Raw genomic sequence first — 43,078 nt, forward strand, 5'->3', positions numbered from 1 at the left:
CTGTTCCGCCGTCTGAAAGGGTTCCGCCGCATCTTCAGCCGCTTCGACAAGCTCGACGTCATGTTCGCGGCCTTCATCCACTTCGCACTGATCGTCGAATCGTTGCGATAGTGTTAACAGGCCCTAGGCGGTGGCGCAGGCGGTGGCACAACACCACGAAGCCGCCGACGGCAGTGGCTTTCCGCACGGCCACGCCGCCGAGGCGCTGACCCCCGCAGCCCACGTGCTGGCGTTGATCAACCGCTACGACCGGCTGTGCAACCCCCACCACCCGGCCAAGGCGCTCACGCCGCACGAGGCCTTGGCCCTGCTGTTCGCGCGGCACAAAGCGCAGTTCGAGGCACGCACGCTGGCTGCCTTCATCCGCATGGTGGGGGTGTATCCGCCGGGCACGATCGTGCAGCTCAGCGACGGGCGCTACGCCACCGTGCAGGCGGTCAACGCCAGCCGGCCGCTGAAGCCGCGCGTGCTGGTGCACGACCCCACCGTGCCGCGCAGCGAGGCGCTGCTGCTGGACCTGCAGGCGCAGCCGCAGCTGTCGATCCAGCGCAGCCTGCGGCCTGACCAACTGCCGCGCGCCCGCTACTGCTACTTTTTCGAGCGCGCGCTCGACGCCCAGGCCGGGGAGGAACGACCGTGAGCCACCTGCACTGGGCCGCCATCACGGAAGGGCTGCTGGAGTCCGTGTGGGTGGTGGATCCCGAAACGCTGCGCATCGTCGCGGTCAACGAGGCGGCGCTGCGCCTGGTGGGTGCCCAGCGCGACGAGATGGTGGGCAGCCCCGTGCACCAGTGGGCCAGCGACCTGCAGGACCACGTGTACTGGGACGAGTGGTGCCGCGGCGTGCAGCAGACGCTGGAATCCGAAGCCATGCTGGTGCGTCGCGACGGCGAGGTGCTGCGCGTGCAGCGCCGCATCGGCCCGGTGTGCCCCGCCGACGGGGCAACCGTCGTGCTGGTGGCGATGCAGGATCTGACCGAGTACCAGCGCACCCAGCAGCGCCTGGAGGCGCTGCTGGCCGAGCTGCGCGCGGTACTGGAGTCGTCGTCCGACGGCATCCTGGTGTGCGACCTGGACGGGCGGGTGCGCGCCTTCAACCGTGCGTTTGCGCAGATGTGGGCGCTGCCGACGACGCTGCTGACCACCCCGGACGACCCGGCGCTGCTGCGCCACCTGGCCGCCAGCGTCAGCGACGCCAGCGCCTTCCAGGCACGCCTGAGCGAGCTGCAGCGCGCCCCGCTGATGGAGGCACACGACATCGTGCTGCTGCGCAGCGGACGCATGCTGGAACGCACCTCGCGGCCGCAACTGGCGCGCGGCCGCCCGATCGGGCGCATCCATGTCTACCGCGACGTCACCGAGCGCGCCGCCATCGACGCCAAGCTGCGCCTGGCGGCCAAGGTGTTCAAGTCCAGCCTGGACGCCATCGTCGTCACCGACCCCGAGCGGCGCATCGTCGCTTGCAACCCGGCGGCGCTGCGGCTGACCGGCCGGGCCGACGACGACCCGGCTGGCCAGCCGGTGGCCGCGCTGCTCGACGCCCCCAACCGCCCCGGCTGGGAGGCGGAGGTGGCGGCGGCGCTGGCCGAGCGCGGCTACTGGGAAGGCGAGCTGTGGCTGCGGCGCGCGCACGCGCCCGCCGTGGCGTTGCTGGTGTCGTGGGTGCTGCTGCGCGACGCGCAGGGGCAGCCGCTCAACACCGTGCTGTTCGCCAAGGACCTGTCGGAAAAGCTCGAGGCCCAGCGCCGCATCGAGCAACTGGCCTACCACGACCCGCTCACCGGCCTGCCCAACCGGCTGCTGCTGGGCGAGCGCGTCGCCCACGCGGTGCGGCTGGCGCAGCGCAGCGGGCGTGGCTTTGCGGTGCTGTTTTTGGACCTGGACCGCTTCAAGGGCATCAACGACTCGCTCGGGCACGCCTTTGGCGACCGCGTGCTGGTCGAGGTGGCGCAGCGCCTGCAGCGCTGCCTGCGGCAAACCGACACGCTGGCGCGGCTGGGGGGTGACGAGTTCGTCATTCACTTGCACGACGCCGACCGTGTGGCCGCCGAGCGTACCGCGCAGCGCATCATCGAGGCGGTGGCGCGCCCGGTGACGATCGACGAGATGCAGTTCACGTTGTCGTGCAGCATAGGCATCGCCATGTACCCGCACGACGGCACCACGCTGGACGAGCTGATCCAGTGCGCCGACACGGCGATGTACCAGGTCAAGGAGCGAGGCAAAGGGCACTGGCGCTTTTACCAGGCCGAGATGAACGCGCACCTGCTGGCGCGCATCCAGACCGACCACGCGATGCGCCTGGGGCTGCAGCACGGCGAATTCGAACTGCACTACCAACCGCGCGTGAACCTGCGCAGCGGCCGCGTGACGGCGTGCGAAGCGCTGCTGCGCTGGCACCGCCCCGGCCATGGGCTGGTGCTGCCGGGCGCCTTCATCGGCGTGGCGGAGGAAACGGGCCTGATCGCGCAGCTCGGGCAGTGGGTGCTGGAGCAGGCGGTGGCGCAGGCGCGCCGCTGGGCCGACGCCGGGCGTCCTGCGCAGGTGGCGGTCAACGTCTCGGCGCTGCAGTTCGAGCAAGCCCAATTCGTGCAGGACGTGGCCGACACGCTGCAGCGGTACCGGCTGCCCGCCAGCCTGCTGGAGCTGGAGCTGACCGAGACGATCCTGGTGCGTGACGCCGAAGAAGCGCTGGCCAAGCTGCAGGCGCTGGCCGAGCTTGGCGTGGCGCTGTCGCTCGACGACTTTGGTACCGGCTATTCGAGCCTGACGTACCTGAAGCGCTTTGCGCTGCACCGGCTCAAGATCGACCGCAGCTTCGTGCAGGCGCTGCATGAGGATGGCCAGGCCGACGCCGCCATCGTCGCGGCGATCGTGCAAATGGGGCACGCGCTGGGCATGGAGGTGGTGGCCGAAGGGGTCGAGCACGCGCCGCAGCTGCAGCGGCTGCAAGCGCTGGGCTGCGACCACTTTCAGGGCTTTTGGTACGCGCGGCCGTTGCCGGTGGCCGAGGTCGAAGCGCACCTGGGCCGCGCGGTGGCGCTGCCCAGCCTGGACGCCGAGACGTCAGCCTGAGCCAAGCGCCGTCGCCCAGGTGCGCAGGTCGTCCTCCTTGACCTGGCCGAGCTTGCGCGCGTGCACGCGCCCCGCCGCGTCAAAAACGACACTGAACGGCAGCGCGCCGGTGGCGTTGCCCAACTGCTTGGCCAGCTCGGTGCCGCCCAGGCCCGCCAGCCCCACCGGCAGCGTCAGCGGCATGCGCTGCAAAAAGGCACGCACGCTGCTGGGCTGGTCGATCGCCAGCGCCAGCACGCGCCAGCCGTCGGCGCGCCGCTCGTCGTAAAAGCGCTGCAGCAGCGGCAGCTCTTCCACGCACGGCGGGCACCAGGTGGCCCAAAAGTTGAGCAGCAGCGACCCTCCGCGCAGCGCCTCGGCACGCACTTCGCCGCCCGCCGGCGTGGGCCAACGTCCGGCCCAAAACGCCGCCGCGGCTGCGTCGGCCGCCGGCTCCAGCCGCAACCGCCACGCGGCCACGCCGACGCCGGCCAGCGCCGCCAGCGCCCCCACGCCCACCATCCAACCACGCCGCGTGCCGCTCATGCCTGGGCCCCTTCGGCGTCAGCGTGCAGCAGCGCCTGCAGCTCGGCCGCCGTGCCGCGTGGGGTGCGCCCCAGCGCATCGGCCAGGCGCGCTCCACGTTGCGCTGCGGTGTCGTTGACCCACAGGTGCACCGTCACCCAGTCCTGCAGCGCCTCGCAGCGCTGCGCGACGCTGAGCACCTCCACATCGCGTCCGTGCAACCCGCGCGCGCGCTGCACGTCGTAGCGCACACCGGCGTTGATCAGCGCGATCTCCACCGCTTTGGGGTCGTCACTGAACAGTTGCAGGTGCACGTCCGAGCGCCGCGTCGCGGTGCCGTGCCACACCGCCCCGCCCACCAGCGGCTCGAACGCCGCCAGGCGCTGCATCCACTGCAGCGCCACGCGGCGCAGGGCACGCAGCTCGGTCGGCTGGGTGTCGGCATGAAACAGGGCCAGGTACTCGCGGATGGCGGCGTCCAGCGTCGTCGCATCGGGCAGCGGCGTGCGCGCGGGCAGCCCCAGGCGCTGCAGCGCACGCTGGCAGGCCGCGCGTGCCTCCAGGCCTTCGTCCACCATGTGGGCGGCGGCCAAGGCGGCGATTTCGTGTTGCAGGGCGGCAGGCATGCCGGCATTGTCGGCGATTCGCGGCCGTGGCGCAGCGGCCCGCGATAATGCGCCCATGCACATCCACATTTTAGGCATCTGCGGCACCTTCATGGGCGGTCTGGCGGCACTGGCGCGCGAAGCCGGCCACCGCGTCACCGGTTGCGACGCCGGCATCTACCCGCCGATGAGCGAGCAGTTGCAGGCGCTGGGCATCGAGATGATCGAAGGCTACGGGGCCGATCAGCTCGCGCTGCGCCCCGATGTCTTCGTCGTCGGCAACGTGGTCAGCCGCGCCCGGCGGCCCGACGGCCGCCCCAAGTTCCCGTTGATGGAAGCGATCCTGGACGCCGGGGCGCGCTACACCAGCGGCCCGCAGTGGCTGGCCGAGCACGTGCTGCGCGGTCGCCACGTGCTGGCGGTGGCCGGCACCCATGGCAAGACCACCACCACCGCGATGCTGGCGTGGATTCTGACCTGCGCGGGGCAGCAGCCCGGCTTTTTGGTCGGCGGGGTGCCGCTGGACCTGGGCGTCTCGGCGCGCTTGGGGCGCTTGCCGTCGGCCGGGACGCGCACGCCGTTCGTCATCGAAGCCGACGAGTACGACACGGCGTTTTTCGACAAGCGCAGCAAGTTCGTGCACTACCGTCCCCGCACCGCCGTGCTCAACAACCTGGAGTTCGACCACGCCGACATCTTCGACGACCTGGCGGCCATTGAGCGGCAATTCCACCACCTGCTGCGCACGGTGCCGGCCAGCGGCCGCGTGGTGGCCAACGGGCTCGAGGAGAGCCTGACGCGCGTGCTGCACCAGGGCCTGTGGAGCGAGCTGCGCACCTTCGGGGCCGCCGACAGCGACTACAGCGCCGACGGGGAGCCGCACGACTTTGCCGTGCTGCGCCGTGGTACCCCGGTGGCGCGCGTGCGCTGGGGCTTGAGCGGCGTGCACAACCAGCTCAACGCACTGGCGGCCATCGCCGCGGCCGAGCACGTCGGCGTCGAGCCGGGTCAGGCGGCCGAAGCGCTGGCCGCTTTTCAGGGGGTGCGGCGGCGGCTGGAGGTGCGCGCGCGCGTCGCGCTGGGCGACGGGATCGTCACCGTCTACGACGACTTTGCGCACCACCCGACCGCGATGCGCACCACACTGGAGGGCCTGCGCCAGCGGCTCGACGCGCAGGGGCGTGGGCACGAGCGCATCGTGGCCATTTTTGAGCCACGCTCCAACACGATGAAGCTGGGCACGATGAAAGCCCAGTTGCCTTGGGCCCTGGAGCCGGCCGCGCTGGCGTTTTGCCACGCCGGCGGCTTGGGCTGGGACGCCGCCGCCGCGCTGGCCCCGCTGGGCGCGCGCGCGCAGGTGGCGCCCGACATCGACACGCTGGTGGCGCAGGTGGTGGCCGCCGTGCGCCCGGGCGACCACCTGCTGTGCATGAGCAACGGCGGCTTTGGCGGCGTGCACGACAAGCTGGCCGCGGCGCTGCGCACGGCTGCGGCCGGTGCAACCCCAACCGCGGCGCTTCAGTAGCCGACCGTCAGTGCGGGGACGTCGACCTTGACGATCGGCTTGGCCAGCAGGCTGCTGGCCGCGCGGGCGTACACCATCGCCCACGCGCGGTGCTCGGGCTGGGCAAAGCGCTGCTCGCCCACCACCTGGGCGATGGCCAGCACCTTGTCGGCGGTCAGCACCTTGCCGGTCAGGCGCAGCGGCTCACACCCCAACGCGGTGAACTGCTCGTCCAGCCACTGCCGCGCCAGCTCGTGCGGCATCGGCTGCACCTCGTCGAGGTCGAACGTGTACTCCCGCCCGGGGCCAAAGGAAACGATGACGTGGTTGCGCATGGTGGTGCCTCGCGGTCAGGAGGGGCTGCTGGGCAGCACGCCCGCAGCCGCCATCGTACACCGAGGTGGCGCCACCGTGCGCCCAAAACCCCGCGGCGCTTCAGCCGCGCTGCCGCCGGCGCTGCGCGACCGCCGCGGCCAGCGTGTCCAGCACCTGCAGCGAGGTGTCCCAGTCGATGCAGGCGTCGGTGATGCTCTGACCGTAGGCCAGCTTGGCCGGGTCGTCCTTGCCTGGGGTGAACTTTTGCGCGCCGGCGCACAGGTGGCTTTCCACCATCACCCCGAAAATGCGCTGCGAGCCAGACGCGATTTGCGCGGCCACGTCGCGCGCCACGTCCACCTGGCGCTCGTGCTGCTTTTGGCTGTTGCCGTGGCTGCAGTCGATCATCACGCGCGCCGGCAGCTTGGCGTCGGCCAGCTGCTGGCAGGCGATGGCCACGCTGTCGGCGTCGTAGTTCGGCAGCTTGCCGCCGCGCAGGATGACGTGGCAGTCGGGGTTGCCTTTGGTGCGCACGATGGCCACCTGGCCGTTTTTGTGCACCGACAAAAAGTTGTGCGGGCGGCTGGCGGCCAAGATGGCGTCGGTGGCGATGCGGATGTTGCCGTCGGTGCCGTTTTTGAAGCCGATCGGCGCGCTCAGCCCCGAGGCCAGCTCGCGGTGCACCTGGCTTTCGGTGGTGCGCGCGCCGATCGCCCCCCACGAGATCAGGTCGGCGATGTACTGCGGGCTGATGACGTCGAGAAATTCGCTGGCCGCCGGCAGGCCCAACCGGTTGATTTCGATCAGCAGCTGGCGCGCGATGCGCAGCCCCTCATCGATGCGGAAGCTCTCGTCCAGGTACGGGTCGTTGATCAGCCCCTTCCAGCCGACGGTGGTGCGGGGCTTTTCGAAGTACACCCGCATGATGATTTCCAGCGTGTCCGCGTGGCGGTCGCGCTGCTCTTTCAGCCGCCGGGCGTACTCCATGGCCGCGGCGGGGTCGTGGATCGAGCACGGCCCGATGATGACCAGCAGCCGGTCGTCCTTACCGTGCAGGATCTGGTGGACGGCGCGGCGCGTGTGCGTGATGAGCTTTTCGATCGCGGTGCCCCGAATCGGAAAAAAGCGGATCAGGTGCTCGGGCGGCGGCAGCACGGTGATGTCCTCGATGCGTTGATCGTCGGTCTGGCTGGTGCGGTCGGCCGGGTGCGCGTACCACGCATCGCTCAAGCTGGGTTTGGCGGGGCTCGGGCTCATGATCGGGACTCCTTGCATCGTGCGGATCGGGGCAAAAAAAAACCGCCGGTGTTGCCACCGACGGTTGGGGGGTTGGATGCGCGCTTTACTGGGGGCGACTTCCGTCCTCTCGACCGCCGGTGGAGCCAGAGAACCAAAAGTAGCCAAAGTAAAAGCTGCGCCGTTGCATGGCGACCAATGTAGCACAGTTTGCTTGACACGCGGCTGACAGCCCGCCGACGCGCGTGGCGCCGCCGCAACAGCGCGGCCAGGCGGGTCAGGCCGTGCCGCCCACCGTCAGGCCGTCGATGCGCAGCGTGGGCTGCCCCACCCCCACCGGCACGCTTTGGCCTTCTTTGCCGCAGGTGCCGATGCCAGCGTCGAGCTGCAAGTCACGCCCGATCATGCGCACGCGCTTGAGCGCTTCGGGGCCGCTGCCGATCAGCGTGGCGCCCTTGACCGGGTAGGCCAGTCGGCCGTTTTCAATCCACCACGCGCTGCTGGCCGAAAAGACGAACTTGCCACTGGTGATGTCCACCTGCCCACCGCCGAAGTGCGTGGCGTACAGGCCACGCTGCACGCTGGCGATGATTTCCTGCGGATCGTGCGGGCCGGCCAGCATGTAGGTGTTGGTCATGCGCGGCATCGGCAGGTGGGCGTAGCTTTCGCGCCGGCCGTTGCCGGTGGCCGCCACCCCCATCAGCCGCGCGTTGAGGCGGTCCTGCATGTAGCCGCGCAAGATGCCGTCTTCGATCAGCACGTTGCACTGGGTCGGCTCGCCCTCGTCGTCGATGTTGAGCGAACCGCGCCGCCCCGCCAACGTGCCGTCGTCCAACACCGTGACGCCCTTGGCGGCCACGCGCTGGCCGATGCGGCCACTGAAGGCGCTGGAGCCTTTGCGGTTGAAGTCGCCCTCCAGCCCGTGGCCGACCGCCTCGTGCAGCAGCACGCCGGGCCAGCCCGGGCCCAGCACCACCGTCAGCTCGCCCGCCGGCGCCGGGCGTGACTCCAGGTTGGTTAGCGCCGCGCCGACGGCTTCGTCCACGTACTGCGCCAGCAGCGCGTCGTCGAAGCGCTCCAGTCCCCAGCGTCCACCGCCGCCCGACGACCCCACCTCGCGCCGCTGGCCCTGCTGCGCGATCACCGTCAACGACAGGCGCACCAGCGGGCGCACGTCGGCGGCCAGCACCCCGTCGGCACGGGCCACCAGCACCACGTCGTACTCGGCGGCCAGACCCGCCATCACCTGCACCACGCGCGGGTCGCGTGCACGCGCCATGCGCTCCAGCCGCTCCAGCAGCGCCACCTTGGCCGCGCTGTCCAGCGTGCCGATCGGGTCGTGCGCGTCGTACAGCTGGCGCGACGCCGCCACGCGACGCCGCCACCGGCGCAGGTCGGCCTGCTGGGCGGCGCCCAGGCGGCCAATGGCGCGCACGCTGTCGGCGGCTTCGCGCAGCGCCGCCCAGCTCAGGTCGTCGGAGTAGGCAAACGCGGTCTTGTCGCCGCTGATGGCGCGCACCCCCACGCCTTGGTCGATGCTGAAGCTGCCAGTCTTGACGATGCCCTCTTCCAGGCTCCAGCCTTCGCTGCGCGTGTACTGGAAGTACAGGTCCGCGTCATCCACGCCGGGCCCCATGATGCGTGCCAACGCCCGGCGCAGGTGGGTTTCGTCCAATCCGTAGGGCTCAAGCAGCAACATGCGCGCCGTGGCCAGGCGCTGCAGGGTCGGTTCGATGGCGATCATGCGCCGCATTGTAGGCAGGCCCCACCCACCCTGCCAACCGTAGGGACGCAGGGCACGACGTCAGGTCGGCACCAGGCGCTTGTACCGCCCCACCGACAGCATCAGCCCCAGGCTGGCACCCAGCGCCACCATGGCGGTGCCACCGTAGCTGACGAACGGCAGCGGCACCCCCACCACCGGCAGCAGCCCACTGACCATGCCGATGTTGACGAACGCATAGACGAACTGCACCAGGATCAGCGCCCCGGCCAGCAGCCGGCCAAACAGGGTCGACGCTTCCATGGCCAGCACCAGACCGCGCCAGATGAACACGCCGTACGCGGTCAGCAGCACCAGCACCCCTACCAGGCCGAACTCCTCGGCCAAGGCGGCGAAGATGAAGTCCGTGCTGCGTTCGGGCACGAAGTCCAGGTGGGTTTGCGTGCCCTGCATGAAGCCTTTGCCCCACACCCCCCCGGAGCCGATGGCGATGAGCCCCTGCAAAATGTGAAAGCCCTTACCCAGCGGATCGCGCGTCGGGTCCAGCAGCGTGCACACGCGCTGGCGCTGGTATTCGTGCAGCACCACCCAGTCCACCCCGGGCGCGCACCACTGCGGCTCCATCACCACCAGCACGCCCGCCCCGAGGGCGCCCAGCAGCAGCGGCGGCACGATCAGCATCCAGCTCAGGCCGGCAAAGTAAATCACGAACAGCCCCGAGGCCAACACCAGCAACGCGGTGCCCAGGTCCGGCTGCAGCATGATCAAACCCACGGGCAGCGCCAGCAACGCCGCCGCCACGGCAAAGTCCAGTGCGCGCAGCCGCCCTTCGCGCCGCTGGAACCACCATGCCAACATCAGCGGCATGGCGATTTTCATCAGCTCACTGGGCTGGATGGTCATCACGCCCAGGTCGAGCCAGCGCTGCGCGCCCTTGCGCGTCACGCCCACCAGCTCCACCGCCACCAGCAGCAGCACCCCCACCACGTAGGCCGGCACCGCCAACGCCTGCAGGCGCTGCGGCGGCACTTGGGCCACCACCACCATCACCACCGCACCGATCAGAAGGTTGCGCAGGTGATCCTGCACGCGGCCTTCGATGTCGAACGCCACCGACAGCATGACCAGCTGCCCCAGCAGCGCCAGCAGCGCCACCGACAGCAAAAACGGCCCATCAAAGCCCCGCACCCACGGGGCCAGACGGGTCCACAACGGCGGTTTTTGGATCACGACGGCCATGGCAGCTGCATTATCCTGTGCGCCATGGCCAACTTGCCCTCCGCCCCCCTCGCGCCGCCCGCGTCGGCGTGCACCCACCTGCTGTACCTGCACGGCTTTCGCTCCTCGCCGCGCTCGTTCAAGGCGCAACGGCTGCAGGCTTACCTGCGCGCGCACCACCCCCACGTGACATGGGCCTGCCCCGCGTTGCCCCCCAGCCCGGCCCAGGCGTGGGCGCTGATCGAGCGCGCCGTGGCCGACTGGCCCGGCGACACGATGGCCGTGGTGGGCTCATCACTGGGTGGTTTTTACGCCACCCGGCTGGCGTGGGCCCGGGGCTGCCGCGCGGTGCTGATCAACCCCGCGGTAGACCCCGCGCGCGACCTGGCGCGCCACATCGGCGAGCATCCGGTGTGGCATGACCCCACCGAGCGCATCCACTTTCAGCCCGCCCACGTGGACGAGCTGCGCCGCTTGCGCGTGGGCGCGCTGCCCCACCCCGAACGGGTGCTGCTGATCGCCGCCACCGGCGACGAGGTGCTGGACTGGCGCGAGATGGTGGCGCGCTACCCCGGCAGTGTGCACCGCATCGTGCCCGGCAGCGACCACGGGCTGTCGGACTTCGACGACCACCTGCCGGCGCTGCTGCGCCACCTGGGCCTGGAGTGACGCCACCATGGCCAAGGACAAAACCCAGTACAGTTGCAGCGCCTGCGGCGGCCAGACCCCGCGTTGGCATGGACGCTGCCCCCACTGCGGGGCCTGGAACACCTTGGTGGAGGTGCTGGCCCCCGCCAGCACGCCGAGCCTGGGTGGCCTGGGCGCGCTACGGCAGGGGTTGGCCGCCACCGGGACGCTGGCGCGGCTGGCCGACATCGACGCCGCCGACGTGGCACGCACCCCCACCGGGCTGACCGAGCTGGATCGCGTGCTGGGCGGTGGCGTCGTGCCCGGGGCCGTCGTGCTGATCGGGGGCGACCCCGGCATCGGCAAATCCACCCTGCTGCTGCAAGCGCTGGACGCGCTGCAGCGCGCCGGTCTGCCCACGCTGTACGTCACCGGCGAAGAAAGCGGCGCGCAGGTGGCGCTGCGCGCGCGCCGTCTGGGCTTGGGCGACAGCCAAGTTGCGGTGCTGGCCGAAATCCGGCTGGAAACCATCCTGGCCACGCTGCAGCAGCAGCGCCCCGCGGTGGCGGTGATCGACTCGATCCAGACCATCTACACCGAGCAGCTCAGCTCCGCGCCGGGCTCGGTGGCCCAGGTGCGCGAGTGCGCGGCGCTGCTGACGCGCGCGGCCAAAACCAGCGGCGCGCACGGCACCACGCTGGTGCTGGTGGGCCACGTCACCAAAGAGGGCGCGTTGGCCGGCCCACGTGTGCTGGAGCACATGGTCGACACGGTGCTGTACTTCGAAGGCGACGCGCACAGCAGTTTTCGGCTGGTGCGGGCCATCAAAAACCGCTTCGGCGCGGTCAGCGAGCTGGGCGTGTTTGCGATGACCGAGCGCGGGCTCAAAGGCGTGGGTAACCCCAGCGCGCTGTTTCTGAGCCAGCACCGCGAGCCGGTGCCGGGCAGCTGCGTGCTGGCCACGCTGGAAGGCACGCGCCCGTTGCTGGTGGAGGTGCAGGCGCTGGTGGACGCGGGCGGCCCCGCGCCGCGGCGCTTGAGCGTTGGCTTGGAACGCGACCGCCTGGCCATGCTGCTGGCCGTGCTGCACCGCCACGCCGGCGTGGCCTGCGGCGACCAAGACGTGTTCGTCAACGCAGTGGGGGGCGTGCGCATCGCCGAGCCGGCGGCGGACCTGGCGGTGCTGCTGGCCATCGTCAGCAGCCTGCGCGGGCGTGCGCTTCCGCGCGGCTTCGTCGCCTTTGGCGAAGTGGGTCTGGCCGGCGAAGTGCGCCCCGCGCAGCGCGGGCAGGAGCGCCTCAAGGAAGCCGCCAAGCTCGGCATGGCGGTGGCGGTGGTGCCGAAGGCCAACCTGCCGCGCAAGCCCGACGCGGCCTTTCTGCGCGCCACCGAGGGCCTGAAGCTGCACGGTGTCGAGCGCGTCGAGGAGGCGCTGGAGGTGGTGCGGGGGCTGGCTTGACCCCGACCACGGCGGGCCGGGGTTGACGCCGCGCTGTGGCAAGCCCTGGCCACACGGCCCCACATGGTGGTGGTGATGCGTCACACCGAGGTGGGCCGCGAGGGACAATCGACCACCTACGACCCCAGCGGCCAGTGCCGCGGCGAGCTGGGCCTGCGGCCCTGAGGTCGCGCCACACGCCCGGGCACCCCGCCGGCGTCGGCCTAAGCGGTACAATTTGGTTTTTCCGCTCCTGGTCGGCCACCTGTGGTCGGCGTGGGTTCCCTCACCCCACTCATCAAAAAGGATTCGACATGGCGTTCGTGCCGTTGGCTGCCGTGGCGCAGCCCCAGCCCTCCCTCACCCTCAACCCCGAGGCCCAGCGGCGCACCATCGCGTGGTTGGCCGCTGCGCACATCGCGCTGATCATCGCCAGCAACTACTTGGTGCAAATCCCGTTCACGCTGGGCGGGGTGCACACGACGTGGGGGGCGTTCACGTTCCCGCTGGTGTTCGTGCTGACGGACTTGACGGTGCGTGTGCTGGGCCCACAGGTGGCGCGGCGTGTGGTGGCCTGGGTGATGCTGCCGGCCCTGCTGGCGTCGTACGTGGTGTCGGTGCTGTTTTTCGAAGGCGCGTTCGCTGGCTGGGCGGCGCTGGCCACCTTCAACGCGTTTGTTTTTCGCATCGCGCTGGCCAGCTTCATGGCCTACGTGGTCGGGCAGTTGACCGACATCGCGGTGTTTGCGCGGCTGCGCCGGCTGGCACAGTGGTGGGTGGCGCCGGCGGCGTCCACCATCGTCGGCAGCCTCATCGACACGTTCGTCTTTTTCTCGGTGGCGTTTTGGCGCAGCAGCGACGCCTTCATGGCCGAGCACTGGGTCGAAATCGCGCTGGTGGACTACGCCACCAAGCTGGCGTTCAGTCTGGTGGCGCTGCTGCCGCTGTACGGTGCGGCGCTGCGTGCGGTGCTGCGCCGGCTGCCGGCGGCGCCCGCGGTGCGCTTGGTCTGACGCACGTCGCCCCTTGTGCCCGTCCCAGCGGGCGGGTCAACTCGCTACACTTGCGCTTGGCCGTTGCGCCCGTCGCCGCGCCGTCCGTCGCGCCCCGGCTGGGCGTGCCTTGTGGGTTGTACGAAAGCGCATCACGTTGTTTGCCTTGTTCGAAGAAGCCGGCAAGCTGGCCGGCGGTCGTATCCTGTCGTCCACCGACGCCACGCACCAGATCGAGCTGGACTCGGGCCGGCGCGTCAAGGTCAAGGCGACGCAGGTGTTGCTGACCTTTGCCCAGCCCGCTGTGGCCGAGCTGCTGCGCGATGCCACCGAGCTGGCCGCCCAGATCGACCTGGACCTGGCGTGGGAGTTTGCCCCCGAAGGCGACTTTGGCTTTGCGGAACTGGCGGCCATGTACTTCGAGGACCCGCCCAGCACCGTGCAGCAAGCCGCCACGCTGCTGCGGTTGCACGAGGCGCCGCACTACTTCCGCCGCGCCGGCAAAGGCGGGCGCTTTCGCAAGGCGCCCGCTGACGTGCTGCAGCAGGCGCTGGCCGCCATCGAGCGCAAAAAAGCCGTTCAGGCGCAAATCGACGCCTGGGCCGACGAGCTGGTGCAGGGCCGCTGTCCCGAGCCGATCCGCGCGCAGCTGTACCGCATCCTGTTCAAGCCGGACAAAAACGCCCCTGAGTACAAGGCCGTCGTGCACGCGGCGCGCACCACCCACTTGGCGCCGCTGGCGCTGCTGCAGCGCGCCGAGGCCATCACCAGCGCGTACCAATTCCACTGGCAGCGCTTTTTGCACGAGCACTTCCCGCGTGGCACGGGTTTTGCCGCGCTGGCAGCGCCGCCGCTACCGGATGACCTGCCGCTGGCCGAAGGGGTGGCGGCGTTTTCGATCGACGACAGCAGCACCACCGAAATCGACGACGCGCTCAGCGTGCAGGGCCTGGGCAGCGGCACGGTGACGCTGGGCATCCACATCGCGGCGCCCGGGCTGGCCATCGCGCCCGGCAGCCCCCTGGACGCGGTGGCGCGCGAGCGGTTGTCCACCGTCTACATGCCGGGGCACAAAATCACCATGCTGCCCGACGCCGTCGTGCAGACCTACACGCTGGCCGAAGGCGCGCCACGGCCGGCGGTGTCGCTGTACCTGACGATCGACGAAGCCACGCTGGAAGTGCGCGGCAGCACGACGCGGCTGGAGCGTGTGCCGATTGCGCACAACCTGCGCCACGACCAGCTCGATGGCGTGGTGAGCCCCGCCTGGCTCGAAGACGCAAGCGGCCCCAGCTGGCCGGGCGTGCCGGCGCATGTGGCTGCGCTGCACGGCCCGCTGGCGTGGCTGTGGCGGCTGGCGCAAGCGTGCAAAGCGCGCCGCGAAGCGGTGCGTGGGCGGCCGGAGACCTTCACCCGCCCCGACTACACCTTCAAGTTGCTGGGCGTTGCCGGGGACGAGCCCACCGGCGACGAAACCGTGGTCATTGGCACGCGCGCGCGCGGCGCGCCGCTGGACCTGATCGTGGCCGAAGCGATGATCCTGGCCAACCACCACTGGGGCCAGTGGCTGGCCGACAGCGGCGTGCCGGGCATTTACCGCAGTCAAACCAGCCTGGCCCCTGGCATCAAGGTGCGCATGGGCACCAAGCCGCTGCCCCATGCCGGCATTGGCGTGCCCTGCTACGCGTGGAGCACCTCGCCGCTGCGGCGCTACACCGACCTCGTCAACCAGTGGCAAATCATTGCCTGCGCGCGCCACGGCACCACCGCGGCGCTGGCCGCGCCGTTCAAGCCGAAGGACGCGGCGTTGCTGGCCATCATCAGCGCGTTTGACGCCGCCTACACCGCCTACGCGCAGTTTCAGGGGACGATGGAGCGCTACTGGACGCTGCGCTACCTGCGGCAGCAGGGCATCACCGAGCTGGAGGCGGCCTACCTGAAAGACAACCTGGTGCGCGCCGAGACGCTGCCACTGGTGTTGGCGGCGCTGGGCACCGACGGTTTGCAGCGCGGCGAACGCGTGCGGGTGCGGCTGGGCACCATCGACGAGGTCAGCCTTGAGGTCACCGGCACCGTGGTCGAGCGGCTGGGCGTCACCGAGCCGGTGGAGGGCGACACGCTGGAAGGCGAACCCGAGGAGGTGCTGGAAGCGCCGCTGACCGTGGCGGTGGCGATGGACGACGCCGACGAGGCGGCCGCGGCCAGCCCGGCCCCCACCCCTGCTGCCCCGGTGTGAGGAGACGCTGCGTGGCCACGGCTGCGGCACCCGCTAACCACTGGCTGCAACGCGTGCGCGAGGACCCACTGCCGTGGGCGCTGGCGATGTCGGTGGCGCTGCACGTGCTGGTGCTGGCGGTGCGGCTGGTGCCGCCGTCGTCATCCCAGCGCGTGTTGCAAGGCACACCGCTGGAGGTGATCCTGGTCAACGCGCGCGACGAACGCGCCCCGGCGCGCGCGCAAGCCATCGCGCAGGCCAACCTGGTCGGCGGCGGTGACGCTGACAGCGGGCGCGCCCGCTCGCCGCTGCCACCGGCGCCGGTGCTGCGCCCCGGCGACACACTGGAAGACGAAGAGCGCCGCCTGGAGGCAATGCAGGAGCGTCAGACCCGGCTGCTGGCGCAGCTGCGGCGCGACATCGCGCAGCTGCGCACCGCCGACCCGCAGGAGACCCCCGAGCAGGCCCAGGCGCGCGAGCAGCGCCGCCAGGCGCTGGTGCAGGCGCTGGCCGAGATCGAGCGCCGCATCGAACGGGAAAATACCCGTCCGCGGCGGCGCTACGTCAGCCCGGCTACGCGCGAGGCCGTCTACGCGCTGTACTACGACGAGCTGCGCCGCCGCATCGAGGAGCGCGGCACCGCCCATTTCCCCGAGCAAGGTGGCCGCAAGGTGTACGGCGAGCTGACCATGGTCATCACCGTCAACCACGATGGGCGCGTGCTGGGCACCGAGGTGGTGCAAGGCTCGGGCAACCCGTTTTTGGACCAGCACGCGCGCGCCATCGTGCACGGGCTCACCTTCGCACGCTTCAGCCACGCCATGCGTGCGCGGGCTGACCAAATCGTCGTCGTCTCACGCTTCCGCTTCACCCGCGAGGGTGGCCTGCACACCCAGGTGGGCTCAGCGCCCTGAGCCCGCTGCCGCACCGCCATGCCACGCGCAACCCCCGCCACCACGTCCAAACCCCGCCGCCGAGGCGCGTGGCTGCTGCGCTGGCTGGGCTGGACGCTGCTGGCCGCGCTCAGCCTGCAAGCGTGGTTTGCGCTGCGCGTCGGCATGCTGGCGTGGGTGGACGCGCCCAGCACCTCGTTTCAGCGCACCGAAGCCTGGCGGCTGGCGCGCGCTGGTGAGCTTGGGCGCTGGCGCCACCAGGGGGTGCCCACCGAGCGGCTGTCGCCGCAACTGATGCGCGCCGTCATCGCGTCCGAAGACAGCGGCTTCACCGAACACTTCGGGGTGGACTGGCAGGCCATGCAGTCCGCCTGGCAGCGCAACCAGCGTCAGTGGCAGCAAGCCGCGCGGCGCGCCGGTAACGGCCCGGTGCGGCCCGCGCGGCTGGCGGGCGGCTCCACCATCACGCAGCAACTGGCGAAAAACCTGCTGCTGTCAGGCGAGCGCACGCTGCTGCGCAAGGGGCAGGAGCTGCTCATCACCTGGATGCTGGAAGCCATGCTGGACAAACGCCGCATCCTCACGGTGTACCTCAACAGCGTCGAGTGGGGCGACGGCCTTTTTGGCGCCGAGGCTGCGGCGCGTCACTACGCGCGCAAAAGCGCCGCGCAACTCGGCGCCGCCGAGGCCGCCCGCCTGGTGGTGCTGTTGCCCGCGCCTAAGCGCTACGGCCGTCGGCCCGACTCGGCCTACCTGAGCGGCCGCGCACAAACGGTGCTGGCGCGCATGCCCGCGGTGCGCCTGCCCTGACGCTGCGCGCGGGGCGTCAAACGATTACCATCGGCAGCATGCGCATCCTAGGCATCGACCCCGGGCTGACGGCCACCGGCTTTGGCGTCGTCGACGTCGAGGGCGCCCGGCTGCACTACGTGGCCAGTGGCGCCATCCGCACCAGCCCCGACGACGGAGCGCTGCTGCCCCAGCGGCTGCGCACGCTGTTCGACGGCATTGGCGAGGTGGTGCGGCGCTACCAACCGACGGTGGCGGCGCTGGAAATCGTGTTCGTCAACGTCAACCCGCAGGCCACCCTGATGCTGGGCCAGGCGCGCGGCTGCTGCCTGACGGCGCTGGTCGCGCACGACCTGCCGGTGGCCGAATACACCGCGCTGCAGCTCAAAAAAGCCGTCGTCGGCTACGGCAAGGCGCACAAATCGCAGGTGCAGGAGATGGTGCGCCGCCTGTTGAACCTGCCCGGCCTGCCCGGCAAAGACGCCGCCGATGCGCTGGGCCTGTGCATCACCCACGCCCAGGTGGCGCGCACCACCGCCGCCATCGCCCGCGTGGCGCCGCTGCGCGCGCGCGCCCACGCCGCCTACAAGGACGGGCGCAGTTACTGAACACCTTGCCGCACGGCCACTACCCCACGCGGCTGAGCACCAGCACGGCAAAAAACCCCAGCGCCGCGATGACCGTCCACTTCAGGATGACGATGCCCCAGCGCAGGAAGTGCTTGCGGCCCGTACCCAGGTAAAAAGCAAAGCACAGCACCGCCGCGCCCAGCAGCGCGAACATCAGGAAGCGAAACAGAAACATGGCGCCGCCCCCTACCAGGCCGGGGCCAGGCGTGCCAGCCCCTGGGGCGCGCGGCGCTCGTCGTCGAAGGTGACGACTTCGTACGCGTCGGGCTGCGCCAGCAGCGCGCGCAGCAGCCGGTTGTTGAGCGCGTGGCCCGAGCGGTAGGCGCGGTAGTGCGCCAGCAGCGGCCGCCCCAGCAGGTACAGGTCACCGATGGCGTCCAGCATCTTGTGCTTGGCGAACTCGTCGTCGTAGCGCAGTCCGTCGGCGTTGAGCACTTTGACGTCGTCGAGCACGATGGCGTTGTCCAGCCCACCCCCCAACGCCAAGCCTTGCGAGCGCATGGCCTCGACGTCGCGCGTAAAGCCGAAGGTGCGCGCCCGGGCGATGTCGCGCGCGTAGTGACCGCTGCCGAGGTCGAACTCGACGTGCTGGCCGGTGGCGCTCACCGCCGGGTGGTCGAACGCGATCTCGAAGCTGAGCTTGAAGCCGTCGTAGGGCTCCAGGCGCGCCCACTTCAGCGTGGGGCCGTCGCCCTCGCGCACGTCGACCGCGCGCTTGACGCGCACGAAACGCCGCGGCGCCGGCTGTCGCTGCAGGCCGGCGCTTTGCAGCAGGTACACAAAGGCCGCCGCCGACCCGTCCAGGATCGGCACTTCCTCGGCGGTGATGTCGATGATCAGGTTGTCGATGCCCAGCCCGGCGCAGGCGCTCATCAGGTGTTCGACGGTGTGCACACGCACGCCGCCGCGGCCCAGCGTCGAGGCCAGCCGGGTGTCCACCACGGCGTCGGCGCTGACGGGGATGTCGACCGGCTCGGCCAAATCCACACGCCGAAAGACGATGCCGCTGTCGGGCGCTGTCGGGCGCAGCGTGAGCTCGACGCGCTCGCCGCTGTGCAGCCCCACGCCGACGGCGCGCGTGAGGGTCTTGAGCGTGGTTTGGGCAATCATGGCTGGCATTGTAGGCGCGCGGTCGGCAGCGCGCCTACGCTGGGTGGCAGCGCCCCCATGCGGAGGCAGGGCATGGTGCCGCGGCACCGCGTCGGCCTGCGACGCCGAGGCCCCCCAAGCAGGCAGCGTACCCGAATACGCGGCCACCGGGCCAGGTTCCCGGTGCCGCCGGGGCGCGCGACCGTCAGTCGGCTTGCTTGCGCAGGAAGGCCGGGATCTCGTAGTCGTCCATGCCGCTGGAGGCCAGCGCCTCGACGCGCGACGCGGCCCCGCTGCGCGGGTTGAGCCACACGCGCGGCACGTTGGGGTGCGCCCCGCTGGCGGCGCCCGCCGCGGCGCCCGCGCCGCCGACGGCCTGGTTCAGCGTCGGGATGAACGGCACGTTGTCGGTGCCGGTGCGCAGACCCTGCTGCGACTGCACCACCGTGAACGGCTGGCGCTGGCCCGCGCGGCTCAGACCGGTGGCCACGACGGTGACGCGCAGCGCGTCGCCCAGCGACTCGTCGTAGGCGGTGCCGTAGATGACGTGCGCGTCGGGCGCGGCAAAGGCGCGGATGGTGTTCATCGCCAGCTTGGACTCCGACAGCTTCAGCGACCCTTTGGCGGCGCTGATCAGCACCAGCACGCCCTTGGCGCCGCGCATGTCCACGCCCTCCAGCAGCGGGCAGGCCACGGCCTGCTCGGCGGCGATGCGGGCGCGGTCCGGACCGCTGGCCACCGCGGTGCCCATCATGGCCTTGCCGGGTTCGCCCATCACGGTGCGCACGTCTTCGAAGTCGACGTTGACCAGCGCCTCGACGTTGATGATTTCGGCGATGCCGCCCACCGCGTTTTTGAGCACGTCGTTGGCGGCGGCGAACGCTTCGTCCTGGGTGACGTCCTCACCCAGCTCTTCGTGCAGCTTGTCGTTGAGCACGACGATGAGCGAGTCGACGTTTTGCTCCAGTTCGGCCAGGCCCTCTTCGGCGTTGGCCAAGCGGCGCGCGCCCTCCCAGTCGAACGGCTTGGTCACCACGCCGACGGTGAGGATGCCCATTTCCTTGGCCATGCGCGCGATGACCGGCGCCGCACCGGTGCCGGTGCCGCCGCCCATACCGGCGGTGATGAACAGCATGTGCGCACCCTCGATGGCTTCGCGGATTTGCGCTTCGGCCGTCAGCGCGGCTTCGCGCCCCTTGTCGGGCTTGCTGCCGGCGCCCAGGCCGGTGCGGCCCAGTTGGATGACGCGGTGCGCCGACGAGCGCGCCAGCGCCTGCGCGTCGGTGTTGGCGCAGATGAACTCCACGCCCTGCACGCGGCTGGCGATCATGTGCTCGACCGCGTTGCTGCCACCACCGCCGACACCGATCACCTTGATCTGCGTGCCGCGGTTGAATTCTTCGACCTCGATCAGTTCGATGCTCATGAAACGCTCCTGCTGTTGACCTGGATTTAGAAGTTGCCGACGAACCACTCTTTGACGCGCGTCAGCAGGCCGCCGACCGAACCTGCCTTTTGCGCCACCTTCTGCCCGCGCAGGCGCGCCAGCCGCGCCTCCTCGAGCAAACCCATCACCGTGGCCGCGCGTGGCTGCGCGACCATGTCGCCCAGAGTGCCGCTGTAGCGCGGCACGCCGCGGCGCACGGGCTTGAGAAAAATGTCCTCGCCCAGCTCGACCATGCCGGGCATGACGGCGCTGCCGCCGGTCAGCACGATGCCGCTGGACAGCAGCTCCTCGTGGCCGGAGTTGCGGATGACCTCCTGCACCAGTGCAAAAATCTCTTCCACCCGCGGCTCGATGACGCCGGCCAAGGCCTGGCGGCTGAGCATGCGCGGGCCGCGGTCGCCGATGCCGGGCACTTCGACCTGCTGGTCCGGATCGGCCAGCAGTTGCTTGGCGCAGCCCGCTTCGACCTTGATGTCCTCGGCGTCCTTGGTGGGGGTACGCAACGCCATCGCGATGTCGTTGGTGATCAGGTCACCGGCGATCGGGATGACCGCGGTGTGGCGGATGGCACCACCGGTGAAGATGGCCACGTCGGTGGTACCGGCGCCGATGTCGACCAGCGCCACGCCGAGTTCTTTTTCGTCGTCGGTCAGTACCGCCTGGGCAGCCGCCAGCGGGTTGAGCATCAGCTGCTCCACCTCCAGCCCGCAGCGGCGCACGCATTTGAGGATGTTCTCGGCCGCGCTTTGCGCCCCGGTGACGATGTGCACCCTGGCCTCCAGGCGCACGCCGCTCATGCCGATCGGCTCTTTGACCTCTTGGCCGTCGATGATGAACTCCTGCGGCTCGACCAGCAGCAGCCGCTGGTCGGTGGGGATGTTGATGGCGCGCGCGGTGTCGATGACGCGCGCGACATCGGCGGGGGCGACCTCGCGGTCCTTGATCGCCACCATGCCCTGCGAGTTGAGGCCACGGATGTGGCTGCCGGTGATGCCGGTGTAGACCCGCCCGATGCGGCAACCGGCCATCTGCTCGGCTTCTTTGAGCGCTTGCTGGATGCTGGCAACCGTGGCGTCGATGTTGACCACCGCGCCGCGCTTGAGGCCGGTGCTGGGGCCGACGCCCAACCCGACCAGTTTGAGGTCGCCGCCCGGCAGCACCTCGGCCACCACCACCATGATCTTGGCGGTGCCGATGTCGAGTCCGACGACGAGATCGCTGTATTCCTTGGCCATGGTCTCTCAGCGGTGCGTGGGGTTGGAAGGGGCTGCGGGGACGCCGCGCTGTGCCGGCGGCGGCAGCTCGGGTTGGGTGCTGACGCCGCGCAGCTGCACGGCGTAACCGTCGGGGTAGCGCAGGTCGGCCGCCACGATGTCGCGCGCGCCGTAGCGGGCACGCAGCGCGGTTTGGGTGGTGACGAAGGTGGCCAGCCGGGCTGGGACCAGGTCGTCGCCACGGCCCAACTCGATCGGCGCGTCGCCGTCGAGCACCAGCCGCCACCCCCCGCGGTGGCTGAGCTCGAGCCGCTCCAGATCGCGCCCCAGCCGCGCCAGCAGCGGCTGCACGCGGCGCAGCATCGCCACCACCTGCTCGGCCTGCTCGGGCGGGCCGGCCAGCACCGGCCAGGCGTCGGCCACGGCTTCGTCGGCGTTGGCTTCGAACACCACGCCATCGACGCTGACCAGCTGGCTGCCGCCACGCTCGCCCCACCACGCCAGCGCCTCGTGCTCGCGCAGCGTCACGCGCAGTGTGTGCGGAAACTGGCGTTGCACGCGGGCTTCGCGCACCCACGGCAGGGCCTCGAAGCGCTCGCGCGCCTGTTGCAAATCCAGCGTCAAGAACGTGCCGCGCAGATACGGCAGCACCAGCGCGCGGATGGTGACGGCGTTTTGGTGCGTCACGTCCCCTTCGATAACGATGGTGCGCAGCGCCCACATCGGCTGGCGCGCCCACCACAGCAGCACCGCCACCACGGCGCCCAGCAAGGCCAGCGCCAACAGCGCCGCCGCGGCGGCGTTCATCAGCCGCACATCCAGCGGCAACGGCGCGGGTGGTGGGGCGACGCGGCGGTTCACGCAGCAGCCTCCGTCCCCGCCGGCGCGGGGTTGTCCAGCGTGGCCTGCGCCAGCAGCTGCAGGCACAAGGTGGGGTAGTCGATGCCAGCGGCGCGCGCCGCCATCGGCACCAGCGAGTGGCTGGTCATGCCCGGCGCGGTGTTGATCTCCAGCAGGTACGGCTGGCGCGTGGCGGCGTCGACCATGATGTCGGCGCGCGCCCAGCCACGGCAGCCCAGCGTGCGGTAGGCGCGCAGCACCAGCGCCTGGATGGTGGCCTCTTCCTCGGCGGGCAGGCCGCTGGGGATGAGGTAGCGCGTGTCGTCGCTGAAGTACTTGGCGTGGTAGTCGTAGTCGCCACCGGGGGCGACGATGCGGATCAGCGGCAGCGCGCGCGCGCTCGCCCCACTGCCGAGCACGGCGCAGGTGACCTCGTCGCCCGCGATGAACTGCTCGCACAGCACCTCGAGGTCGTGCTGCGCCGCAAGCCGGTAGGCGGCCTCGCACTGGTCGGGGGCGGTCACCTTGGTCAGGCCGATGGTCGAACCCTCGCGCGCGGGCTTGACGATCATCGGCGCGCCCAGGGCCTGCAGTGCCGCACGCGTGGCCGCGGCGCTGTCGACGCGGCGCCAGGCGGGTGTGGGCAACCCCTCGGCCTGCCAAAGGCGCTTGGTCAGCGTTTTGTCGATGGCCACGGCGCACGCCTGCACGCCGCTGCCAGTGTAGGGAATGCCCAGCAGCTCCAGCGCGCCCTGCACGGTGCCATCTTCACCCCAGCGGCCGTGCAGGGCGATGAACGCGCGCGCAAAGCCCTGGCGTGCCAGCTCGCACAACGGCTGCTGGGCCGGGTCGAACGGGTGTGCGTCCACCCCGGCGCCGCGCAGCGCCTGCAGCACGCCCTGCCCGGACATCAGCGACACCTCGCGCTCGGCCGAGCGGCCGCCCATCAGCACCGCCACCTTGCCCAGCGCACGCACGTCGATCGGCACGGTCATGCCACCACCTCCTGCACGCTGGTGCCGGCCAGCGCCACCACCTGCGCGGGTACGGCCCCGATCGAGCCCGCCCCCATGCACAGCACCACGTCACCGTCGCGCGCGTTGGCCAGGATCGCCGCCGGCAGCTCGGCCACCTCGGGCACGAACACCGGCTCCACCCGACCCGCCACGCGCAGCGCGCGGGCTAGCGCGCGACCGTCGGCAGCGACGATGGGCGCCTCGCCGGCCGGGTAGACCTCGGTCAGCAGCACAGCGTCGGCCTGCCCCAGCACACGCACAAAGTCTTCGAAGCAGTCGCGCGTGCGGCTGTAGCGGTGCGGCTGGAACGCCACCAACAGCCGCCGCCCGGGGTAGGCGCCGCGCGCCGCGGCCATCGTCGCGGCCAGCTCCGCCGGGTGGTGGCCGTAGTCGTCGATGACGAGCGCCCGCCCGCCGCCCGGCAACGGCACCTCGCCGTAGCGCTGGAAACGCCGCCCCACGCCATGGAACTCGGCCAAGGCCTGCAGCACGGCGGCGTCGGGCACACCCAGCTCGGCCGCCACGGCGATGGCGGCCAGCGCGTTGCGCACGTTGTGCTCGCCAGGCAGGTTCAGCACCACGTCCAGGTCCGGCAGGGCCACGCCGTTGCGCCGCTGCACGCGAAAGTGCATCTGTGTGCCGACGGCGCGCACGTCCAGCGCGCGCACCTGCGCGTCTTCGCTCAGGCCGTACGGCGTCACCGGGCGCTGCACCTGCGGCAGCAGCGCGCGCACGTGCGCGTCGTCCACGCACAGGATGGCCGCGCCGTAAAACGGCATGCGGTGCACGAAGTCGACAAAGGCCTGCTGCAGGCGGGCAAAGTCGTGCCCGTAGGTGTCCATGTGGTCGGCGTCGATGTTGGTGACCACCGCCATGATGGGCAGCAGGTTCAAAAACGATGCGTCGGATTCGTCGGCCTCGACGACGATGTACTCGCCCTGGCCCAGCCGCGCGTTGGCGCCGGCGCTGTTGAGCCGGCCGCCGATGACGAAGGTCGGGTCCAGCCCGGCCGCGGCCAGCACGCTGGCCACCAGGCTGGTGGTGGTGGTCTTGCCGTGCGTGCCGGCAATCGCGATGCCCTTTTTCAGCCGCATCAGCTCGGCCAGCATGACCGCGCGCGGCACCACCGGCAGCCGCAGCGCGTGCGCGGCCTGCACCTCGGGGTTGTCCGGCTGCACGGCGGTGGACACCACCACGCAGTCGGCGCCCTGCACGTGCGCCGCGTCGTGCCCCAGCAGCACGCGCGCACCCAACTGGCGCAGCCGGCGCGTGGCGGCGTTGTCGGCCAGGTCGCTGCCCGAGATGGTGTAGCCCTGGTTGAGCAACACCTCGGCGATGCCGCTCATGCCGGCGCCGCCGATGCCTACGAAGTGGATATGTCGGATCGCATGTTTCATCGTTGGGCTCCCTGGGCCAAGGCGGCGCAGGCGCGCACCATGACGTCGACGGCGTCGGTCTTGCGCTGCGCCCAGGCGGCCTGGGCCAGGCGGCGCAGCTCGTCGCGGGTGAGGCCCTGCAGCCACTGCGCCAGCCAAGCGGGGGTGAGTTCGTGTTGCGGGCACAGCCACGCGCCCCCGGCGTCGACCAGAAAGCGGGCGTTGGTGGTCTGGTGGTCGTCCACCGCGTGCGGGAACGGCACGAACAGCGCCGCTGCCCCCACCGCGGCGATTTCGGTGACCGTGCTGGCCCCGGCACGCGCGATGATGACGTCGGCCTCGGCGAAGGCGCGCGCCGTGTCGTCGATGAAGGCCACGCACTCGGCCTGCACACCGGCGCGCTGGTAGGCGTCGCGCAGCGCCTGCAGGTGGCGCTCGCCGCTTTGGTGGCGCACCAGCGGCCGCTGCTCGGGCGGCAGCAGCGCCAGCGCCTGCGGCACGATGGTGTTGAGCGCCGCCGCCCCAAGGCTGCCGCCCACCACCAACAGCTTCAGCGCGCCGGAGCGCATGGCCAGGCGTTGCTGCGGCGGGGGCTGCTGCAAGAAGGCCTCGCGCAGCGGGTTGCCGATCCACTCGCCACCGCGCAGCGCGCCGGGAAAGGCGCAATAGACGCGGTCGGCCACCTGCGCCAGCACACGGTTGGCCAGCCCCGCCACCGAATTTTGTTCGTGCAACACCAGCGGCCGGCCAGCCAGCACGGCCATCATGCCGCCGGGGAAGGTGATGTAGCCGCCCAGCCCCACCACCACGTCCGGGCGCACCCGGCGCACCACACCCCAGGCCTGCGCAAAGGCGCGCAGCAGGCGCAGCGGCAGCAGCGCCAGCGTCAGCGGCCCTTTGCCACGCACACCACCAAACTGCACCGGCTCCAGCGCAAAGCCGTGCGCCGGCACGAGGCGCGCCTCCATGCCATCGGGTGCGCCGAGCCAGTGCACGCGCCAGCCCTGCGCGCGCAGCGCCTGCGCCAGCGCCAAGCCGGGGAAGATATGCCCACCGGTGCCGCCGGCCATGATCAAGGCGCAGCGCGTGGCCGTCATGACCGCCCCCCATGCATCATGCGTTTGTTTTCCCAATCGACGCGCAGCACGAACGCGATGGCCACCAGGTTCATCAGCACCGCCGAGCCGCCGTAGCTCATCAGCGGCAGCGTCAGCCCCTTGGTGGGCAGTGCGCCCAGGTTGACGCCGATATTGATGAAGGCCTGAAAGCCGATCCACAGCCCCACGCCTTGCACCGCCAGGCCGGCAAACACCTGGTCCAGCGCGATGGCCTGGCGGCCAATCTGCATGATGCGGCGTGTCAGCCACATGAACAGGCCGATCAGCGTCAGCACGCCGACAAAGCCAAACTCCTCGCCGATGACGGCGAGCAAAAAGTCGGTGTGCGCCTCGGGCAGCCAGTGCAACTTTTCGACGCTGCCCCCCAGGCCCACGCCCCACAGGCCACCGCGGCCCAGCGCGATCAGCGCGTGCGTGAGCTGGTAGCCCTTGCCCAACGCGTGCTGCTCGCTCCAGGGGTCGAGGTAGGCGAAGATGCGCTCGCGGCGCCACTCGTTGGTCAGCACCACCATCGCAAAGGCGGCCACCACCACCAGCGCGATCAGGAAAAACATGCGCGCGCTGACCCCCCCGAGGAACAGGATGCCCATCGCGATGACCGCAATCACCATGAACGCGCCCATGTCGGGCTCGGCCAGCAGCAGCACCCCCACGATGCCCACCGCCACCGCCATCGGCCACACGGCGCGGAAAAAGCGCTCCTTGACCTCCATGCGCCGCACCATGTAGTCGGCCGCGTACAGCGCCACCGCCAGCTTGGCCAGCTCCGACGGCTGGAAATTGAGGATGCCCAGCGGGATCCAGCGCCGTGCACCGTTGACCCCCTTGCCGATGAACGGCACCAACACCACCACCAGCAACAGCAGCGACAGCAGGAACAGCGGCACCGCCGCCTTTTTCCAGGCCTCGACCGGAAACTGGAACGCCACCCAGCCGGCCAGCGCGCCCAAGGCCGCCGCCAGCGCGTGGCGCCACACGAAGTGGTAGGTGCTGTAGCTGGCAAAGCGCGGGTTGTCCGGCAGCGCCACCGAGGCCGAGTACACCATCACCAGCCCCCAACACAGCAACGCCACCACCACCCACAGCAACGGTTGGTCAATCCCCACCGCGCCTGGCGCCGGGCGTGCCGTGCCCGCCGGCGCACGCGCGCGCACCGGCAGCGGCTCGGCACGGTCCGACCGGCCACGTGGCCAGATATCGGCCAGGCGACCCCACCAGGAAGCAGCGCGCGCGCTCATGACGGCGTGCCCTCCTCGGCCTGCAATGCGTGCACGGCGTCCACAAACACCTGCGCGCGGTGCGCGTAGTCGCGAAACATATCCAGGCTTGCGCACGCGGGCGACAGCAGCACCGCATCGCCGGGCTGCGCCTGCTGGGCGCACCAGCGCACCGCCGCCTCCAGGTCCTCGAAGCGTTGGCGCCGCACGCCAGTGGCGGCCAGTGCGGCGTCGATGGCGGGGGCGTCGCGGCCGATCAGCGCCACCGCCCGGGCGTGGCGCGCCACCGCCGGCGCCAGTGGCGCAAAGTCCTGCCCCTTGCCATCGCCGCCCAAAATCACCACCAAGCGGCGCTGCGCGCCCAGGCCCTGCAACGCCGCCAGCGTGGCGCCGACGTTGGTGCCCTTGCTGTCGTCGATGTACTCGACCTCGCGCACGATGGCCACCGGCTGCACGCGGTGCGGCTCGCCGCGGTAGTCGCGCAACGCGTGCAGCAGCGGCGCCAGCGGCGCGCCGGCCGCGGTGGCCAACGCCAACGCCGCCAGGGCGTTGGCGGCGTTGTGGCGCCCCTGGATGCGCAGCGCCTCGGCCGGCATCAGCCGCTGCAGCGGCAGCGGCTCGCCGTCGGCCAACTCGGCCTCGGGCAGCGCACGCACCAGCCACGTCACCCCGCTGGTTTCTTCCAGGCCCCAGTCGCCCGGACGCTGCGGCAGGCCCAGCCCAAAGCTCACCCACGGGCGCGCGGGCTGCGGCTTGCGCCGCGCGGCGCCGCGGCCGGTCGGCACCACCTCCGGCGGCTGCCAGGCGGCTACGATGGGGTCGTCGCGGTTCAGCACCATCAGGTCGTGTGTGCCAAAGATGCGCCGCTTGGCCTCGGCGTAGGCCTGCATCGAACCGTGCCAGTCCAGGTGGTCCTGCGTGACGTTGAGCACGGTGGCTGCGGTCGGCTCGAACCCCTGCACACCGTCGAGCTGGAAGCTGGACAGCTCCAGCACCCACGCGCGTGGCAGGCGGCCCTGCTGCAGCCGCTCGGCCAGGGTGTCCAGCAGCGTCGGGCCGATGTTGCCGGCCACGGCCACGTCCCACCCCAGGGCCTGCAGCAGGTGGCCGGTCAGCGCGGTGGTGGTGGTTTTGCCGTTGGTGCCGGTGATGGCCAGCACCACCGGCGCGGCGCCGCCGCGTTCGGTCAACGTACGCACCGCACCGGCCCACAGCTCCAGCTCACCCACCCACGGCACGCCGGCGGCTTGCGCGGCAGCGCGCAGGCCTGCCCACTGCGCCGGGGCAAGCCCCGGCGAGCGCGCCACCAACGCCCACGCCGCATGGGTCCACAGGGCCTGGTCCAGCGCCACGCCCGCCAGCAGCTCCGCCCCCGGGGCCACCTGCTGCAAGGCCTGCGTCTGCGGCGGCTGCGCGCGCGTGTCGGCCACCGTCACACGCGCGCCAGCCGCGTGCAGCCAGCGCGCCAGCGCCAGTCCGCTGGCGCCCAGGCCCAGCACCAGCGCAGGGCGCCCCTGCAACAGCGGCAACAGGTCGTGCGTCCAGGCAGTCGTCATCGTGGCAACCCCGTCAGCGCAACTTCAGCGTCGACAAACCCACCAGGCACAGCAGCATGGTGATGATCCAAAAGCGCACCACCACCTGCGTTTCGCGCCAGCCCGATTTTTCGAAGTGGTGGTGCAGCGGCGCCATCTTGAACAGGCGTCGGCCCTCGCCGTAGCGGCGCCGCGTGTATTTGAAATAGGCCACCTGCGCCATCACCGACAGCGCCTCGGCCACGAAGATGCCGCCCATGATGGCCAGCACGATCTCCTGGCGCACGATGACGGCGATGGTGCCCAGCGCCCCGCCCAGCGCCAGCGCCCCGACGTCACCCATGAACACCTGGGCTGGGTACGCGTTGAACCACAAAAACGCCAGCCCCGCCCCGCCCATCGCGGCGCAGAAGATCAGCACCTCCCCGGTGCCGGGGATGTAGGGCAGCAGCAGGTAGCGCGCAAACACCGCGTTGCCGGTGACGTAGGCGAACACCCCCAACACCGCGCCCACCATCACCACCGGCATGATGGCCAGGCCGTCGAGCCCGTCGGTGAGGTTGACGGCGTTGCTGCTGCCCACGATGACCAGGTAGGTCAGGATGACAAACCCCACCACCCCCAGCGGGTAGCTCACCTCTTTGAAAAACGGCACCATCAGGCCGGCTTGCTGGGGCAGCTCCACCGTAAAGCCGGATTGCACCCAGGCCACGAAGAGCTGCCACACGCGCGCGTTGGAGCCTTCCGAAATCGCAAACACCAGGTACAGCGCCGCCAGCAACCCGATGGCCGACTGCCAGGCGTACTTTTCACGCGAGCGCATGCCTTCGGGGTCTTTGCGCACGACCTTGCGCCAGTCGTCCACCCAACCGATGGCGCCCATGCCCAGCGTCACCGCCAGCACCACCCACACGAAGCGGTTGCTCCAGTCGAACCACAGCAACGTCGAAGCGGTGATGGCAAACAGGATCAACACCCCGCCCATCGTGGGGGTGCCGCTTTTGCTCAGGTGCGCCTGCACGCCGTAGCTGCGGATGGGTTGGCCGATTTTGAGCTCGGTCAGGCGCCGGATGAACCACGGGCCGGCCGCCAGCCCGAGCAGCAGCGCCGTCATCGCTGCCATCACGGCCCGAAACGTCAGGTACTGAAAGACGCGCAAAAAGCCCCATTCGGGCATCAGGCGCCACAGCCACTCGGCCAGCTCAGGCAGCATCACGCCCCCCTTGTGCGGTGTCGGTGGCCAGCGCCTGCAAGGCCTGCACCACCCGCTCCATGCGCATGAAGCGCGATCCCTTGACCAGCACGCTGCCGCCGCGCGGCAGCGCCTGTGGCAGCGCGGCCAGCAACGACTCGACGCTGTCGAAATGGCGCAACCACCCCGACGCGTCGGCCAGCGCCGCCGCGGCCTGCCCCAGCCAGGTGCCGCTGGTCCACACGCGCCCGATGCCCTTCGAGCGCGCGTGCCGCAGCACCTCGTCGTGAAACGCCAGCGCCTGCGCGCCCACTTCGCCCATATCGCCCAGCACCAGCCAGTGCGGGGCGGGCAGTTCGGCCAGCATGTCGATGGCGGCGCGCACCGAGTCCGGATTGGCGTTGTAGCTGTCGTCCACCACCGTCCAGCGCTGCCCGGCTAGCGTCCACGCGTAGGCGCGGCAGCGGCCCGCCACCGGCTGGAACGCGGCCAGCCCCGCGGCCACATCGTCCAGCCCCACCCCGGCGGCCAGCGCGCAAGCCGCGGCGGCCTGCGCGTTGCGCACGTGGTGCCGACCGGCGATGGCCAGCCGCGTGGACACCGTGCCCAGCGGTGTGTGCAAGCGCAGCGCCCACGCGTCGCCGTCCCAGCTTGCCTGCGCTTGCACATCGGCCCCCGGCGCCCCAAAGGTCAGCACCCGTCGCGCCCCCGCCAACGTGCGCCACAGCGGGGTGTGGGTGTCGTCGTGCGGCAGCACGGCCACGCCGTCGGCCCCCAGCGCGGCCAGCACGCTGCCGTTTTCGCGCGCCACGGCCTCGACGCTGGCCATGAACTCCTGGTGCTCGCGCTGCGCGTTGTTGACCAGCGCCACCGTCGGGCGCGCCCACGCCGCCAGTTGCGCGATTTCGCCCGGGTGGTTCATGCCGAGCTCGACCACCGCCAGCCGGTGCGCGGGTCGCAGCCGCAGCAGCGTCAGCGGCACACCGATGTCGTTGTTGAGGTTGCCGGCCGTGGCCAGGGCGGCCTCCCCGGCGGCGGCGCGCAGGATGGCGGCGGTCATCTGCGTCACCGTGGTTTTGCCGTTGCTGCCGGTCACCGCGATCAGCGGCCCGCGGTAGACCTGGGCGCGCCAGGCGGCGGCCAGGGCGCCCAGCGCGGCGCGGCTGTCGGGCACCTCCACCCCGCACAACCCGGCCGCGGCCAGCCCGCGCTCGGCCAACGCGCCCACGGCATTGGCCGCCGCGGCCTGCGGCAAAAAGTCGTGCGCATCGAAGCGCTCGCCGCGCAGCGCCACGAACAGGTCACCCGCGCGCAGCGTGCGGGTGTCGCTGTGCACACGCTGCGGCGCCAGCGCCGCCACGTCGCCCACCACGCGCGCGCCCGGCAGCGTGGCCAGCAACGCACCCAGCCCCAGCATCGGGGTGTCGGCCACGGCGTTCATGCCTGTTCCTCCCATCGCCGCTGCAGCGCCGCGCGCGCTTGCTGCACGTCGCAAAACGGGTGGCGCACGCCGGCGATTTCCTGGTACTGCTCGTGCCCCTTGCCAGCCAGCAGCACGACGTCGTGCGCATCGGCCTGCTGCACGGTCCACGCGATGGCGGCGGCGCGATCCGGCTCCAGCACCGCCCGCGCGGGGTTGATGAGACCTTGCACCATCTGCGCAATGATCTGGTGCGGGTCCTCGCTGCGCGGGTTGTCGCTGGTGATGACGACGCGGTCGGCCCAGGCTTCGGCGGCGGCGGCCATACGCGCTCGCTTGCTCGGGTCGCGGTCGCCGCCACAGCCCAGCACGCACCACAGGCGCCCGCCCCGAGCCTGCGCCAGCGGCCGCAGCGCTTGCAGGGCTTTTTCGACGGCGTCGGGCGTGTGCGCGTAGTCGATGATCACCTGCGGCAGGGCGGCGCCCTGCGGGGCGTCGGGCCACGCCGGCTGCATACGGCCGGGCACCGCGGTCAGCCGTGGCGCCGCGGCGGCCAGGGCCTGCCACGTCACCCCCTGCGCGCGCAACGCCGCCGCCACCGCCAGCAGATTGGCCACGTTGTGCGTCCCCACGACCGGCAGCGTCAACGTCGCGGCGGGCTGGCCCTGCTCGACGACCGCAAAGCGCATGCCGTGTGGCGTCCACTGCACCTCGTGCGCCCACAGACGCGGGGTGTGCGCGGCATCGAGCCCGTAGGTCCACAGATCCAGCGCGCCGGCTTGCGCCCGCGGCGCCAGTTCCGCAGCCAGCCGCTGCCCATAGGGGTCGTCCACGCACACCACCGCCACGCGCACGCCAGGCCAGTCGAACAGGCGACGCTTGGCCTGCCAGTAGTCCTCCATCGTGCCGTGGTAGTCAAGGTGGTCCTGCGTCAGGTTGGTGAAGACGGCGGTGTGCACGTGGCAACCGTCCAGCCGCCCTTCCTCCAGACCAATCGACGACGCCTCCAGCGCCACCAGCGACACGCCGTCGGCCACGAATCGCCGCAGCGCGTCTTGCAGCGTCACCGGGTCGGGGGTGGTCAGGCCGGTGGGCTGCAACGGCTGGCCGGGCCGGCCCACGCCGAGGGTGCCGATCACACCCGACGCCACGCCGGCCTGCGCCGCCCACTGCGCACTCCACCAGGCGGTGGAGGTTTTGCCGTTGGTGCCGGTGATGGCCAGCAGCGCCAGCCGCTGGCTCGGGTGTTGCCACCACGCGCTGGCCAGCGGACCCGCCAGCGCACGCAACCCCGCCAGCGCCGCCACCGGGGCCTGCGCGGGCCACGGGGCCGTCGGCTGGGCCTGCCACCAGGCGGCCAATCCCTCGGCATCGACCAGCGCGGCGCGCGCCCCACCGGCCAGCGCCGCGGCGACGTAGGCACGCCCGTCGGTCGCCGCCCCCGGCCAGGCCAGCAAGCAGTCGCCCGGCTGCAGCCGGCGGCTGTCGGCGCACAGGCCCTGCACGCCGTGGGCACGCAGCCACGCCAGCGCCGCCTCCAGGTCATCGAGCCGCTGCACCGGCACGCTCATACCGGCTCCTCCGCAATGGCGTTGGCGATGATTTGCGGCTGCACCCGCACGTCTGGCGCCACACCCAGCAGGCGCAGCGTCTGCTGCGCCACATCGGCAAACACCGGTGCAGCCACGGCGCCGCCGTAGATGACGCCGTTGGAGGGCTCGTCCACCATCACGGCGATGACCACGCGCGGCGACTCCACCGGCGCCAGCCCCACGAAAAACGCCCGGTACTTGCGCGCCGCGTAGCCGCGCCCCTCCTGCTTGCGCGCGGTGCCCGTTTTGCCACCGACCGAGTAGCCCACGGTTTGCGCCTGCTGCGCGGTGCCGCCGGGGCTGGTGACCATCTGCAGCATCTGGCGCACCGCCAGCGCGTTGCGCTCGCTGTAGACGCGCACGCCGTGCGCCGGCTCGTCGCGGCGCAGCAGCGTCAGCGGCAGCAGCTCGCCGTCGCGGGCAAACACGGTGTAGGCCTGCGCCAGCTGCACCAGCGACACCGACAGGCCGTAGCCGTAGGCCATCGTGGCCTGCTCGATCGGGCGCCAGCCCTGGTAGGCGCGCAGCCGCCCGCTGGTGGCACCGGGAAACGGCAGCTGCGGCTTGTGCCCCAACCCCAGGCGCACGTAGGTCTCCCACATGTCGCGCGGGGTCAGCTGCATGGCCAGCTTGACGGTGCCGACGTTGCTGGACTTCTGGATGATCTCGGCCACCGTCAGCACGCCGTAGGGGTGCACGTCGGCAATGGTGAAGCCCCCCATTTGCAGCCGGCCCGGCGCGGTTTGCACCGGCGTGTCGGGGCGCACCAGGCCCTTGTCCAGCGCCAGCGCGGCGATGAAAGGCTTCATCGTCGAGCCCGGCTCGAAACTGTCGGTCAACGCGCGGTTGCGCAGCTGCTCGCCACTGAGGTTACGGCGGTTGTTGGGGTCGTAGCTGGGGTAGTTGGCCAACGCCAGCACCTCGCCGGTACGCGCATCCAGCACCACCGCGCTGCCGCCGCGGGCGTTGTGCTGCTGCACGGCTTCTTTGAGCCGCTGATAGGCAAAGTACTGCACCCGCGCGTCGATCGACAGTTGCAGGTCGCGCCCGTCCTGCGGCGGCACGATGTCGCGCACGTCCTCGACGATGCGCCCGAGGCGATCCTTGATGACACGGCGCGAGCCGGGCTTGCCCAGCAGTTCACGCTCGAACGCCAGCTCCACCCCTTCCTGGCCACGGTCTTCGACGTTGGTGAAGCCCACCACGTGCGCCAGCGCCTCGCCCTGTGGGTATTGGCGCTTGTACTCCTTGCGCAGGTAGACCCCGGGGATGCCCAGCGCCTTGACGCGCTGCGCCAGCGGCTCGTCGAGCTGGCGACGCAGCCACACGAAGTTGCGCTGATCCACCTGCAGACGGCGGCGCAGCTCGGGCAGCGGCAAGCCCAGCAGGCGCGCCAGCTCGCCCAGCTTGGGGTGGTCGAGGTCCACGTCCTCGGGGTCGGCCCAGACGCTTTGCGCTTCGACGCTTTGCGCCAGGACCATGCCGTTGCGGTCCAGGATGCGCCCGCGGCTGGCCGGCAGCTCCAGCGTGCGCGCGTAGCGCACCTCGCCCTGGCGCTGAAAAAACTCGCTGCCGATGACCTGCACGTACGCCGCACGGGCGGCCAGCCCGACGAAGGCCAGCGCCAGCACCGCCACCACGAAGCGGCTGCGCCACACCGGCGTGGCGCTGGTCAGCAGCGGGCTGCTGCCGTAGGGGATGCTGCGCTTGGCGCGCACGTTCACGGCGCCGCCCCCCCTGCCACGGCGTCGACCGGCAGCGCCACGTACTCGGTGATGCCGGGGTGGGCCGGGTGCATATGCAGGCGCTGGCGTGCCAGTTGCTGCACCCGCGCTGGCGCCGCCAGCGCGCGCTGTTCGACCACCAGCCGCTCATGGTCGGCCTGCAACCGCGCCCCTTCGGCACGCGCACGCTCCAGCGCCACGTACAGCCGGCGCGACTGGTGCTGCAACTCCACCAGATGAAAGCTGCTGGCCAGCAGCACCGCCAACAGCAGCAGGTTCAGGCGCGTCATGCCCGCCGCCCTCCTGCCGCTGGCCGCGGCGCCGCCGTACGGGTGGCGCAGCGCATCACGGCGCTGCGCGCGCGCGGGTTGTCCTGCACCTCGGCAGCCGACGGCATCACGCGCTGCACCTCGGCCAGCAGTGGCGCCGCGGGCTCGGCCATCGGCGCGCGCCGGTCAACCTCGGCACGGCTGTGGCGCTGCATGAAGCGCTTGACCATGCGGTCTTCCAGCGAGTGAAAGCTGATCACCACCAGCCGCCCGCCGGGGCGCAGCACGCTCAGACTGGCGTCGAGCGCCTGTTGCAGCTCCTCAAGCTCGGCGTTGATGTGAATCCGAACAGCCTGAAATGTGCGCGTTGCAGGGTCCTTGCCCGGCTCGCGGGTTTTGACCGCACCAGCCACGATTTCGGCCAGCTCGGCGGTGGTTCGAACAGGCCCCCGTTCCTGTCGGCGGCGATCAATCGCCTTTGCAATCGGTGCAGCAAACCGCTCTTCGCCGTATTCACGAATCACCTCCGTCATCTCGGCCACCGTGGCCGTGGCCAACCACTGGGCGGCGCTGAGGCCGCGCGTGGGGTCCATGCGCATGTCCAGCGGCCCGTCGTGGCGGAAGGAAAACCCCCGCGCCGCATCATCCAGCTGCGGCGAACTGACGCCCAAATCCAGCAACACCCCGTCCACGCTGGACGCCGGCAATGTGGCCAGCGCCGCAAACCCCTCGTGGCGCACCGTCAAGCGCGCATCCGCCGCGGCCAGCGCCTGCGCCACCGCGATGGCCTCGGGGTCTTTGTCGAACACCGTCAGCCGCCCGCGCGGCGACAGCCGCTGCAGGATGGCGCGGCTGTGCCCACCGCGGCCAAAGGTGCCGTCGATGTAGTGACCGTCCGGTTGGATCTGAAGGGCCTGGACCGCTTCGTTCAACAGGACGGTGCGATGGAGGGGTTGCATCGTCACCGTCGCCTCCGTCAGAACGAAAAGTCCTTGAAGGCGTCGGGCATCTCGCCGCGCATGGCCTCGGCCTCCTGCGCGGCGTAGGTCGCGGCATCCCACAGCTCGAAGTGGTTGCCCATGCCCAGCAGCATCGCCTCTTTGGTGATGCCGGCAGCGCTGCGCAGCTCCGGCGCGATCAGCACCCGCCCCTGCCCGTCCATCTCGACATCCTGGGCGTTGCCCAGAAAGATGCGCTTCCACCACTGCGCCGACATCGGCAGCTGCGCGATGCGTTGGCGAAACGCCTCCCACTCCGGACGCGGAAAGATCATCAGGCAGCCGTGCGGGTGCTTGGTGATCGTCAGCTGCCCGGCGGCGGTGGCCAGCAGCACGTCGCGATGCCGGGTCGGCACCGACAGCCGACCCTTGGCATCGAGAACGAGGGATGACGCACCTTGAAACACGGTTCAGACCCGCGGCGGGCTCCACTTTGCACCACTTTTTTGCACTTCCTCCCACTGTAGCACCAAATGGGCCGGCGCGACAAGCCCAAACGACGATTTTTAGCCTGAAATCAACGACTTAAGGCCGATTTGCAGCGCAAATCGGCCCCTCAAAATAACCCAATCATCAAGCACTTACAAGCGGTATGCAACACACCGCTTGAAGTTCTGGCGCGCTCGCTTACAAGATGAAACGCGACAGGTCCTCGTTGCGCGCCAGCTCGCCCAGGCGGGCGTCCACGTAGGCGGCGTCGATCGTGACGGTCTGGCCGCTGCGGCGCGCGGCGTCGAAGCTGATCTCGTCCAGCAGGTGCTCCATCACGGTGGCCAGGCGGCGCGCGCCGATGTTTTCGGTGCGCTCGTTGACCTCCCAGGCCACCGCGGCGATGCGGCGGATGGCGTCGTCGGTGAAGGTGAGCGTCACCCCCTCGGTGGCCAGCAACGCTTGGTACTGCCGCACGAGGCTGGCGTGCGTCTGCGTCAGAATGGCCTCGAAATCCTGCACCGACAGCGGCTGCAGCTCCACCCGTATCGGGAAGCGCCCCTGCAGCTCCGGGATCAGGTCACTGGGCTTGCTCAAGTGAAACGCCCCGCTGGCGATGAACAGGATGTGGTCGGTCTTGACCGGCCCGTATTTGGTCGACACCGTCGTGCCTTCCACCAGCGGCAGCAAGTCGCGCTGCACGCCCTGGCGCGACACGTCGGCGCCATTGACTTCACTGCGGGTGGCCACCTTGTCGATTTCGTCGATGAAAACGATGCCGTTTTGCTCCAGGTTGTGGATGGCCTCGGCGCGCACCTCGTCCTCATTGAGCAGCTTGGCGGCCTCTTCCTCCACCAGCAGGCGACGCGCCTCGCCGATGCGCAGCTTGCGCAGCTTGCGCCGCCCCAGGTTCAACTGCCCAAACAGCCCTTTGAGCTGCTCGGCCATCTCCTCCATACCGGCGGGCGTCATCACCTCCAGCTGCGGCTGCGGCGCGGCCAGCTCCAGCTCGACCTCCTTGTCGTCGAGCTGGCCCTCGCGCAGCTTTTTGCGAAACACCTGCCGCGCGTGCGAATCGCGGTCGACGTCGCCGTCGCGCGGCGGCGGCAGCAGCGCGTCGAGGATGCGGTCCTCGGCAGCGTCTTCGGCGCGCGTGCGCACGCGCGCCATCGCCGCTTCGCGCGTTTGCTTGACAGCCACGTCCGCCAGGTCACGGATGATGCTGTCGACGTCCTTGCCGACGTAGCCGACTTCGGTGAACTTGGTGGCCTCGACCTTGATGAAGGGCGCGTTGGCCAGCTTGGCCAAGCGCCGCGCGATTTCGGTCTTGCCCACACCGGTGGGACCGATCATCAGGATATTTTTCGGCGTGATTTCAGGGCGCAGCTTGGCGTCCACCTGCTGGCGGCGCCAACGGTTGCGCAGCGCGATGGCCACCGCACGCTTGGCGGCGTGCTGGCCGATGATGTGCGCGTCGAGCTCGGAGACGATTTCCTGCGGGGTCATGGCCGCGCTCATGCGAGCACCTCCACGGTGTGGTTCTGGTTGGTGTAGATGCACAGGTCGCCGGCGATGCGCAGCGCCTCGCGCACCACGGCCTCGGCGGTCAGCGTCGTATGGTCCAGCAGTGCCTTGGCAGCGGCCTGCGCGTAGACGCCACCGGAACCAATGGCAATGATGCCGTGCTCGGGCTCCAGCACGTCGCCGTTGCCGGTGATCACCAGGCTGGTGCTGCGGTCGGCCACCGCCAGCATCGCCTCCAACCGGCGCAGCACGCGGTCGGTGCGCCAGTCCTTGGTCAGCTCCACCGCCGCACGCACCAGATGGCCCTGGTGCTTGTCCAGCTTGGCCTCGAAGCGCTCGAACAACGTGAAGGCGTCCGCGGTGGCGCCGGCAAACCCTGCCAGCACCTGATCGCGGTACAACCGGCGCACCTTGCGCGCGCTGGCCTTGACGACGATGTGGCCCAGCGTCACCTGGCCATCGCCACCCATGGCCACCTGCTGGCGGCTGGGGTCGGCGGGGTCGGGGCGGCGCACGCAAACAATCGTGGTGCCGTGGAACACGGCGCGGGTCGAGTCGTGGTCTTGCATGGCCGCTATTGTCGCAGCCTCACCTCGGCCACCTGGTCGATGCCCACCGTGTGCAGCAGCAAGCCGACCAGCGGCGCTACGCCATGCCACTCGGTGCGCACGCCACGCGCGCGTGCCGCGAGCAGCCATTGCAGCAAGGCGCCCACCGCCGCAAAGTCCAACCGGCGCAAGCCTTGCGCGTCGATGTGCAGCAGCGGCACGGTGTCGCCGGCGGCGGCCTCGTGGCGCAGCAGCGCGTCGTCCAGCCGCGCCAGCACCGGCCCGATGTCGCCGCACAGCACGCCCTCCAGCGCCACGGTGGTCGGGGTCGGGATGGACGCTGGCTGCGACGGCACCCAATCGGCCAGCGCCGTGGCCATGGCGGGGAAATCGTGCTCGTCCGCCGCCTCCACCGGCACCGGCACCGGCTCCGCCACGGCCACCGGCGCTACGGCCGCCGGCTCCGGCAGCGCCTGCACCTCCACCACCAGGGCGCGCGGCGCCTGCCACGGTGGCAGCACCAGGCCCGCGGTGGCGTAGGCGTCCAGCGCCACCAGCTCGTACGAAGCGCGCCGGTCCAGCAACCGCAGCGCCGCCAGCCGCAGCCGCCACCACATCGGTTCCACGTCCGCCCGGCCGGAAGGCGTGGCCTCTTTGAGACGGCGCAGCAGCACGCCAGTGCCGGCCATCGTCAGCACGCGCGGCTCGTCGGCCCAGCGCTGCCAGCACGGCAGCAACACGGCCGCCGCCGCGGCGTCGATGGTTTCGAGCGCGCGCCAATCCAGCCCGTCGGGCTCGGCGTGCGTGGCCCATGCCTGCACGTCGTCGGCACGCAACCGGGCTGGGCAGCGCCACACCCGCTGCGGCCCTGGCGTGGCGGGCGTCGCGGGGACTTGCACCGGCCACGGCAGCACCGGCTGGCCGCAGCGCTGGGCCCACTGCGCGGCCCAGGCGTCGTAGCCCTCGCGGTCGCACAACGCCCACAGCAGATCCAGCTTCAGCCGCCCAGCCACACAGGCCAGCAAGGCGTCGTCGCTGCGCTGCAGCATGGTCTGCAAGCCACGCTGCACCACCTCGAAGCGCCCGTTGGCAAACGCCACCGCCAGCTCGGTCAGCGCCGGGTGCCCAAGCCACGCTTGCATCGCCACGGCGCCACGTGGGTCGGGGTGCACGATGTCGATGGCCAACCGCGGCACCCGGGCCGCACCGGCCTCGGCGGGGCCGGCCGCACGCTCGGCGGTTGCAGGGGCTGCCTCGTGCGGCGGCGCCGTCGGCACACCCCCCCACTGCTGGGCCATGTGGGCCTCGATGCGGGCAATCTGCTCCATCGTGCCGCTGCGCGGTGTGGCGGGCAACGGCCAGGCGCTGGCCTGTTCGGTGTCGCCACGTGGGGGGCGGGGGGGGGCCGGCGCGGCTTCGCCGCGCTGCTGGCGCAGCAGCGCGCGCAGCTCCTGCAGCTCGGCGCGGCGTACCTCGTCGTGGTGGCGACGGCGTTGCAGGGCCGCTTGCAAGGCGGCCCGCTCCTCCTGCAAACCGCGCACCTGGCGGGTGCTGTCGCGCCAGCGCCGCCACCAGCGCACCAGCGCCGCCCACCCGCGCGGCGGGGCGTCAGCACCGGCAACCTTCGGTTCCATGCCCACCCGGGGGCCGCGCGGCGTGGACCGTCAGTCCCCAAACAGTTTTTGCTTCAGCTCGCGGCGTTGCTGCGCCTCGATCGACAGGCTGGCCGTGGGGCGCGCCAACAGACGGCCCACCCCGATGGGCTCGCCGGTTTCTTCGCAGTAGCCGTACTCGCCGCTGTCGATGCGGGCCAAGGCCTGCTCGATCTTTTTGAGCAGCTTGCGCTCGCGGTCACGCGTGCGCAGCTCCAGCGCATGCTCCTCTTCGATCGTGGCCCGGTCGGCCGGGTCGGGCACCACCACGGTGTCCTCGCGCAGATGCTCGGTGGTCTCGCCGGCGTTGAGCAGGATGTCGTGCTTGAGCTGCTGCAGCTTGCGGCGGAAGTACGCCAGCTGCACGTCGTTCATGTACTCCTCGTCCGGCATGGCCAGGATGTCGGCGTCGGTGAGCTGCTCGACGGGAAGCTTTTTCCAGTTGTCGGCGCGCTTGGGGTCCTTGACCAAAACAGAGGCAGACGGGGCGATGGTGGCGGTCATGGCAGGTTGAGCGGTGTAACTGGCCTTGGCGGCACGCGGATCGTGCGTGGGGGTCACGGCCTCGGTGGTTTGGGCATGCATCGCGGCTTGCTGCGCGCGCCGGGTGGCGGCCGCCGAGGGCTTGCGCGCGGCGCGGGGCGGTGCGGCCGGTTCGGTCGCCGCGGCTGCGGCGGCCGGCTGGGCGGCCTTGGAGGACGACTTGCGTTGGCTCACCACGATGCATCTCCTCTGCTGGGGCCGGGCTGGTCACTGAAAGGCCGCCGGCGGCCTCCCTGCCGCCAAACGCCCGCCCGGCTCGAATGGGCGCCGATTGTAAGCGCAGCGGCGCGCCATGCGCGCAAGCGTCACACCAGCGACTGCTGCAACCCCTGCTCCAGGATGTCGCGCGGTAGGTCGATGCCGATGAACACCATCTTGCTCTCGCGCTTTTCGCCCGGCTTCCACATCGGCCCCAGGTCGCTGCCCATCAACTGGTGCACCCCCTGGAAAATGACCTTGCGGTCGGTGCCAGCCATGTGCAGCACGCCCTTGTAGCGCAACAGCTTGGGCCCCCAGACCTGCACCACCGCGCCCAAAAAATCCTCCAGCTTGCGCGGGTCGAACGCGCGTTCGCTCTTCCACACGAAGCTTTTGACGTCGTCGTGGTGGTGGTGCTTGGCGTGACCGTGGGGGTGATGGTGGCCGTGACCGTGGTCGTGCTCGCAGTGACCATGGTCATGGTCGCAGTGGCCGTGGTCGTGCTCGTCGGCGCGCAAAAAATCCGGGTCGATGTCCAGCTTGGCGTTGAGGTTGAAGCCGCGCAGGTCCAGCACCTTGCTCAGCGGCACGTGGCCGAAGTGCGCCGTCTCGATCGGGGCGCGCGGGTTCATGGGCTTGAGGCGGTGCACCAGCGCGTCCAGCTCCTCGGACGACACCAAATCGGCTTTGCTGATGAAGATCTGGTCGGCAAAACCCACCTGGCGGCGCGCTTCCTGCCGCAGGTCCAGCTGCTGCTGGGCGTGCTTGGCGTCCACCAGCGTGATGATCGAGTCCAGCAGGTAGGTCTCGGCCACCTCGTCGTCCATGAAGAACGTCTGCGCCACCGGCCCGGGGTCGGCCAAGCCGGTGGTCTCGATGATCACGCGGTCGAACGCCAGCAGCCCCTTGCGCCGCTTGGCCGCCAACAGCGCCAGCGTGCTGCGCAGGTCCTCGCGGATCGTGCAGCACACACAGCCGTTGCTCATCTGCACGATCTGCTCCTCGGTGTCCGCCACCAGGATGTCGTTGTCGATGTTCTCCGCACCGAACTCGTTTTCGATGACGGCGATGCGCTGCCCATGGGCTTCGGTGAGCACGCGCTTGAGCAGCGTGGTTTTGCCCGAGCCCAAAAAGCCGGTCAGAATGGTCGCAGGAATGAGTGCCATGTCACCAGTGTAGGGCATGCGTCAAGCGCGCGCACACCGCTACAGCGCGGTGTCGTATTCGATGGTCAACGGCGCGTGGTCTGAAAACCGCTGCGCTTTGTACACCTCGGCACGGCGCGCCAGCGCCGCCAGCGCCGGCGTGGCCAGGTGGTAGTCGATGCGCCAGCCCACGTTCTTGGCCCACGCTTGGCCGCGGTTGCTCCACCAGGTGTAGCCCTCGCCCTCGGCGTCGGGGTGCAGGCGGCGGTACACATCCACCCAGCGGCCATCGCCCAGCAGACGCGTCATCCAGGCGCGCTCCTCAGGCAAAAAGCCACTGTTGTTCTGGTTGCCGCGCCAGTTTTTCAAGTCCTTCTCGGTGTGGGCGATGTTGACGTCGCCACACACCAACGCTTCGCCGCGCGCCGCCAACTGCGCCAACACGGGTTCGATCTGGTCCAAAAAACGGTATTTGGCAGCCTGACGCTCGTCGCCCGACGAGCCGCTGGGGAAGTACACGCTGACCACGCTCAGCTTGCGCTGCGGCGTGTCGAAGCGCAGCTCCAGGTAGCGTCCCTCGTCGTCGAACTCCGGCACCCCGATGCCCACCACCACGTCGCTGGGCTCGTGCCGGGTGTAGATGCCCACGCCCGAGTAGCCTTTTTTGGCAGCGCAGTGAAAATACCCCCGCAGATCCCCCAGAACCTCGAAGCGGCCGGCCAAGTCGGGCGGCTGAGCCTTGAGCTCCTGCACACACAGCACGTCCGGCGCTGCCGCCACGGTCCATGCCGGCAGTCCCTTGCTCACCGCGGAGCGGATGCCGTTGAGGTTGAGAGAGGTCACACGCAACATGGGGCGCGATGGTAGCGCATGGGGGCTGGGTAAACTGTTGCCCCCACACGCCCCAAGGGAGCCCCTAGCCGATGCCACGCACCGCCAGCCGCACACCCGCTGCCAGCGCCGCCAGTGCTCAACTTGGCTTCGAGGCCAAACTCTTCAAAGCCGCCGACAAGCTGCGCGGCAACATGGAGCCCAGCGACTACAAGCACGTCGTGCTGGGCCTGATCTTCCTGAAATACATCTCCGACGCCTTCGAGGCCAAGCACCAGGCCCTGCTGGCCGAAGACCCGGCCGCCGCCGAAGACCACGACGAATACCTTGCCGACAACATTTTTTGGGTACCAAAGGAAGCACGTTGGTCCTACCTGCGCGCCAACGCCAAGCACCCT

40 protein-coding genes and 1 pseudogene are annotated in these 43,078 nt (G+C 70.5%); 12 read left to right on the forward strand and 29 right to left on the reverse strand.

Features of this window, described 5'->3' with window-relative positions:
• The 3 genes and pseudogenes from Taqua_RS09220 to Taqua_RS09230 form a co-directional block, all read left to right on the forward strand.
• Positions 1 to 111, forward strand: a pseudogene (locus Taqua_RS09220) (IS5-like element ISCARN85 family transposase); the annotation flags it as partial.
• A 31-nt stretch (positions 112 to 142) separates the two neighbouring features.
• Entirely contained in the window at positions 143 to 640 is a 498-nt protein-coding gene (locus Taqua_RS09225; RefSeq protein WP_246094675.1) for an HD-GYP domain-containing protein, read from the forward strand.
• On the forward strand, positions 637 to 3,075 hold the full coding sequence (locus Taqua_RS09230; RefSeq protein WP_246094676.1) for a sensor domain-containing protein: 2,439 nt from the start codon (positions 637 to 639) through the stop codon (positions 3,073 to 3,075). The genes Taqua_RS09225 and Taqua_RS09230 overlap by 4 nt, the downstream gene beginning before the upstream one ends.
• Here Taqua_RS09230 and Taqua_RS09235 read toward each other — a convergent pair.
• Both Taqua_RS09235 and Taqua_RS09240 read right to left on the reverse strand, forming a co-directional pair.
• Positions 3,067 to 3,600 (reverse strand): TlpA disulfide reductase family protein, encoded by a 534-nt coding sequence (locus tag Taqua_RS09235; protein ID WP_144326390.1) that lies wholly within the window; start codon positions 3,598 to 3,600, stop codon positions 3,067 to 3,069. The two genes, Taqua_RS09230 and Taqua_RS09235, sit on opposite strands and share 9 nt — an antisense overlap.
• On the reverse strand, positions 3,597 to 4,205 hold the full coding sequence (locus Taqua_RS09240; protein ID WP_144326391.1) for a hypothetical protein: 609 nt from the start codon (positions 4,203 to 4,205) through the stop codon (positions 3,597 to 3,599). Before Taqua_RS09240 ends, Taqua_RS09235 begins: the two co-directional genes overlap by 4 nt.
• Positions 4,206 to 4,260: 55 nt before the next feature.
• Here Taqua_RS09240 and mpl point away from each other — a divergent pair, with 55 nt between their 5' ends.
• Entirely contained in the window at positions 4,261 to 5,709 is a 1,449-nt protein-coding gene (mpl, locus tag Taqua_RS09245; RefSeq protein WP_144326392.1) for a UDP-N-acetylmuramate:L-alanyl-gamma-D-glutamyl-meso-diaminopimelate ligase, read from the forward strand.
• Here the strand turns inward: mpl and Taqua_RS09250 are convergent.
• From Taqua_RS09250 to rodA, 4 genes are all read right to left on the reverse strand, one after another.
• Positions 5,703 to 6,023 (reverse strand): hypothetical protein, encoded by a 321-nt coding sequence (locus Taqua_RS09250; RefSeq protein WP_144326393.1) that lies wholly within the window; start codon positions 6,021 to 6,023, stop codon positions 5,703 to 5,705. The two genes, mpl and Taqua_RS09250, sit on opposite strands and share 7 nt — an antisense overlap.
• A gap of 100 nt (positions 6,024 to 6,123) precedes the next feature.
• Positions 6,124 to 7,260, reverse strand: coding sequence for a 3-deoxy-7-phosphoheptulonate synthase (locus Taqua_RS09255; protein WP_144326394.1), 1,137 nt, complete (start codon positions 7,258 to 7,260; stop codon positions 6,124 to 6,126).
• Positions 7,261 to 7,516: 256 nt separating this feature from the next.
• Positions 7,517 to 8,983: a metalloprotease TldD gene (gene tldD / locus Taqua_RS09260; protein WP_144326395.1), complete on the reverse strand. Its 1,467-nt coding sequence runs from the start codon at positions 8,981 to 8,983 to the stop codon at positions 7,517 to 7,519.
• A 60-nt stretch (positions 8,984 to 9,043) separates the two neighbouring features.
• Complete coding sequence (rodA, locus tag Taqua_RS09265; protein WP_144326396.1) at positions 9,044 to 10,201, reverse strand: rod shape-determining protein RodA; 1,158 nt, start codon at positions 10,199 to 10,201, stop codon at positions 9,044 to 9,046.
• A 24-nt stretch (positions 10,202 to 10,225) separates the two neighbouring features.
• On the opposite strand from rodA, the gene Taqua_RS09270 reads away from it, so the two are divergent.
• From Taqua_RS09270 to ruvC, 7 genes are all read left to right on the forward strand, one after another.
• Positions 10,226 to 10,849, forward strand: coding sequence for a YqiA/YcfP family alpha/beta fold hydrolase (locus tag Taqua_RS09270; protein WP_144326397.1), 624 nt, complete (start codon positions 10,226 to 10,228; stop codon positions 10,847 to 10,849).
• Between the two features lie 7 nt (positions 10,850 to 10,856).
• Entirely contained in the window at positions 10,857 to 12,266 is a 1,410-nt protein-coding gene (gene radA, locus Taqua_RS09275; protein WP_144326398.1) for a DNA repair protein RadA, read from the forward strand.
• A 293-nt stretch (positions 12,267 to 12,559) separates the two neighbouring features.
• Positions 12,560 to 13,258, forward strand: a complete 699-nt coding sequence (locus Taqua_RS09280; protein WP_144326399.1) for a 7-cyano-7-deazaguanine/7-aminomethyl-7-deazaguanine transporter — start codon at positions 12,560 to 12,562, stop codon at positions 13,256 to 13,258.
• Between the two features lie 136 nt (positions 13,259 to 13,394).
• Positions 13,395 to 15,473 (forward strand): ribonuclease catalytic domain-containing protein, encoded by a 2,079-nt coding sequence (locus Taqua_RS09285; protein WP_144326422.1) that lies wholly within the window; start codon positions 13,395 to 13,397, stop codon positions 15,471 to 15,473.
• A gap of 86 nt (positions 15,474 to 15,559) precedes the next feature.
• On the forward strand, positions 15,560 to 16,366 hold the full coding sequence (locus tag Taqua_RS09290) for an energy transducer TonB (RefSeq protein WP_144326423.1): 807 nt from the start codon (positions 15,560 to 15,562) through the stop codon (positions 16,364 to 16,366).
• A gap of 18 nt (positions 16,367 to 16,384) precedes the next feature.
• Positions 16,385 to 17,155: a monofunctional biosynthetic peptidoglycan transglycosylase gene (gene mtgA / locus Taqua_RS09295; RefSeq protein WP_144326400.1), complete on the forward strand. Its 771-nt coding sequence runs from the start codon at positions 16,385 to 16,387 to the stop codon at positions 17,153 to 17,155.
• A gap of 38 nt (positions 17,156 to 17,193) precedes the next feature.
• Positions 17,194 to 17,742, forward strand: a complete 549-nt coding sequence (gene ruvC / locus Taqua_RS09300; RefSeq protein WP_144326401.1) for a crossover junction endodeoxyribonuclease RuvC — start codon at positions 17,194 to 17,196, stop codon at positions 17,740 to 17,742.
• Positions 17,743 to 17,761: 19 nt separating this feature from the next.
• Here the strand turns inward: ruvC and Taqua_RS13250 are convergent, their stop codons facing one another.
• From Taqua_RS13250 to Taqua_RS09410, 23 genes are all read right to left on the reverse strand, one after another.
• On the reverse strand, positions 17,762 to 17,938 hold the full coding sequence (locus Taqua_RS13250) for a hypothetical protein (RefSeq protein WP_185969600.1): 177 nt from the start codon (positions 17,936 to 17,938) through the stop codon (positions 17,762 to 17,764).
• A gap of 11 nt (positions 17,939 to 17,949) precedes the next feature.
• Positions 17,950 to 18,873, reverse strand: a complete 924-nt coding sequence (gene lpxC / locus Taqua_RS09305) for a UDP-3-O-acyl-N-acetylglucosamine deacetylase (protein ID WP_144326402.1) — start codon at positions 18,871 to 18,873, stop codon at positions 17,950 to 17,952.
• A gap of 184 nt (positions 18,874 to 19,057) precedes the next feature.
• Positions 19,058 to 20,278: a cell division protein FtsZ gene (ftsZ, locus tag Taqua_RS09310; protein ID WP_144326403.1), complete on the reverse strand. Its 1,221-nt coding sequence runs from the start codon at positions 20,276 to 20,278 to the stop codon at positions 19,058 to 19,060.
• Between the two features lie 26 nt (positions 20,279 to 20,304).
• Positions 20,305 to 21,534, reverse strand: coding sequence for a cell division protein FtsA (gene ftsA, locus Taqua_RS09315; protein WP_144326404.1), 1,230 nt, complete (start codon positions 21,532 to 21,534; stop codon positions 20,305 to 20,307).
• A gap of 6 nt (positions 21,535 to 21,540) precedes the next feature.
• Positions 21,541 to 22,374 carry a cell division protein FtsQ/DivIB gene (locus tag Taqua_RS09320; RefSeq protein ID WP_246094677.1) on the reverse strand — a complete coding sequence of 278 codons (834 nt, stop codon included), beginning with the start codon at positions 22,372 to 22,374 and terminating at the stop codon, positions 21,541 to 21,543.
• Entirely contained in the window at positions 22,371 to 23,348 is a 978-nt protein-coding gene (locus Taqua_RS09325) for a D-alanine--D-alanine ligase (RefSeq protein ID WP_144326405.1), read from the reverse strand. Before Taqua_RS09325 ends, Taqua_RS09320 begins: the two co-directional genes overlap by 4 nt.
• Entirely contained in the window at positions 23,345 to 24,766 is a 1,422-nt protein-coding gene (gene murC / locus Taqua_RS09330; protein ID WP_144326406.1) for a UDP-N-acetylmuramate--L-alanine ligase, read from the reverse strand. The genes Taqua_RS09325 and murC overlap by 4 nt, the downstream gene beginning before the upstream one ends.
• Positions 24,763 to 25,842, reverse strand: coding sequence for an undecaprenyldiphospho-muramoylpentapeptide beta-N-acetylglucosaminyltransferase (murG, locus tag Taqua_RS09335; RefSeq protein WP_144326407.1), 1,080 nt, complete (start codon positions 25,840 to 25,842; stop codon positions 24,763 to 24,765). The genes murC and murG overlap by 4 nt, the downstream gene beginning before the upstream one ends.
• On the reverse strand, positions 25,839 to 27,101 hold the full coding sequence (gene ftsW, locus Taqua_RS09340) for a putative lipid II flippase FtsW (RefSeq protein WP_144326408.1): 1,263 nt from the start codon (positions 27,099 to 27,101) through the stop codon (positions 25,839 to 25,841). Before ftsW ends, murG begins: the two co-directional genes overlap by 4 nt.
• Positions 27,098 to 28,636: a UDP-N-acetylmuramoyl-L-alanine--D-glutamate ligase gene (gene murD / locus Taqua_RS09345; RefSeq protein ID WP_144326409.1), complete on the reverse strand. Its 1,539-nt coding sequence runs from the start codon at positions 28,634 to 28,636 to the stop codon at positions 27,098 to 27,100. Before murD ends, ftsW begins: the two co-directional genes overlap by 4 nt.
• Before the next feature lie 13 nt (positions 28,637 to 28,649).
• Positions 28,650 to 29,828, reverse strand: coding sequence for a phospho-N-acetylmuramoyl-pentapeptide-transferase (gene mraY / locus Taqua_RS09350; protein WP_144326410.1), 1,179 nt, complete (start codon positions 29,826 to 29,828; stop codon positions 28,650 to 28,652).
• Positions 29,818 to 31,248: a UDP-N-acetylmuramoyl-tripeptide--D-alanyl-D-alanine ligase gene (locus Taqua_RS09355; RefSeq protein WP_144326411.1), complete on the reverse strand. Its 1,431-nt coding sequence runs from the start codon at positions 31,246 to 31,248 to the stop codon at positions 29,818 to 29,820. Before Taqua_RS09355 ends, mraY begins: the two co-directional genes overlap by 11 nt.
• On the reverse strand, positions 31,245 to 32,798 hold the full coding sequence (locus tag Taqua_RS09360) for a UDP-N-acetylmuramoyl-L-alanyl-D-glutamate--2,6-diaminopimelate ligase (protein ID WP_144326412.1): 1,554 nt from the start codon (positions 32,796 to 32,798) through the stop codon (positions 31,245 to 31,247). Before Taqua_RS09360 ends, Taqua_RS09355 begins: the two co-directional genes overlap by 4 nt.
• A complete protein-coding gene (locus Taqua_RS09365) occupies positions 32,795 to 34,543 on the reverse strand; it encodes a peptidoglycan D,D-transpeptidase FtsI family protein (protein ID WP_409785252.1) in 1,749 nt (582 codons plus the stop codon). Before Taqua_RS09365 ends, Taqua_RS09360 begins: the two co-directional genes overlap by 4 nt.
• Positions 34,540 to 34,833, reverse strand: coding sequence for a cell division protein FtsL (ftsL, locus tag Taqua_RS09370; RefSeq protein WP_144326413.1), 294 nt, complete (start codon positions 34,831 to 34,833; stop codon positions 34,540 to 34,542). Before ftsL ends, Taqua_RS09365 begins: the two co-directional genes overlap by 4 nt.
• The gene (rsmH, locus tag Taqua_RS09375; protein WP_144326414.1) at positions 34,830 to 35,771 is read right to left on the reverse strand and encodes a 16S rRNA (cytosine(1402)-N(4))-methyltransferase RsmH; all 942 of its coding nucleotides are present in this window, start codon (positions 35,769 to 35,771) and stop codon (positions 34,830 to 34,832) included. Before rsmH ends, ftsL begins: the two co-directional genes overlap by 4 nt.
• Before the next feature lie 17 nt (positions 35,772 to 35,788).
• Positions 35,789 to 36,217, reverse strand: a complete 429-nt coding sequence (mraZ, locus tag Taqua_RS09380; protein ID WP_144326415.1) for a division/cell wall cluster transcriptional repressor MraZ — start codon at positions 36,215 to 36,217, stop codon at positions 35,789 to 35,791.
• Between the two features lie 220 nt (positions 36,218 to 36,437).
• Positions 36,438 to 37,757, reverse strand: a complete 1,320-nt coding sequence (gene hslU / locus Taqua_RS09385; protein WP_185969601.1) for an ATP-dependent protease ATPase subunit HslU — start codon at positions 37,755 to 37,757, stop codon at positions 36,438 to 36,440.
• Positions 37,754 to 38,332, reverse strand: coding sequence for an ATP-dependent protease subunit HslV (hslV, locus tag Taqua_RS09390; RefSeq protein WP_144326427.1), 579 nt, complete (start codon positions 38,330 to 38,332; stop codon positions 37,754 to 37,756). The genes hslU and hslV overlap by 4 nt, the downstream gene beginning before the upstream one ends.
• 5 nt (positions 38,333 to 38,337) lie before the next feature.
• A complete protein-coding gene (locus Taqua_RS09395) occupies positions 38,338 to 39,945 on the reverse strand; it encodes an STAS domain-containing protein (RefSeq protein WP_144326416.1) in 1,608 nt (535 codons plus the stop codon).
• A gap of 30 nt (positions 39,946 to 39,975) precedes the next feature.
• A complete protein-coding gene (gene dksA / locus Taqua_RS09400; RefSeq protein ID WP_246094678.1) occupies positions 39,976 to 40,680 on the reverse strand; it encodes an RNA polymerase-binding protein DksA in 705 nt (234 codons plus the stop codon).
• A gap of 131 nt (positions 40,681 to 40,811) precedes the next feature.
• Positions 40,812 to 41,870 (reverse strand): CobW family GTP-binding protein, encoded by a 1,059-nt coding sequence (locus Taqua_RS09405; RefSeq protein ID WP_144326418.1) that lies wholly within the window; start codon positions 41,868 to 41,870, stop codon positions 40,812 to 40,814.
• Positions 41,871 to 41,909: 39 nt separating this feature from the next.
• The gene (locus Taqua_RS09410; RefSeq protein ID WP_144326419.1) at positions 41,910 to 42,701 is read right to left on the reverse strand and encodes an exodeoxyribonuclease III; all 792 of its coding nucleotides are present in this window, start codon (positions 42,699 to 42,701) and stop codon (positions 41,910 to 41,912) included.
• Between the two features lie 71 nt (positions 42,702 to 42,772).
• On the opposite strand from Taqua_RS09410, the gene Taqua_RS09415 reads away from it, so the two are divergent.
• The coding region (locus tag Taqua_RS09415) for a type I restriction-modification system subunit M N-terminal domain-containing protein (protein WP_144326420.1) at positions 42,773 to 43,078 on the forward strand (306 nt) is incomplete at its 3' end.

The organism is Tepidimonas aquatica, from assembly GCF_007556585.1.
Taxonomy (GTDB): domain Bacteria; phylum Pseudomonadota; class Gammaproteobacteria; order Burkholderiales; family Burkholderiaceae_C; genus Tepidimonas; species Tepidimonas aquatica.

Excerpts from the sequence above, each read along its gene's own strand:
- mpl (WP_144326392.1), top strand. The coding sequence starts at position 4,261 with ATGCACATCCACATTTTAGGCATCTGCGGCACCTTCATGGGCGGTCTG.
- ftsA (WP_144326404.1), bottom strand. The coding sequence starts at position 21,534 with ATGGCCAAGGAATACAGCGATCTCGTCGTCGGACTCGACATCGGCACC.
- ftsZ (WP_144326403.1), bottom strand. The coding sequence starts at position 20,278 with ATGAGCATCGAACTGATCGAGGTCGAAGAATTCAACCGCGGCACGCAG.
- murG (WP_144326407.1), bottom strand. The coding sequence starts at position 25,842 with ATGACGGCCACGCGCTGCGCCTTGATCATGGCCGGCGGCACCGGTGGG.
- ftsL (WP_144326413.1), bottom strand. The coding sequence starts at position 34,833 with ATGACGCGCCTGAACCTGCTGCTGTTGGCGGTGCTGCTGGCCAGCAGC.
- ruvC (WP_144326401.1), top strand. The coding sequence starts at position 17,194 with ATGCGCATCCTAGGCATCGACCCCGGGCTGACGGCCACCGGCTTTGGC.
- mraY (WP_144326410.1), bottom strand. The coding sequence starts at position 29,828 with ATGCTGCCTGAGCTGGCCGAGTGGCTGTGGCGCCTGATGCCCGAATGG.
- ftsW (WP_144326408.1), bottom strand. The coding sequence starts at position 27,101 with ATGAGCGCGCGCGCTGCTTCCTGGTGGGGTCGCCTGGCCGATATCTGG.
- Taqua_RS09355 (WP_144326411.1), bottom strand. The coding sequence starts at position 31,248 with ATGAACGCCGTGGCCGACACCCCGATGCTGGGGCTGGGTGCGTTGCTG.
- Taqua_RS09325 (WP_144326405.1), bottom strand. The coding sequence starts at position 23,348 with ATGACCGTGCCGATCGACGTGCGTGCGCTGGGCAAGGTGGCGGTGCTG.
- Taqua_RS09250 (WP_144326393.1), bottom strand. The coding sequence starts at position 6,023 with ATGCGCAACCACGTCATCGTTTCCTTTGGCCCCGGGCGGGAGTACACG.
- Taqua_RS09270 (WP_144326397.1), top strand. The coding sequence starts at position 10,226 with ATGGCCAACTTGCCCTCCGCCCCCCTCGCGCCGCCCGCGTCGGCGTGC.
- Taqua_RS09405 (WP_144326418.1), bottom strand. The coding sequence starts at position 41,870 with ATGGCACTCATTCCTGCGACCATTCTGACCGGCTTTTTGGGCTCGGGC.
- Taqua_RS09255 (WP_144326394.1), bottom strand. The coding sequence starts at position 7,260 with ATGAGCCCGAGCCCCGCCAAACCCAGCTTGAGCGATGCGTGGTACGCG.
- tldD (WP_144326395.1), bottom strand. The coding sequence starts at position 8,983 with ATGATCGCCATCGAACCGACCCTGCAGCGCCTGGCCACGGCGCGCATG.
- Taqua_RS09410 (WP_144326419.1), bottom strand. The coding sequence starts at position 42,701 with ATGTTGCGTGTGACCTCTCTCAACCTCAACGGCATCCGCTCCGCGGTG.
- lpxC (WP_144326402.1), bottom strand. The coding sequence starts at position 18,873 with ATGATTGCCCAAACCACGCTCAAGACCCTCACGCGCGCCGTCGGCGTG.
- hslV (WP_144326427.1), bottom strand. The coding sequence starts at position 38,332 with ATGCAAGACCACGACTCGACCCGCGCCGTGTTCCACGGCACCACGATT.
- Taqua_RS09360 (WP_144326412.1), bottom strand. The coding sequence starts at position 32,798 with ATGAGCGTGCCGGTGCAGCGGCTCGATGACCTGGAGGCGGCGCTGGCG.
- Taqua_RS09290 (WP_144326423.1), top strand. The coding sequence starts at position 15,560 with ATGTCGGTGGCGCTGCACGTGCTGGTGCTGGCGGTGCGGCTGGTGCCG.
- murD (WP_144326409.1), bottom strand. The coding sequence starts at position 28,636 with ATGACGACTGCCTGGACGCACGACCTGTTGCCGCTGTTGCAGGGGCGC.
- Taqua_RS09240 (WP_144326391.1), bottom strand. The coding sequence starts at position 4,205 with ATGCCTGCCGCCCTGCAACACGAAATCGCCGCCTTGGCCGCCGCCCAC.
- Taqua_RS09235 (WP_144326390.1), bottom strand. The coding sequence starts at position 3,600 with ATGAGCGGCACGCGGCGTGGTTGGATGGTGGGCGTGGGGGCGCTGGCG.
- murC (WP_144326406.1), bottom strand. The coding sequence starts at position 24,766 with ATGAAACATGCGATCCGACATATCCACTTCGTAGGCATCGGCGGCGCC.
- Taqua_RS09395 (WP_144326416.1), bottom strand. The coding sequence starts at position 39,945 with ATGGAACCGAAGGTTGCCGGTGCTGACGCCCCGCCGCGCGGGTGGGCG.
- rsmH (WP_144326414.1), bottom strand. The coding sequence starts at position 35,771 with ATGCAACCCCTCCATCGCACCGTCCTGTTGAACGAAGCGGTCCAGGCC.
- hslU (WP_185969601.1), bottom strand. The coding sequence starts at position 37,757 with ATGAGCGCGGCCATGACCCCGCAGGAAATCGTCTCCGAGCTCGACGCG.
- Taqua_RS13250 (WP_185969600.1), bottom strand. The coding sequence starts at position 17,938 with ATGTTTCTGTTTCGCTTCCTGATGTTCGCGCTGCTGGGCGCGGCGGTG.
- mtgA (WP_144326400.1), top strand. The coding sequence starts at position 16,385 with ATGCCACGCGCAACCCCCGCCACCACGTCCAAACCCCGCCGCCGAGGC.
- Taqua_RS09280 (WP_144326399.1), top strand. The coding sequence starts at position 12,560 with ATGGCGTTCGTGCCGTTGGCTGCCGTGGCGCAGCCCCAGCCCTCCCTC.
- radA (WP_144326398.1), top strand. The coding sequence starts at position 10,857 with ATGGCCAAGGACAAAACCCAGTACAGTTGCAGCGCCTGCGGCGGCCAG.
- rodA (WP_144326396.1), bottom strand. The coding sequence starts at position 10,201 with ATGGCCGTCGTGATCCAAAAACCGCCGTTGTGGACCCGTCTGGCCCCG.